This window comes from Methylobacterium sp. TK26 (genome assembly GCF_055361565.1).
Window position 1 is genome coordinate 1641518 of the sequence record NZ_CM143965.1, and the last position, 56961, is coordinate 1698478.

Consider the following 56961-nt stretch of genomic DNA (forward strand, 5'->3'; position numbering starts at 1 on the left):
GGCCGCCAACGGGACGCAGAAGTCGGACGGGTTCGTGGCGATGCACTGATCGCTCCAGCCCTGGACGGCGTGGATGCGGGTCGCGTGGCCCAAGGCCGCGCAGCCCGAACCCGGCTGGCGCTTGTTGCAGGGGGAGATGGCGTCGGTGAAGTACTGGCAGCGGGTCCGCTGCATCAGGTTGCCGCCCACGGTGGCGGCGTTGCGCAGCTGCGCCGAGGCGCCGGCCAGAAGGGCCTCGGCCACCATCGGGAAGGTCTTGGCCACATGCGGGTCGTCGGCGACGTCGCTGTTGCGGACGAGCGCTCCGATGCGCAGGGAGCCATCCGCCTGGGCCTCGATCCCCGACAGGCCGGGGAGGCGGGTGATGTCGATGACCCGTTCGGGGTTGGTGACGCCGCCCTTCATGAGGTCGACGAGGTTGGTGCCGGCGGCGAGGAAGGCGGCGCCGGGCTGGCGGCCGGCGGCGAGGGCGTCGGCGACGGTCGAGGCGCGGGTGTAATCGAACAGAATCACGCGGCGTCCTCCCGTTGCTCCATGCGGCCGCTGGCGTCCTTCACGGCCTCCAGGATGCCGGCATAGGCGCCGCAGCGGCAGATGTTGCCGCTCATGCCCTCGCGGATGCGCTCGGGGTCGGTCCCGGCCTTGCCCTCGCGGATGAGGCCGACGGCGCTCATGATCTGGCCCGGCGTGCAGAAGCCGCACTGGAACCCGTCATGGGCGATGAAGGCGGCCTGGACCGGATGGAGGGCGTCGCCCTCGGACAGGCCCTCGATGGTCAGCACCTCGGCGCCGTCGAGGCTCACGGCGAGTTGCAGGCAGGAATTGATCCGCTTCCCGTCCACGAGGACGGTGCAGGCGCCGCACTGGCCCCGGTCGCAGCCCTTCTTCGCGCCGGTCAGGCCGAGGCGCTCGCGCAGCAGGTCGAGGAGGGTGATGCGGGGATCGTCGAGGTCGATGGCATGCGGCTTCCCGTTCAGGGTAAGCCTGATGGGTATCGTCATGGTGCGGATCCGCTGGCCTGCAGGCTGGAACTGTTACAGGTAGACAGACCGGCCGAGCCGGCGAGCCCGCTGGCCCGAGAAATGTGCGTTAGATCACCGGAGGGGGTGGGGGCATGGCCCCAGGCGCTCAGCGCCCGACCGCCCCGCGCAGCGCCGTGACCAGCGTCTCGACAGCCTCCTGCGCCTCGGTGCCGAGTTCGATCTCCGTCTCGCCCGCCGTGGCGAGGCCGCGCTCGGTCAGTTCCTCGACGCCCTTTGGGTCCGCCTCGTGGCCGGCACCGTCCTTGCGGATGACGGAGGTCACGCGCTCGCCGCTCACCAGCCGGTGGTAGGCCGCGAAGGCCAGGATCGAGAGTGCGTGGTCGGACAAGCCCTTTACATCGGCCATCGGCGTCTGGATCCTAGGTCGTTGATCGAACCGGCTGAACGCCGCTCCGGCGCCAGGGGTCCCGGGCAGGACGAAACGCCGCGCGGAGCGTGAGTTCGCCACCATTCCGCGATATCGCTCCCGCCCCGCCCTCCTGGTACCGTCACGCCGCCATGTCCGCCCGCCCCCAAGAGCCGCGCATCGAAGCCACGCCGGAGGCCGCGCCCGCGAACCCGGCCGAGGTCGAGGCCCGCCTGCGCCAGCAGGTGATCCTGTCCGAGTTCGGCGTGGAAGCCCTGCGCGGCAAGGATTTCGACCTCCTGTTGCAGCGGGCCACCGAATTGTGCGCGCAGGGCATGGGCGCCGAGTATTGCAAGGCGCTGGAATACCTCCGCCGGGAGGACACGCTCCTCGTGCGGGCGGGCGTCGGCTGGAAGCCCGACGTGATCGGCCATGCCACGATCGGCGCCGACCTCGCCTCGCCCGCCGGCTTCGCCCTGAAGACCGGGCGGCCGGTCATCTCGAACCACCTCGCCGACGAGACGCGCTTCCGCACGCCCCAGCTCATGGCCGACCACGGCATCCGCCGGGCGATCAACGTGCTGATCGAGAACCGCGACGGCGCCTTCGGCGTGCTCGAAGTGGACGACAGCCGCGACGGCATGTTCGAGGAGGCGGACATCGCCTTCATGCAGGGCTTCGCCAACCTCCTTGGCAGCGCCATCGAGCGCCACCGCACGGAGGAACTGCTCCGCGCCGCCCTCGCCCGGCAGGACCTCCTCGCCCGCGAGATGAGCCACCGGGTGAAGAACAGCCTCGCCATCGTCGCGAGCCTGCTGACCCTCCAGGCGCGCTCCGCCGAGGGCGAGCCCGCCGTGTCCGCCGCCCTGCACGACGCCCGCAGCCGCGTCGAGGCCATCGCCACCGTCCACGACCAGCTGTGGCGCCAGGGCGATGTCGAGGACAGGGACGGGGCAGGGGAGGCGGTGCCGGGCGAGATCGACCTCGCCACCTTCCTCGACAAGCTGATCCTGAACCTCGCGAGCGGCGCCCCGGCCCACCGCCTGACCTGCGCGACCGCGCCGCAGAAGCTCTCGGCCGACCTCGCCATCCCCATCGGCCTCTGGGTGAACGAGCTCGTCACCAACGCCCTGAAATACGCCTACCCCATCGACCGCTTCCCCATGGGCGGCGAGATCCGCGTGCGCACCGAGCGCGAGGCCGGGACGCTCACCGTCGAGGTGGCCGACGACGGCATCGGCCTGCCGGACGGGTTCGAGATCGGCCGGGCGTCGAAGAGCCTCGGGATGCGCGTCGTCGGCAGCCTCGCCCGGCAGCTCGGCGGCACGCTGACCCTCCCCCCGACGGGTCGGGGGACGACCTTCCGCCTCGCCGTGCCGCTGGAGCGTGGCCTCGGCTGATTCGCCCCGGATCGCCGTTCGCAGGCCGCGCGAGGATCATTCTCTAAACTACTGATTGCATTACGCTTCGAGTTTCACGCTGAAACGTCGTTCCCGGCGAATTTTTCGGGCCGGGGAGGGGGGCTTGGCGGCGGATAATCTGGCGGCGCCGGGATGCGGACGGTATCGGGAAGCCCTCCCCGACCGAAGAGGCTCCCCGCATGATGATCCGGCTCGCCGCCGCCGCCCTCGCCACGTCCCTCGGCGCGGACCCGGCCGTCGCCCCGCCGCCCCCCGCCCCCGCGCCCAGCATCTACAGCCTCGAACGGATCGTCCCCCGGGGAGAGGCGCGGACCATCGCCTTCTACGCCTCGCTCTTCCCCGATTGCACCTCGCAGGGGCCGGTGGTGATCCGCCTGCTGACGCCGCCGCGCCACGGGCGTGTGACCATCGAGACGGTGCAATCCTTCCCGCAATTCGTCGCCACCTCGCCGCTCGCCGAGTGCAACACCCGCAAGGTGCCGGGCAAGCGCATGATCTACGAGGGGGAGGAGGGCTACGAGGGCGCCGACGCCTTCCGCATCCTCGTCATCAACGCCGACGGCACCGGCTACGAATCGGATGTGAAACTCTCGGTGCGGTAGCGCTGCACTGGACAAGACAACCCGGACACCCGATGCACGCCGTGACACACGCGGAACGAGTGACCGGGATGGACCATGCGGCGGCCGCTTCCCTCGCGGAGCGGCTCCACGGCTTCCGCAGCCTGGGTGACAATTGCGAGTTCGGCTTCGTGCAGCGCTACGGGGGCGTCGAGCCCTCCGGCCTGCTGCGCTTCGCCTACACGCCGATGGAGGACCTGATCCGGGGCCTTCGCTGCGGCTTCGCGGATCTCGGCGCGCCCGGCGACCTGCACCTCTCGGTGAGCCAGGGCGGCGCCTATTATTGCCACAGCCGGGCCTACAACATCTGGGCCAATACCGGGCAGGCGCCGGGCTCCGCGGAGCCGGAGGCGCTGCTCGCCCGGGAATATGGCCGCCTCGCCCATCTCAAGCGCAAGATGCTCGACGAACTGGCCGAGGGCGCGCTCATCCTCGTGCGCAAGGTCGGCGACGACGAGCCGGAGGCGGATTTCGCGCGCCTCTCCGAGGCCGTCTGGGCACACGGACCCTCGACGCTCCTGAAGGTCACGCAGGCCGGGCCAGGTTGGCGGCCGGAGCCGGTGCGGCGGATCGGGGAGCGCCTGATCGCGGGGAGGGTGCGCCGCTTCGCCCCGACCGAACAGGCCTGGGAGGTGGATCTGGAGCCGTGGATGCACCTCGTGGACGGGGCCTGGGCACTGGTGCGGGGCAGGGCGCGCACGGATCTCGGGGCCGGCGCCTTCCCGGAGGCGATGCCCCTGCCCGGCGGCCTGCGGCGCCATGCCGGACGCCGGCCGGAGGCGGACTTCAACGGCTTCACCCGGATGATCGACCCGGCCGCCTTCGACCCGAACGGCATCTACGTGTTCTCCAGCTGGGTCTGGATCCCGGCGGATTTCGGCGGCGAGCGCGTCCTCGCCGCCGCCGGCTATGCCCGGCTCGCCGGCCGGGACGCCGACCTCGCCCGGCGCGAATGCTGGCAGCCCGTCTGGGCCTCGGGCCGCCTCACCCATGCGGAGCGCGAGCCGGTGGGCCTCGCCATGATCGGCAGCGACCGCGATGCGTTCTGGTCGGCCGGCGGACGCTTCGTCCGGGGGCCGATCCCGGAGCAGGGGGCGGAACCGCACCTGCCACCACCGCCCAGACCGTTTACCGGAGGGGACCTCTGGGCACGGCTCAGGGCCCGGCTGGCATAGGCTCGGACACCCGGATCTGGATTTCGCATAAGATATATTATGGAACTTGAGGGTCTGAGGGCAGCCCCTGGGAAGGGCTATGGTTAATAATGTTAACCATAACCTCCCGCCGGGCGAGGGCGGTCCGGTCCCCCTGCCCCGTGGCGTCAGGCGGCGCGGTCGGCGAGGCGGTGGGTGTCGGTGAGGATGCGCCCGTCGGCGGCGCGGCAGGACAATTCCCGCGACAGCGCCTTGTCGATCACCCGCACCGAGGCCGGCGCGTCGAGGGTGTCGGCGCCGTCGAGGAAGCCCGCCGCGTCGAGGGGCGCGTCGCGGCCGCCGCCGAGGCCGCGCCACCACAGGACCGCCTTCTCGCGCTCGTAGCCGCGTCCCTCCGGCCGGAGGCGGACCCGCCAAGCGCCCTCCGCCCAGGCCAGGACCACGTCGAGCCCGCCCGGCGCCGGTTCCAGGCTCCACTCCGTCACCGGATGCCACGCGCCGTCCGAGGCCGGCGCCGGGGCGAGGGCGGCTTCCGTGAGGATGGCCAACTCGTCCTCGGCGCTGGCCTCGTGGCCGGGCTCGCGCTCGGCCTCCGGCTCGGTCCAGCAGGTCTCGCAGGTGGAGGCGTTGAGGGCGATCAGGGCGCCGCAGCCGGGGCAGGGTTTGGCGCGCAGGCCCCCTGCCCCGCCGCGCACCGCCTCGGCCGTGCGGATCGTGACCGCGTCCACCGGGCCGTGCATCCGCACCAGCCCGGCATAGTCGAGGATCAGCGCATCGTCCTTGCCCGGCGCCCGGCGCAGCGCCCGCCCGACCTGCTGCACGTAGAGGCCGGTGCTGCGGGTCGGCCGGAGCAGGGCCACGAGGTCGACCTCCGGCGCGTTGAAGCCGGTGCCGAGCACGCCCACCGAGGCGAGGCAGCGGATCTTGCCGGCCCGGAACTGCGCCACGATCCGGTCGCGCTCGCGCTTCGGGGTGCCGCCGTCCACGGTCTCGCAGGAATAGCCCTCCTCCCGCACGGCGTCGCGCACGGCGGCGGCATGGGCGAGGCCAGCGCAGAAGGCGAGCCAGGAGCGGCGCCCGCTCCCGTATTCGGCCAATTCGGACACGGCGGCCCTGGTGATCCAGTCGCGGTTGACGGCGGCTTCCAGCTCGCTGGGGATGTAATCGCCCCCTCGCCGGCCGACGCCGGTCACGTCGAGCTGCGTCAGGGTCGCCTTGGAGACGAGGGGCGCGAGGTAGCCCCGGCGGATCAGATCGCCCGTGTCGGCCTCGTAGGCGATGCCGGAGAACAGCCGGCCCGGCCCCTCGTCGAGGCGCCCGGAATCGAGCCGGTACGGGGTCGCGGTGAAGCCCACGACGCGCATCGCCGGGGTGAGGGCGGCAAGCCCCGCGAGGAAGCGGCCATAGCGGGTCTCGGAGGCGCGGGGGATCAGGTGCGCCTCGTCCACCACGACGAGGTCGCGGGGGCCGATCGCATCGAGCCTGTCCGCGACGGACTGGATCGAGCAGACCAGCACCTGCGCGCCGGCCTCCCGCCGCCCGAGCCCGGCGGAAAACACCCCGGCCGGCGCCTCCGGCCAGTGGCGCTGCAACTCGGCGAGGTTCTGCGCGACGAGTTCGCGGCTATGGGTGACGATGGCGACGCGGGTGAGGGGGTTCTCCTCCAGCGCCTCCCGCGCCAGGGCGGCGATGACGAGGGACTTCCCCGCCCCCGTGGGCAGGACGACGAGTTGGCCCGCCTCCCCTCCCCGCGCCCAGGCGGCGTCCAGGGCATCGAGGCTCGCCCGCTGATAGTCCCGCAGCCGCAGCATCACGGGGTCCCGAAGGCCGGACCCTGCGGATGCCGCGCCAGCAGGTAGATGTCCATGATCCACCCGTGCCGCGCCCGCGCCTCCGCCCGACGGCGCCGGATCTCATCGCCCACATCCCCGAGCCGGCCCGCGACGAGGATCTCATCCCCGCCCCCCAGATAGGCCCCCCAATAGATCGTCAGGTCCGGGTCGAGATGCCCGAAGGCCGGATCGCCGTCGAGCATCACGACGACGCTCTCCGCGCCCTCCGGCCAGCCCGCCGCGAGGCGCCGGCCGGTGGTGATGGCGATCATGCCGCCGATGGCGTTCAGGGGCACGGCGTGGCGGGCGCAGAGCACCTGGACGCTGGAAATCCCGGGGATCACCTCGCAGGCGATCCTCATCCGGCCCCGCGCCACGATCCGTTCGAGGATGCGCAGGGTGCTGTCGTAGAGGGCGGGATCACCCCAGACGAGGAGGGCGCCGACCTCCCCTGCCCCGAGCCCCAGGAAGGCGTCTTCCAGCCGCTCGGCGCGGGCGGCGTGCCACGCCTCCACGGTGGCGGCATAGTCGGCGGGGTTCCGCTCGCGGGGCGGGTCCTCCACGCTCACGAGGCGATAGGGCCGGGCGATATGCGCCGCGCAGACCCGCCGCCGGACCTCAACGAGGTCGGCGGTTTCGGCGCGCTTGTCGAGGACGAACACCGCCGCCACGTCGGACAGCGCCCGCACCGCCTGCAACGTCAGGTGCCCGGGATCGCCGGTGCCGATGCCGACGACGCGGATCGTTCTGGTGGGGGTCTCGCTCATGCCGGCGCGCTGACTAGCCCGCCTCGTCGGCCTTGGCGAGGAGCGCCCGCGCCATGGTGAGATCCTGCAGGGCGATGCCCGACGAATCGAAGACGGTGATCGCGTCGGGGGAGGCGCGGCCCCCCTCCCCGCTCGCCAGCACGTCGCCGATGGCCCGCAGGCGGGTCCGGCCCGCGCGGATGCTCTCGGCCACGTGCTGGAACTCGCCCATCACCAGGGATTGGCTCGGCAGGTCGCAATACAGGCTCGCGCCTTCGAGGAGGGCGGGCGGCATCTCCTGCTTGCCCTTGGCATCGGCGCCCATCGCCGCGCAATGCGTGCCGGGACGGACCCATTCCGCCTCGAACAGGGGCGCTCGCGCGGGCGTGGCGGTGACGATCACGTCGGCGGCGCGGCAGGCCTCCTCGGCAGAGGCGGCCTCGACGGCGATCTCGCGCTCCACCTGCCCGCGCAGCCGCTCCGCGAAGGCGGCGACCTTGCCCGCGTCCCGCGCCACGACGCGGACGCGGCGGATCGGCAGGATCCGCGCCAGGGCGGCGCATTCGAACAGGCCCTGGTTGCCCGCGCCGAACAGGGCGAGGGTCTCCGAATCCGGCCGGGCGAGGACGCTCGCGGCCACCGCATCCGCCGCCGCCGTGCGGTAGGCGTTGACGTGGCCCGCCTCGATCACCGTGTCGATCCGGCCGACCTCCTGATCGAACAGCAGGATCACCGAATTGTGCCGGGGCAGGCCGCGCTCGGGGTTGCGGTGCCAGAAGGAGCCGACCTTCAGGCCGGCATACTCCGCCGTGGTGCCGGACTTGATGGAGAAGCGGTTGGCCTCGTCCGTCCCGTGGCCGAGGACGGCGGGGAACAGGGTCGTGCCCGGCGCCACCGCCGCGATCAGCGCCTCGCGGGCCGCCGCGAAGGCCAGCTCGTGGGTGACGAGGGCGGCCGATTCCTCTTCCGGGATGAAGCGCATGGGCGGATGGGACCTCTCGATGACGGGTACCAGCATCCTAGCCCGGAGCGCCCCGGTCCCGCGATGCCCCCGGAACGCAAAAGGCCCGGAGCCGAGGCTCCGGGCCTTCGCGATGGATCCTGTGCGGTGCCTTACTCGGCCGAGGCGGTGCGCCCGGTGATCGAGCGGAACGCCTTCGAGAGGAAGGAGGACTTCTCCTCGCGCGGCTCCAGGCCGTTGCTGGCCAGCAGGGCGTGCGCGTCCTTGTACCAGGGCGAATCGGGGAAGTTGTGGCCCAGCACGGCGGCGGCGTTCTGCGCCTCCTGCGGGATGCCCAGCGCCCAGTAGGCCTCGGTCAGACGCTCCAGGGCCTCCTCGGCGTGGCGGGTGGTCTGGTACTTGGAGACCACGTCGCGGAAGCGGTTGATCGCCGCCGGGAAGTTGCGCTTCTCCAGGTAGTAGCGGCCGATATCCATTTCCTTGCCGGCGAGCTGGTCGCGGGTGATCTGGATCTTGGCCTTGGCGTCCGTGGCGTATTCCGAGGTCGGGTAGCGCTGGACGAGTTCCTGAAGGGCGACGAGCGCCTTCTCCGAGCGGTCCTGGTCGCGGGTCACGTCCGGGATCTGCTTATAGTTCGACATCGCGATCAGGTACTGCGCGTAGGCCGCGTCCTTGCTGGACGGGTGACGCTGCAGGTACAGCTTCGAGGCGTTGATCGCGTCGTCGTACTTCTGGCCTTCGTAATTCGCGTAGGCCGTCATCAACAGCGCCTTCCGCGACCAGTCGGAATACTGGTACGTCTTGTCGAGGCTGTCGAACTTCTTGACGGCGCCCTCGTAGTCGCTGTCCTCCATCTTCGCCAAGCCCTCGCTGTAGAGCTTGTCGGCGGGGACATCCGCCACGACCTCGGGCTTGTACTTTTCGGCGAAGATCCCGGTGGGATCGAAGTCGCAGCCGCCGAGGCCCAGGCCCAGCACGGCCACGAGCGGAGCCGCCAGGGCCGTGAGGCCGCGATGACGAATGGTGACAGGCATTCTCGCGCTCTTTCCCCCACCCGGAGCGGTTCTCGCCGCCGGGATGCCAACCCGCTGGTGGTCTCCGGCTCCGAGGAACCGGCCCCGCCATTTACGAGCGGTTAAACCGTGACCTTCGATTCGGGCGCGAAAGCGGCGATGGTGAGGCGGCCCGCATCGGTTGCGCAGTGTGGTGCGCCGGACACAGCCCCCGTGGGCGGCCCGGCCCGCCCGCCTCAGACGTCGGCGGCGAAGGCGGCGAGCCCGAGGCTCGCGCCGAGGTCGACGAGGGTGCCCTGGCGGGTGCCGGCGGCCTCGACGATGGCGTAGTTGGCGCGGTCCGAGAACAGGGCGGACAGGACGCCGACATTCATGCGATGGCCGCCGCAATAGGAGCGGTACGCCCCCTGGATCGGCAGCCCGGCGAGGGCGAGGTCGCCCACCGCGTCGAGGATCTTGTGGCGGACGAACTCGTCGGGGAAGCGAAGCCCCTCGGGGTTCACGACGCCGTTCTCGCCCACCGCCACGGTGTTCTCCAGGGAGGCGCCGAGCGCGAAGCCCGCCTTCCAGTAGCGCTCCACGTCCTTCATCATGCCGAAGGTACGGGCCTCGGCGACCTCACGACGATAGGTCGCCGGCGACAGGTCCATGGCCTTGCGCGAGCGACCGATCACCGGGTTGTCGAAATCGATCTCGACGTCGAGGCGGAAGCCGCGGTCGATCGGGCGCAGCTCGGCGAAGGCGCGGTCCACCTCGATGCGTACCGGGCGCAGGACCTTCAGCCAGCGCTTGGGGGCGCCGCAGGAGGCGAGGCCGACGGCGTCGATGGCCTCCACGAAGAGCTTGGCGGAACCGTCGAGGATGGGAAGCTCGGGCCCGTCGATCTCGATCAGGGCGTTGTCGACGCCCAATCCGAAGAGGGCGGACATCAGGTGTTCGATGGTGGCGACGGCCCCGGTCTCGACGTCACCGATGACGGTGCAGAGTTCGGTGGCGGAAACGAGGGCGTGATGGGCCTTGATGAGGCGGTCGTTGCCGAGGGGGGTACCGGTGCGGAGGAAGGCGATGCCGTGGTTGGCGGGGGCGGGCCGGATCGTAATCGCGGCGGGGTTCCCGGAGTGGACGCCGACGCCGGAGAGCGTGGCCGCCGCCTTGAGGGTGGTCTGATTATTCGTTCGCATTCCTGAGCCCTCGGCCGCAATCCCGCTTCGCCATCCCCGTTCGGGTGTGGCGTGCGCCTCGATTCGTCCGCTGCTTGATGCCCCTATACCGCTGACAGGTTGTATCCCCGCGGCACATTCGTTCTTACCGGATTAGCTATAGCCGCGCTCCGCAGGCCAGCCAAATCACGGATTCTTACCGCTTGTTACAAGCTGGACCGGATCGCGATCCGAAGAAAGCGCAACGCGTTCAAGGCCTTAAAAATTGGTTAACGCGCGGCGGATCCGTGGCCGATCTGTGGCGCCAATGCATCATATGCACAGGCACTACGTGGATACGACGAGACCCCACGTCATGCAATCCCGGAGGATTACACAACGTGAGGTTGAATGGCGCCGGTTCGAGTGGCGATCAGTTCGCCTGGCGGCGGAGGAAAGCCGGGATCTCGAGCTGGTCGTCGTCCATCATCCGGGGCTGCTGCGGCATGGCGCGGCCCTGGCCGTCCAGGTTGCCCTGGGCCGGACGGTACTGCGGGGCCGGGGGCACCGGAGCGCGGGGGGCCTGGGGCATCGGCGGCTGGTAGGCGGCCGGGGCCGGGGGAGCCGGCGGCATCGCGGCAGCGCGCGGGGCCGGGGCGACCTCGTCCTCACGGCGTCCGCCGAAGCCGACGGTGGCGAGGCGGCGCAGCAGCGAGGTCCGCTTGGATTCCGGCGCCGAATCCTCGGCGGCCCGGCTCGCCATCAGCTGGTTCTGGGCGATCGGGGGCAGCTCGTGGATCTGCGGCATGCGCGGAGCGCGGACGACGGCCGGGTTCGAGACCGGCGCGGCCGGGCGCGGCGGCACGAACGGGCCGGCATGGTGCTGCGGGGCCGGCTCGGCCTGCGGCGCGGCGGGCGCCGGCACGAACGGGGCGGCGGCGCGCGGCGGCACCGGGGCGAGCATCACGTCGTCACGGTTGCCGAGCGGGGCCGGCTCCGGGCGCAGGTCGAGGCGCTGCTCCAGGGACGGCGCCGCCGGGGCGACGGAGACCGGGGCGACGGGCGCATGGACGGGGGCCGGCGCCGGGGCGGCGACGCTTTCCGTGCGGATGCTCGGCACTGGGGAGGCGGCGCGGGCGCGGGCCTCGGCGCGCAGGCGCTCGGCCACCTCGGCGATGCGCTGCTCGGTCTCGGCGACGGCCGGGTTGTTCGGCGAGTTCGCCGAGATCAGCGCCGGCTCGATGCCGGTGGCGACCACGGACACGCGGATGATGCCGTCGAGGCTCTCGTCGAAGGTGGCGCCCAGGATGATGTTGGCGTCCTGATCGACCTCCTCGCGGATGCGGGTGGCGGCCTCGTCCAGCTCGTAGAGGGTGAGGTCGGAGCCGCCGGTGATCGAGATCAGCAGGCCGCGCGCGCCCTTCATCGACACGTCGTCGAGGAGCGGGTTGGCGATGGCGGCTTCGGCGGCGCGGTTGGCGCGCTTCTCGCCGGAGGCCTCGCCGGTGCCCATCATCGCCTTGCCCATGCCGCGCATGATCGCGCGCACGTCGGCGAAGTCGAGGTTGATGAGGCCTTCCTTGACCATCAGGTCGGTGATGCAGGCCACGCCCGAGTAGAGCACCTGATCGGCCATCGCGAAGGCGTCGGCGAAGGTGGTCTTCTCGTTGGCGACCCGGAACAGGTTCTGGTTCGGGATGACGATCAGGGTGTCGACCGCCGCCTGCAGCTCCTGGATGCCGGCCTCGGCCGTGCGCATCCGGCGGACGCCCTCGAACTGGAACGGCTTCGTCACGACGCCGACGGTGAGGATGCCCATGTCGCGGGCGGCGCGGGCGATGACCGGGGCCGCGCCGGTGCCGGTGCCGCCGCCCATGCCGGCGGTGATGAAGCACATGTGGGCGCCCGAGAGCTGGTCACGGATCTCGTCGATCACCTCGTCGGCGGCCGCCGAGCCGACTTCCGGGTGCGAGCCGGCGCCGAGACCCTGCGTGACGTTGAGGCCCATCTGGATGACCCGCTCGGCCTTCGAGGAGGTGAGCGCCTGGGCATCGGTGTTGGCCACCACGAACTCGCAGCCCAGCAGGCCGGACTCGATCATGTTGTTGACCGCGTTGCCGCCGGCGCCGCCGACGCCGAACACGGTGATGCGGGGCTTGAGTTCCCGGATGTCCGGCGCCTGGAGGGAGATGGCCATGGTGTCGAGCCTCTGCTGAACTTCGCTGTCGCTTGGCGCCTCGCGGCGCCGGTTTTCCTGGTGTCGCTCCCCGCCCCTTGCGGGGCGCGGACCGTTAGAAGCTGTCCCTGATCCAGCGGACGACCCGCGGAAGGTATCGGTGGTCCGTGCCGGTCGCGGCGAAGGCGCCGTGACCGCGTGGCTCGAAATATTCGGCGTGGGCGACCTGCGGGTAGACGAGCAGGCCGACCGCCGCCGAGAAGGCCGGACCCTTGGCCGCCTCCGGCAGGCCCCGGATTCCCAGGGGCCGCCCGATGCGGACCTGCCCCTGCATCACCCGCCGGGCCACCTCCGGCAGGCCGACGAGTTGGCTCGCGCCGCCCGTGAGCACCACCCGGCGCCCGGCCTGGGCGGCGAAGCCCGCGTTGCGCAGCCGGTCGCGGACCAGCTCCACCACCTCTTCCACCCGCGGCTTGATGATCCGCACGAGTTGCGAGCGCGGGATGTGGGCCGGGGCGTCGCCCTCCTCCTCGCCGACCCCGTGGACCGCGATCATGTCGCGCTCGTCGGAGGGGGAGGAGATGGCCGAGCCGTAGAGGGTCTTCAGCCGCTCGGCCGCCGCGACGCGGGTCGAGAGCCCCCGGGCGATGTCCATCGTGACGTGGTGGCCGCCCACCGCCACCGCGTCGCAATGGACGAGGTGGCCGCCGGAGAACACGCCGAAGCTGGTCGTGCCGCCGCCCATGTCCACCACGCAGACGCCCATCTCCGCCTCGTCGTCCACGAGGGCCGAGAGGCCGGCGGCGTAGGGGGTGGCGATCACCGCCTCGACGCCGAGATGGCAATGCTCGATCGCCAGCATCACGTTGCGCGCGGCGGCGAGTTCGGTGGTGACGACGTGCAGGTCGACGCCCAGGGCCTCTCCGATCATCCCCGAGGGGTCGATCACCGCGCCCTGCCCGTCCAGGGCGTAGCCGGTGGGAAGGGCGTGGAGCACGGCGCGGCCGGGGCTGACGCCGTGGGCGCTCGCCGTCTCGAGCACGCGCTCCACGTCCGAGCCCGTCACGCTGCCGGAGCGCACGTTCACCCGCGCCTGGAAATGCTGCGAGGCGAGGCGCCCGCCGGACATGTTCACGATGACCGACTGGACCTCGACCTTGGCCATCCGCTCGGCGGCGTGCACCGCCTGGCGGATCGAGCCCTCGGCCGCCTCGAGGTCGACGATGGCGCCGCCCTTCAGGCCGAGGGAGCGCTGGTGGCCGATGCCGATGATCCGCGCGAGGTGGGTCCGTCCGCGCAGGGTCGAGAGCGCCTCGGCGGGCTGAAGCTCCGCGATCAGGCAGACCACCTTGCTCGTGCCGATGTCGAGGACCGAGAGGATCGTCGAACGGCGGGCCGAGAGCGGCTTCAGACGCGGCGTAAGGCCGTGTTGGCTGTGCATGAAACGCTACCGGACGCGAAAGGCGGGACGGAGGGAGAAGGCGGGCGCGAGGCGGGGGCTCATGTGGGCGCCCCCGGCTTCTTCTTGTTCTGTTGCTGCGTCTCGGCGCGGGCGGCGGCGGCTTCTTCGGTGAGGCGCACCACCACCCGGTCGGCCATGCGCAGGTCGACGGCGATGATGTCCTTCTCCAGAAGCCGCTCGTTGCGTTCGAGCCTCACGAGGCGGGCCAGCGCCCCGGCCGGGTCGTCCTCGGGCAGGCGCACGTCGACGCCGTCGAGCTTCAGGGTCCAGCGGCGGCCCGACACATAGGTGCCGGCCTTGATCCGGTCGGCCAGCGGGCCGGCGGCGGACACCAGCGCGAGGTATTCCGGCAGCTTGGCGTTGGCGTTCTCGCCCACCACCAGCGGCAGGCTGGCGTAGCGGTCGTCGCGCATGGCGTCGATCACCGTGCCGTCGGCGGCGATGACGTTGATGACGCCGTCCTTCTGCCACAGGGCGGCGGGCTCCCGCTCGACCTGGGTGATGGCGATGTCGTTCGGGTAGATCTTGCGGACCGAGGCCTGGGCGATCAGCGGCACCCGCAGGAGCCGTTCGCGCGCCTCGTTCACGTCGAGGAAGGGCACGGAGGAGCGCCAGTCGATCCCGGCGGCGGCCAGGACCTCGCGCTCGTACATCCGGGAGATGCCGGTGATCGTCACCCGCTTCACCCCGAAGCCGAGGACGCGGGCCGCCACGTCGAGGGGGCGCCCCTGCTCGATGACGAAGGAATCGTAGCGGCCGCTGGCGACGAAGCCGGCCAGCGACACGGCGGCGAGGGAGACGGAGACGGCGACGACGCCCGCGCCCCGGGGCAGGCGGTCGGCCATGGACTGGCCACCGCGCACCCGCCGCACCGAGAGGGCGCGGGAGGGAAAGCGCGAAGCGAATCGCAGGAGCGGGTTCCCCGCGAACCGCGCAGGGGTGCCCGCCGCCCGGGCAGGACCCGGGGTCAGCGATTCAGGGAAGCGTCCTCCACCATCCATCGGACGAGCTCACCGAAACTCAGGCCCGCATGGGCCGCCATATCCGGCACAAGGCTCGTCTGGGTCATGCCGGGTTGCGTGTTGACCTCCAACACGACCAGCGCGCCGGTTCCCCCCGGCGTGTCGTCGTAGCGAAGGTCGGCACGGCTGACGCCCCGACAGCCCAGCGCTTGATGCGCCGTTAACGCCAACTCTTGGACGCGCTGGTAAACATTTGGTTTAAGTTCTGCCGGGAGGACATGGATCGAACCCCCCGGCGCGTACTTGGCGTCATAATCGTACCACTCGGTGGCGGCCTTCACTTCGATGACGCCGAGGGGCTTGTCGCCCATGACCCCGCAGGTCAGCTCGCGGCCGGCAATGTAAGGTTCCGCAAGGACTTGGTCGCCGAAGCGCCACTCGTCCGAGGCGAGGATCTGGGGCGGATGCGAGCGCCCGTCGCGCACGATGATCACCCCCATGGACGAGCCTTCCGACACGGGCTTGATCACATAAGGCGGAGGCAGGACGTGCTCGCGGGCGGCCTCCATGCGGTTAACGACCCGGCCGCCGGGCACATCGACGCCGGCCGCGCGCATGACGACCTTGGCGCGCTCCTTGTCCATGGCGAGCGCCGAGGCGAGGACGCCGGAATGGGAATAGGGAATCTTCAGGATTTCCAGGAGGCCCTGGATCGTGCCGTCCTCGCCGTCCGGCCCGTGCAGGGCGTTGAAGGCGACGTCCGGCCGGAGCCCGGCGAGCACGGTCGCGACGTCGGGCCCGACATCGATCCGCGTGACTTTGTACCCCTCCCCTTCCAGGGCGTCGGCGCAGGCCTTGCCGGAATTCAGCGAGACCTCGCGCTCGGAGGACGAGCCCCCCATCAGGACGGCGACGTGACGGGTCATGGGGAGGGCTCCGGAGAGAGGGACGGGTTCGGGACGCCGGCTGCCGCCCCGATCATTCCATGAAGGCAGGCATAGACCTCTGCCGCCGTGTCGTGCCGCAGGGCGCCGATGGCCCGCAGGATGCGGGCGGGCTCGATGCAGGCGATCTTCGAGGGCCGGACGACCGACGGGACGGCGAGACCGGCCGCCGGGAGATCGTCGATTTGGACATCCGTGGCGAGCGCGGTGTTCCGCGCGCTGGTGATCATCGCGATCCAGACGAAGCCCGACGCCGCCACCGCCGGACCGGAGACGACCAGGGCCGGGCGCCGCTTCTCGGCCAGCCGGTCGGAATAGGGGAACGGCACGACGACCACCGTGCCGGCCGGAAGGTCGCCGGGGTCAGAGGTCGGCATAGTCTTCGTCATCGATCGGCCCGCCCCATTCGGTGAAGGCGACGAAGGGGTCCTCCCCCTCGGCCGGAGCCTTGTCGATCGTAACCCCCTCCGGCGTGATCACGTAACGGAGCCGGTCGCCGGGGCCGATGGACAGCGTCTCGCGCACCTCGGCCGGCAGCACGGTCTGGCTCTTCACCGAGACCTTCGAATACGCCGTACGGGATGTCTGTGCGGGCATGGCGCTGGACCGTTCGACTTACATCTTACCGACTTACGGTGTTGGCCTCAACACCGATCCGCTTGATCTCCCAGCGCAGCGCGACCCCGCTGGTCTCGCGAACCCGGCGGCGGACCTCCTCGCCGAGGCCCTCGATGTCGGCGGCGGTGGCGCCGCCGCGATTGATCAGGAAGTTGCAGTGCATCTCGCTGACCTGCGCGCCGCCCCGGGTCAGGCCCCGGCAGCCGGCGGCGTCGATGAGTTGCCACGCCTTGCCGCCCTCCGGGTTGGCGAAGGTTGAGCCGCCGGTGCGCTCGCGGATCGGCTGGGCGGCCTCGCGGGCGGCGGTGACGCGCTCCATCTCGGCCTCGATGGCCTCGCGCTCGCCGGGGCGGCCCCGGAACAGGGCTTGGGTGAAGATCACGTCCTCCGGCGCCGCGCAGTGGCGATAGGAAAAGCCCATCTGGCCGTGGTCGAACCGGCGCAGGTTGCCCTGGCGGTCGACGCCCCGCGCCTCCACGAACACGTCGGTGGTCTCGCCACCATGGGCGCCGGCATTCATGCGCAGCGCCCCGCCCACCGAGCCGGGGATGCCGCGATAGAAGGCGAGCCCGTCGAGGCTGGCTTCCGCCGCCGCCTTGGCGAGGCGCATGTCGGGCACGGCGGTGCCGGCGGCGATCGTCTCGCCGTCGATGGTGACGGTGCCGAAGGCCTTGCCGCCGAGGCGCACCGTCACGCCGGGGATGCCGCCGTCGCGCACGATTAGGTTCGAGCCCAGCCCGATCACCGTCACCGGCACGGCGGGGTCGAGGATGGCGAGCAGGGCGGCGAGGTCTTCCTCGTCGGCGGGGGTGAAGAGCACCTCTGCCGGCCCCCCGACGCGGAACCACGTCAGGTCGGCCAAGCTCGCCCCGGCCACCAGCCGGCCCCGAAGGCCGGGCGCGGCGGCGCGGATCGTGTCGTGAAGCGATGTCATATGTGTTCTCCCCCTCTCCCCGCTGACGGGGAGAGGGTTTTGCCGACCTTGTCGTCGGCGAAACGAGGCGGCAGCCGGGGGTGAGGGGTGGTGGCCGGAGGAGTCACGTCCGTCGTGGCCCCCTCACCGTCGCCCTTCGGGCTCGCCTCGCCCCCGACAAGAGGGGCTCGGCCCTCTCCCCGCAGGCGGGGAGAGGGGGGAAGCGCGGCGTATCCGCTCCCGGTGCGAAGGGAGACGAACGTGTTCTCTCCTCTCCCCGCAGGCGGGGAGAGGGTTTTGCCGACCTTGTCGTCGGCGAAACGAGGCGGCAGCCGGGGGTGAGGGGTGGTGGCCGGAGGAGTCACGTCCGTCGTGGCTCCCTCACCGTCGCCCTTCGGGCTCGCCTCGCCCCCGACAAGGGGGGCTCGGCCCTCTCCCCGCAGGCGGGGAGAGGGGGGGAGTGCGGCGAGGATGGTGTCAAGAACTTCGATGGTCTTGCTCATCACTTCGGCGTTCCAGAAGCGGAGCACGCGGTAGCCCTGCGCGCTCAGCCACGCGTCGCGAAGGCGGTCGTGCTCGCTCTCGGCGTGCTGTCCGCCATCGACTTCGACGATCAGCCGTTCCTCCCGGCAACAGAAATCGGCCACGTAGCGGCCGATTCCTTCCTGGCGGACGAACTTGAAACCGGAGAGGCGGCGGTCGCGGAGGCGATACCAGAGGCGGCGCTCCGCTTCCGTCAGCGACACGCGCAGGTGCCGCCGGAATCGCGTGCGTTCGGCCTCGGCCCCGTCCACCCTCACCCCCGCGCGGCCAGCTCGCCCGGCAGGGCGTAGGCCCATTGGGTGATCGTGCCGGCGCCGAGGCACACGACGTAGTCGCCGGATTTGGCGAGGTCCGCCACGATCCCCGCCAGATCCTCCGGCCGCTCCAGGGCGCGGGCGTCCCGATGGCCGCGCGAGCGCAGGCCCGCCACGAGGCTGTCGCGGTCGAAGCCCTCGATGGGCGCCTCTCCCGCCGCGTAGACCGGGGCGACGATCACCGTGTCGGCATCGTTGAAGCAGGTGCAGAAATCGTCGAACAGCGATTGGAGCCGCGTGTAGCGGTGCGGCTGCACCACCGCGATCACCCCGTGATCCGTCGAGGCGCGGGCCGCCTTCAGCACCGCCTTGATCTCCACCGGATGGTGCCCGTAATCGTCGAAGATCGCCGCGCCGTTCCACTCGCCCGTGCGGGTGAAGCGCCGCTTCACGCCGCCGAAGCCGGCGAGCGCGTTGCGGATCGCGTCGGGCTTCACGCCGAGCTCGTGGGCCACCGCCAGCGCCGCCGTGGCGTTGAGCGCATTGTGCTTGCCCGGCATCGGAAGGACGAGGTCCTCCATCTCCATCCGGTAGCCGGGGCGACGGTCGCGGATCATCACCCGGAACTTGCTCTGGCCGCCGCGCAGGTCGACGTCGATCAGGCGCACATCCGCCTGCGGGTTCTCGCCGTAGGTGATGATCCGCCGGTCCTCGATATGGCCGACGAGGTCCTGCACCACCGGATGGTCGATGCACATCACCGCGAAGCCGTAGAACGGGATGTTGTCGATGAAGCGCCGGAACGCGTCCTTGATCGCGTCGAACGAGCCGAAATGGTCCAGATGCTCGGGGTCGATGTTGGTGACGATGGCGACATCGGCCGGCAGCTTGAGGAAGGTGCCGTCCGATTCGTCGGCCTCCACCACCATCCAGTCGCCCGCGCCCATGCGGGCGTTGGTGCCGTAGGCGTTGATGATGCCGCCGTTGATGACGGTCGGGTCGAGGTTGCCGGCATCGAGGAGGGTCGCCACCAGGGAGGTGGTGGTGGTCTTGCCGTGGGTGCCGGCCACCGCGACGCAGGACTTGAACCGCATCAGCTCGGCCAGCATCTCGGCGCGGCGCACCACCGGCAGGCGGGCCTCGCGGGCGGCTTCGAGCTCGGGGTTGTCGCGGCGGATCGCCGTCGAGACGACGACGAGCCCGGCCTCGGCGACGTTGGCCGCGTCATGCCCCACGAAGGTGCGCATGCCCTTGGCCGCGAGGCGGCGGACGTTGGCGTTGTCCGAGGCGTCCGAGCCCTGAACCGTGTAGCCGAGGTTGTGCATCACCTCGGCGATGCCGGACATGCCGATGCCGCCGATGCCGATGAAGTGGATGGGGCCGAGTTTTTCGGGCAGCTTCATGGGTGTCAGACCTGTGCGGGACCGGGCGCAACGGCGCGGCGATCAGGGATGGGCCGCCGTCTCGACGACGACCTCGGCCAGCCGCTCGGCGGCGTCGTGAATGCCTGCGCTTCTCGCCGCATCGGCGGCCCGGGTCAATTTCGCCGGGTTCTCGCACATCTCCACGAGGTCGGCGGCGAGCCGGTCGGGGGTGAAGGCGGTCTGCTTCAGGACCAGGGCCGCGCCGATCGCCTCCAGGGTCGCGGCGTTGGCCGCCTGATCCTGATCGAGGGCGCCCGGCAGCGGCACCAGCACCGAGGGACGGCCGATGGCGGCGAGTTCCGAGACGGTCGAGGCGCCGGAGCGCGAGACCACGAGGTGGCTCGCCGCCATCCGGGCCGGCAGGTCCTTGAAGAACGGGGCCGCCTCCAGGCCGGCGAGGCCCATGGCGAGGTAGCGGTTCTGCACCGCCGTCAGGTCCTCGGGCCGCACCTGCTGTGTGACGTGCAGGCGCGCCCGCAGGCCGGCGGGCAGGCGCTCCAGGGCCGGCGGGACGATCTCGCCCATGATCCGCGCGCCCTGGCTGCCGCCGAACACGAGGAGCCGCAGCACGTCCCCCTCCCCGAAGGCGGGGTAGGGAAGGCGCGCCGCCTCGATCACCGCCGGCCGCAGGGGGTTGCCGGTGTGGACGCGCCGGGCGGTCGCCTTGTCCGGGATGCCCCGGACCTCGCGGAAGCCGGTGGCGATGGTCCGCGCGCCCCGCGCCAGGAAGCCGTTGGCCCGGCCCATCACCGCGTTCTGCTCGTGCAGGAGGGTGGGCACACGTAGAAGTTGAGCGGCCAGGACGGGCGGCACGGTCGGATAGCCGCCGAAGCCGACGACCGCCGCCGGGTTGATCCGGCGGATCGCCTTGGCGGCGTCGCCGAATCCCCGCCCCAGGGTGACGACGGCCGCCGCGCGCTTCAGCATGTTGCGGCCCGACGGCGTCGCGGAGCGGATGGTGACGATCTCCGAGGCCGGGAAGCCGGTGGCGATGGAATCGACCCGCGCGTCCGTGGCGAGCACGACGCGCACGCCCCGTGCCCGGAGGGCGTGGGCGAGGCTTTCGGCCGGGAAGAGATGGCCGCCGGTCCCGCCCGCGCAGAGCAGGATGGTGGGGGTCAGGACGGTCATTGCTTCACCCCGGCGACGGCCGAGGGGGCCGTGCCCGGCGGCTTCTGGCTGAGCATCACCGTGCGCGGGCGCTTGCGGGTGAGGGCCACGAGGAAGCCGGTGCCGAGCGCCAGCGAGAACATCGACGAGCCGCCGAAGGAGACGAAGGGGAGCGTCATGCCCTTGGCCGGCATGAGTTGGGTGTTCACCGCCATGTTGATGCACGCCTGCAAGCCGAACAGGGTTGCGAGGCCCGTGATCGCCAGCCGCGAGAACGTGTCGTCCGTGCGCCGGGCGAGCTTGAGGCCGCGCAGCACGATGTAGGCGAACAGGGCCACGAGGCACAGGCAGATGATGACGCCGAATTCCTCGCCGATCACCGAGAACAGGAAGTCGGTATGGGCGTCGGGCAGGTGGCGCTTGGCGACGCCCTCCCCCGGGCCGGTGCCGAACCAGCTTCCCGAGCGGAAGGATTCGCGCGACCAGAATTCCTGGAAGCCGCCGCCCGCGCCGTCGTCGCCCCGGTCGAGGAACTTGTTGAAGCGCTCGCGGACGTGGTGGAAGAACGTGTAGGCGGCGAAGACGCCGGCGAGGCCGAAGACGCCGAGCGCGGCGACCCAGATCAGGTGCAGGCCCGCTACGAAGAGCAGCGCCGACCACGTCATGGTGATGAGCATGGTCTGGCCGAAATCCGGCTGCAGCAGCAGCGGGACGATGGTGACGGGCAGGATCAGCAGGCCGAGCACGCCGCCCGGCATGTCCCGCCGCTGGGCGCCCTCGGAGAAGGCCCAGGCGGCCACCACCACGAAGGCGGGCTTCACGAACTCGGAGGGCTGGAGGCCGAGGGAGCCGAACTGGATCCAGCGATGCGCGCCCTTGATCTCCGGCCCGACCTTCACGGCGAGCAGGCAGAGCGCGACCCCCGAGAGCCAGGTGAACAGGGCGAGCCGCCGGATGCCGCGCAGGCTCAGGAACGACACCGCGCAGATGATCAGCACTGTGGGCGCGAGATACATCGCCTGACGGTTCAGGAAGTAGAAGGTCGGCAGCCCGATGCGCTCGGCGACCGGCGGCCCACCGCCCATCAGGAAGACCAGCCCGGCCACCATCAGGGCGACGAGCGCCGCGAGGAGGCCGCGATCGACCGTCCACCACCAATCCGTCAGGGGGGTGCGTTCCGCGCGCGACATCATGCCGGACAACCACTCCAGGCCGCGCGGAAGCCGATCCGCGCGGGTCGGGCCGGATCCTGTGCAGGAATGGTAAACGGAGGCTTATGGTCCTTCGCGCTCAGCCCAGCCAGCCGTTCGGTTACGGGCATTTGCATCGCGTCCGCGAAGGATGCGCACGACCAATATACTCTATGTTAAGCCGGAGAATGCAACTTAAAGGTGTAATACTTTCCAGCGGTCTCGAACGCCACGCGTTCGACCCGTAGAGCGTGAGTCGATCCGTCATGTTCGCCAGCCTGAACACCCGAGAGTCCCGTGCCAAGCTCTCGGCCCTCGACCGCGTTCAGGGGATCATCGAATTCGACCTCACGGGGCGGATCCTCGCGGCGAACGCGAACTTCCTCGATGCCGTCGGCTACACGCTCCCGGAGATCGTCGGCCAGCATCACAGCCTGTTCATGGACCCGGCCGAGCGGGACTCGGACGCCTACCGGGCGTTCTGGGAGCGCCTGCGCGCCGGGGCCTTCGAATCCGGGCAATTCCGGCGGGTCGGGCGCGGCGGCCGGGCGATCTGGATCCAGGCGTCCTACAACCCGATCCTCGATTCCGGCGGCAAGCCCTACAAGGTGGTGAAGTTCGCCACCGACATCACGCAGCAGCGCACCGAGGAGGCCGACCGTGCCGGCCAGATCGCAGCGATCAACAAGGTCCAGGCCGTCATCACCTTCGACCTCGACGGGGCCGTGCTCGATGCGAACGACAACTTCCTGACGGTGATGGGCTATACCCGCGACGAGGTCGTCGGGCGGCATCACAGCCTGTTCGTCGAGCCGGGCTACCGGGAGAGCGAGACCTACCGGGCGTTCTGGGTCGCCCTGCGCAACGGGACCTATCAGGCGGCGCAGTTCCGCCGCATCGGCAAGGGCGGGCGCGAGGTCTGGATCCAGGCGTCCTACAACCCGATCCTCGATGCCAGCGGCAAGCCCTACAAGGTGGTGAAGTTCGCCACCGACATCACGGATCAGGTCCGGCTGCTCGCCGACCTGCGCCTGCTGATCGACCGGAATTTCGGCGAGATCGAGCAGGCGGTCACGCACTCGTCCAAGGCCGCGACCCTCGCCTCGGCGGCGGCGGATTCGACCTCCGGCAACGTCCAGACCGTGGCGGCGGCGGCCGAGGAGCTGGCGGCCTCCGTGGCGGAGATGTCCCAGAGCATCGTGCGCTCGCAGGGGGCCACCGACACCGCCTATGCCTGCGTCCAGGATGCCGACGCCCACACGAAACGCCTCGCCGACACGGCGACCGCGATGTCCGGCATCGTCAGCCTGATCCAGAACATCGCGGGCCAGATCAACCTCCTGGCGCTGAACGCGACCATCGAGGCCGCCCGCGCGGGCGAGGCCGGGCGCGGCTTCGCGGTGGTCGCCTCCGAGGTGAAGGCCCTGGCCGATCAGGCCGCCCGCGCCACGGGGCAGATCAACAGCGAGATCGCCAGCGTGCAGCGGGTCTCGCAGGAGGTGGTCGGGGCCCTCGGCTCGATCGGCGCGTCGGTCTCGATCATGCGCGAGACCGTGGTGGCCACCGCCGCCGCCATCGAGGAGCAGAGCGCCGTGACCCGCGACCTCGCCGAGAACATGCAGAGCGCCGCCGGCGCCGTCACCGACATCACCGGCAATATCGGCGCCATCGGCGCCGCCGTCGCCCAGGTCCGGCAAGCGGTCGGCACCACCCGCGAGGCGGCGCGGGTGCTGGCGCGCTAGAGAAGCCCCCGGACCAGCTCGCGGAACCGGTCGCCCCGGATCTCGAAGTTGCGGAACTGGTCGTAGGAGGCGCAGGCCGGGGAGAGCAGCACCACCGGCTCCGGCGCGCCGGAGGCGGCGGCGTTCTCCGCCGCCTTCTCCACCGCCACGTCGAGGGTGCCGCAGCGGGTGTAGGGCACGGCGCCTTCCAGCGTCGCCGCGAAGGCGTCGGAGGCGGCGCCGATCAGGTAGGCATGGGCCACCCGCTCGAAATACGGGACCAGGGGGAAGATGCCCCCGTCCTTGGCCTTGCCGCCGAGGATCCAGTGGATGTCGCGGAAGGCGGTGAGCGCCTTCTCGGTCGAATCCGCGTTGGTCGCCTTCGAGTCGTTCACGAACAGCACGTGCCCCCGGCGGCCGACCTCCTCCATCCGGTGGGGCAGGCCGGGGAAGGAGGTGAGGCCGGCGCGGATCTGCTCCGGCGCGACGCCGAGCGCCTGGGCGACGGCGACGGCGACCGCCGCGTTCTGCCAGTTATGGGCGCCGCGCAGGGAGCCGATGCCGTTCACGTCGGCCAGATCCTCGCCCGAGGCGTCGCGGACATGGCCCTCGGCGACGCAGAGCCCGTCGCCCTGCGCCGCGCCGGCCCCGACATGGACCCGCACCAGCCGCTCGCCCCGCCGGTCGGCGATGGCCCGGCTCGGCGCGTCGTCGATGCCGACGACGGCGAGGTCCGCGCCCCGGATCAGCCGCTCCTTGATGGCGGCGTATTGCTCCATCGTGCCGTGGCGGTCGAGATGGTCCGGGGTGATGTTCATCAGCACGCCGACGCTCGGGTCGAGGGAGGGCGTCAGGTCGATCTGGAACGAGGACATCTCGATCACGTGGACGCGGGCGGCATCCGGCGGGGCGAGGGAGAGGATCGCGGTGCCGATGTTGCCGCCCATCTGCACGTCGCGGCCCGCCTGGCCCAGGACGTGGGCGATGAGCGCCGTGGTGGTCGACTTGCCGTTGGTGCCGGTGATCGCCACGAAGGGCGCGCCCGGGGCGACGGCCCGGCGCTCGCGGCAGAACAATTCGATGTCGCCGACGATCTCGACGCCGGCCCCTTGCGCGAGCCGCACGCTCCAATGGGGCTCGGGATGGGTGAGGGGCACGCCCGGCGCGAGGACCAGGGCGGCGAAGCCCGACCAGTCCTGCTCGCGCAGGTCGGCGGTGGGGATCCCCTCCCCTTGCGCCTTGGCGACGCCCTCCGCGCCGTCGTCCCAGGCCAGGATCTCGGCTCCGCCCGCGATCAGCGCGCGGGCCGTGGCGAGCCCCGAGCCGCCGAGGCCGAACAGGGCGACTCGTCGGCCGGCGAAAGTGGTGACGGGGGTCATGCGAGACTCGTAACGAGGGATACCGGCACGACACGGCCGTTCCCCGTTCCCCGGTGTCAGGCCGGGAAAGGCCGTGTCTCGAAGGACTTGTACCACGCCTGCGGTGGAAATGCCCTCAGCGCAGCTTGAGCGTGGCGAGGCCCGCCATGGCCAGGATCACGGCGATGATCCAGAAGCGGATCACGACCTGCGGCTCCTTCCAGCCCTTCTGCTCGAAATGGTGGTGGATCGGCGCCATGCGGAAGACCCGCTTGCCCGTGAGCTTGAACGAGGCGACCTGGATGATGACCGACATCATCTCCAAGACGAACAGGCCGCCGACCACCGCCAGCACGATCTCGTGCTTGGTGGCGACCGCGATGGTGCCGAGCAGGCCGCCGAGCGCCAGCGAGCCGGTGTCGCCCATGAAGATCTGCGCGGGCGGCGCATTGAACCACAGGAAGCCGAGGCCCGCCCCGACCACCGCGCCGCAGACCACGGCGAGTTCGCCCGTGTCGCGGACGTAGTTCACCTGCAGGTAGCTCGCGGTGAAGGAGTTGCCGACGAGGTAGGCGATGACGCCGAACGTGGCGCAGGCGATCATCACCGGCACGATGGCGAGGCCGTCGAGCCCGTCGGTCATGTTCACCGCGTTGCCCGAGCCGACGATCACGAAGGCGCCGAAGATCGGATAGAGCAGGCCGAGGTTGAGGAGCGCGTCCTTGAGGACGGGGAAGGCGAGCTGGTTCTGCAGCGTGAGCGGCGAATAGGCCGCGATCGTCACGCAGGCGGCCACGGCGATCAGCCCTTCGAGACCCAGCCGGAACTTGCCGGAGAAGCCCTTGTGCGACTGCTTCGTGACCTTGAGGTAGTCGTCGTAGAAGCCGATCGCCCCGAAGCCGAGGGTCACGGTGAGGGTGATCCAGACGTAGTGGTTGCGCGGGTTCGTCCAGAGCAGCACCGCCACGATGAACCCGGCCAGGATCATCAGCCCGCCCATGGTCGGCGTGCCGCGCTTGGTAAGCAGGTGGGTCTGCGGCCCGTCCTCGCGGATCGGCTGGCCCTTGCCCTGGCGCAGGCGCAGCAGGGAAATGATCCAGGGCCCGAACCAGAACACGAACAGGCCGGCGGTGAACATCGCGCCGCCGGCGCGGAAGGTGATGTAGCGGAAGACGTTGAGCGGCGTGAAGGTGCTGCTCAGGTCCGAGAGAAGGTAAAGCATCCGGGCGCGGGGCCCCTCTGTTCAGGCGGGGAGGCGGCAGGGCCGCTCAGGGAAGGGCGACGACCGGGTCGCGGCGCGTGTGCGGCGCGGCGTAACGGCCTTTGAGCGCCTCGACAATCCGGCCCATGCGGCTGCCGTTGGAGCCCTTGACCATCACGGCGTCGCCGGGGCGCAGGGTCCGGGTGAGGGGCTCGATCAGGTCGGCGGCGGTCGCGGCCACCGCGCCGCGCCGGCTCACGGGCAGGGCCTCGTAGAGGTTGCGGGTGAGCGGCCCGGCCGCGAAGACGAGGTCGATCCCGGCCGCCTCGACGGAGGCGGCGAGGCCGCGATGCAGGTCGGGGCTGGTCGGGCCGAGTTCCAGCATGTCGCCGAGCACGGCGATGCGCCGGCCGCGGGGGCCGGTCTCGATGCCGCTGAGGGTGGCCAGCGCCGCGCGGACGGCGGCGGGGTTGGCGTTGTAGCTCTCGTCGATGAGCCACGCGGTGCCGTTCTCCATCTCCAGCGCCGTGCGCTCGCCCCGGCCGGCGGGCGGCGCGAGGGCGGCGAGGGACAGGGCGGCGGCGGCGAGGTCGGCGCCGAGCGAATGGACCACCGCCATCACGCCCAGCGAATTGAGCGCCGTGTGGCGGCCCGCCGTGCCGAGCTTGTAGGTGACGGGCTGCCCCATCACGCTGGCATCGACCACCGACAGGTCGGGGCGGAGCACGATCCGGTTGGCGCGGACATCGGCCTGCGGATGCTCGCCGAAGCTGACGATCCGCCCGGCCCGCGAGGCCATGGCATGGGCGGCGAGGCGCTCGTAATGGGGGTTGTCGCGGTTGATCACCGCCACCCCGCCGGGCTCCAGGCCGGCGAAGATCTCGCCCTTCGCGTCGGCGATGGCCGAGACCGAGGGGAAGTGCTCGACATGCACCGGCTCCACGGTGACGACGAGCGCCACCTGCGGCCGGACCATGCCGGTCAGCGGCAGGATCTCGTGGGCGTGGTTCATGCCGATCTCGAAGACGCCGAACCGCGCCTCCTCCGGCATCCGCGCCAGGGTCAGGGGCACGCCCCAGTGGTTGTTGTAGGAGGCCGCCGAGGCGTGCGTCGCCCCCTGCCCCGAGAGGACGTGGCGCAGGGCCTCCTTGGTGCCGGTCTTGCCGACCGAGCCCGTGACGGCGACGACCTGCGCCTCGCTGCGGGCGCGGGCGGCGCGGCCGATCCGCTCCATGGCGGTGAGAACCGGGTCGGCGCCCTCCCCCGCCACGGCGAGGACCGGGCCCTCGCACGCGGCCGCGCGGCCCTCGGCGACCACGGCGGCCCCGGCGCCCTTGCCGAGCGCCTGGGCGACGAAATCGTGCCCGTCCCGCGCCTCGCCCCGGATGGCGAAGAACAGGTCGCCGGGCTGAAGGGTCCGGGTGTCGATGGAGGCGCCCGACACGGGCCGGCGCTCGCCGATCCAGCGGCCGCCCGTGGCCGCTTCGAGGGCGTCCGGGGTCCAGAGTGCGGTCAAGGTCAGCCCCCCAGAAGCGTGGCGATCGCGGCGCGCAGGACCTCGTGGTCCGAGAACGGGAGCACCCGATCTCCCACGATCTGGCCGGTTTCGTGACCCTTGCCGGCCACGACCAGCACATCGCCCTTTCCGAGACGGCCGACCGCGCTGCGGATCGCCTCCTCGCGGTCGCCGATCTCCTCGGCGCCGGGGGCCGCATCGAGGATCGCCCGGCGAATTGCCGCCGGCTCCTCGGTGCGGGGGTTGTCGTCGGTGACGATCACGTGGTCCGCGAGGCGGGCGGCGATGGCGCCCATGAGCGGGCGCTTGCCCCGGTCGCGGTCGCCGCCGCAGCCGAAAACCACCACGAGCCGGCCCGAGGCGAAGGGGCGCAAGGCGGTGAGCACCTGCTCCAGCGCCTCCGGCTTGTGGGCGTAATCCACGAGGCAGAGTCCGCCCCGCGCCTCGCCGATCCGCTCCATGCGGCCCGGCACCCCGGTCAGGTGGTCGAGGGCGGCGAAGACCCCGTCCGGGTCGGCCGCGCCGGCCGGCGCCGCCAGGGCGAGGCCCGCCGCGACCAGGGCGTTCTCGACCTGGAAGCCCCCCACCAGGGGCAGCCGCAATTCGCGCGAGCGGCCCCCGGCCTCGACGGTGAGCGCCTGGGCGAAACCCTCCGTCCGCGCGGCGACGAGGCGGATGTCGCGCCCCGCCCGTCCGGTGGTGAAGACCGGCCGCCGGTTGGCTTCCGCCGTGGCGATCACCCGGTCGGAGAAGGCCCCGTCCGCGTTCACGACCGCCGGACACCCGGCGGGAAGCAAATCGGTGAAAAGCCGCATCTTGGCCGCGAGATAGTCTTCGATGCTCACGTGGTAGTCGAGATGGTCGCGGCCGAGATTGGTGAAGCCCGCCGCCGTGAGGCGCACGCCGTCGAGGCGGCGCTGCTCGATCCCGTGGGACGAGGCCTCCATGGCGAGTTCGGTGATGCCCTCGTCCGCGAGGCGGGCCAGGGTCTCGTGCAGGGTGACGGGATCGGGGGTGGTGAGGGAGCCGTATTGCGCGCCCCGGTTGGTGACGATGCCGACCGTGCCGAGGCTCGCCGACTCGCGGCCCATCCGTGACAGGATCTGGCGGACGAAGTCGGCCACCGAACTCTTGCCGGCGGTGCCGGTGACGGCGAGCACCGTCTCGGGCTGGCGCCCGGCGAGGCGGGCGGCGGCGAGCGCCAGCGCCCGGCGGGCCTCGGGGACGCCGATCCAGGCGGTCGTTTGCGGCAGGTCGGCGGGGCGCTCGCCCTCCCCCGCGACGGCCAGCGCCCCGGCTTCCGCCGCCTTGGCGGCGAAGAGGCGCCCGTCGGCCTTGGTGCCCGGTACCGCGACGAACACGCCGCCCGGCACGACGCGCCGGCTGTCGGCGGTCAGCCCGGCGACGGGCCGGTCCGCTTCGGGCCCGGCGGCGTCCGGGAAGAGGTCGCCGAGGCGGGTCACGGGCCGCCCAACTGGTTGACGTGGTAGGCGTTCAACTTGACCATCTGCGGGAAGGGCCTCACCGGCGCCTCGAACTGCGGCGGCAGCCCGAGAATCGGCGCGACGCGCTCGATGACTTTGCCGGTGACGACGCCGGAGTTCCAGGCGGCGGTGGCGTAGCCGCCGGATTCCGGCAGGCCTTGCGGCTCGTCCATGATGGTGACGAAGAGGTATTTCGGGTCGTTCATCGGCGCGGCCGCCATGAAGGTCGTGAACAGGCGGTTCTTGTTGTAGCGCCCGCCGATCACCTTCTCGGCCGTGCCGGTCTTGCCGCCGACGAAGTAGAGCGGCACCGACGCCTTCTTGGCCGAGCCCTCGGCGGCGTTGAGGCGCATGATGTAGCGCATCGCCTCGGAGGTCTGGGGCGAGAGCACGGGGGTCGAGCGCGCCTTCACCGAATCCGGGTCGGACTTCAGGAAGGTCGGGGTGATGAGCTTGCCGCCGTTGACGATGGCGCCCACCGCCATCGCCGCCTGGAGGGGCGCCACCGCGATGCCGTGGCCGAAGGCGATGGTGATGGTGTTGATCTCGCTCCAGCGCGAGGGGACGATCGGCGCCGCGCTCTCGGGCAGTTCGGTGCGCAGCCGGTCGGTGAGGCCCATCCTCTTGAGGAAGGCCTTGTGTCCGGGCACGCCGACGCCGAGCGCCATCTTGGCCGAGCCGATGTTCGACGAGTGCGTGAACACCTCCGGCATCGTGATGACGCGGTTGGTGCCGTGGTACTCGTGGATCTTCTGCCGGCCCCAGTTGAGCACGCCGCCCCGGGTGTCGAACGTCGAGTTGACGTTGTACTTGCCGGAATCGAGCGCCATCGCCAGCGTCATCGCCTTGAAGGTCGAGCCCATCTCGTAGACGCCGACATTCATGCGGTTGATCCGGTCGGGCGCCAGGGCGTCCTTCGGGTCGTTCGGGTCGAAATCGGGCATGGAGACCAGCGCGACGACCTCACCGGTCTTCACGTCGAGGATCATCGCCGCGCCGGCCTTGGCCTTGAAGTGCTCGATGCCCTTGGCCAACTCGTCGCGTACGGCGAACTGGGCGCGCAGGTCGAGGGAGAGCTGGATCGGCTTGAGGTCCGCCTGCTTGCTGACGAGGCCGAAGCTGTTCAGCGCCTGGAGGCCGGTGGAGTCGATGTACTTCTCCATGCCGGCGATGCCGACGCCGTCGAGGTTCGTCGCGCCCAGGATGTGGGCGGCGGCGGTGCCGTTCGGGTAGACGCGCTTGTGGTCCGGCAGGAAGCCGATGCCGGGAATGCCGAGGCGGTGCACCTCGGCCTGCTGCTTCGGCGTGAGTTCGCGCTTCACCCACACGAAGCCAGCGCCCTTGCGGTCCTTGCGGGAGGAGAGCTTGGCGCGCAGTTCCGAGGCGTTGAGCGAGGGCAGGACGGCGGTGAGCAGTTCGACCGCCTCGTCCTTGTCGTAGATGTTGCCGGGCTCGGCGAAGACCGAGACCGTGCGGATGTCGGTGGCCAGGATCTCGCCGTTGCGGTCTACGATGTCGGGGCGGAAGGCGGTCGAGGAACTGGCCGCCGCCCGGTGCTCCTGGCTGGGCGGCTCGCCGAAGATCGCCATGGTGAGGAGGCGCACGGAGATCGCCCCGAACACGCCGAGGAAGACGAGCCCGACCAGCGCCACGCGGACATGCGAGCGTTCGATGGCGAGGCGGAACATGCTGCGGACGAGGCGGCGCATGCGCACCCGGCGCGGGTCGCGCGGGGCCATGACCTCCTCCACCGCCTGCATCAGGCGGGCGGCGTCCTGCTCCGCCACCTGCGGCTCCGGCTGGGCTGCGGCCGCGGCCGCAGCGGCCTGTTCCTCCGGCGTGCCGAAGACCGGCTCCCGGCGCTCCGAATGATCCTGCGCGTCGGACACGAAACTACCTCGCGGCGGTCGGGGTACGGGTCGTCGTCACGGTGCGGCTGATCGCACCCGTCGTGCGCGGCTCGGGCGTGCCCTTCTCCTTGGGCGTCGCCGTCGCCGCCAGAAGGCGGCCGATCTCGTCGCCGCGCTCGGGCCGGGCGGGAAGGTCCGCGATCCGGCCGAGATGGCTGATGCCGATCGGCTCCAGGGCGAGGTGCTTTTCCACCGCCGCCTGGAGGCGGTCCGGCCGGGTCAGCAACTGCCACTCCGCCCGCAGGACGGCGATGGCCTGCCGCTCCTTGTGCAGGGCGGTCTGGACCTTGGAGACCTGACCCGCCTGATAGAGCGTGTCGTACTTGATCGAGTAGGCATAGACCGCCGAGGCGACGAGCCCGGCAATCGCCAGCAGGTTGAGCAGGCGGATCATCGGCGGGCGCCTCCGCGGCGGTGTTCGGGCAGGCTCGCCAGGGTCTCGATGGCGCTGAGCGGCGGCGGGACGGGGGCGTCGGTGCGCGCGACGGCGCGCAGCTTCGCCGAGCGGGCGCGCGGGTTACGCGCCAGTTCCGCCTCGCCCGGCAGGACGGGACCCTTGGTGACGAGGCTCAGGCTGCGCGGCTCCGGGGCGCCCTGGCTCGGCAGGTGCCGGGAGCCCTGGGCCGCCCGGCCGCTCCGCGCGGCGAAGAACTGCTTGACGATCCGGTCTTCCAGCGAATGGAACGTCACGACGGCGAGCCGCCCCCCCGGCGCCAGCACCCGCTCGGCCGCATGCAGCGCCCGGACGAGTTCGCCGAGTTCGTCGTTCACCGCGATGCGCAGACCCTGGAAGGTCCGCGTCGCCGGGTGGATGTGGCTGCCGGGCTCGACCCGCACCACGCCCGCCACGATCTCCGCGAGTTGCGCCGTGGTCTCGATCCGCCCGCGCCGACGCTCCTCGTGGATCGCCCGCGCCACCGCCCGCGACCGGCGCTCCTCGCCGTAATGGTAGATGATGTCGGCGAGTTCGGTCTCGTCAGCCTCGTTGACGATGTCGGCCGCGCTCGGCCCCTCGGCGCCCATGCGCATGTCGAGGGGGCCGTCGTGGCGGAAGGAGAAGCCGCGCTCCGGCGTGTCGAGCTGCATCGACGAGACGCCGATATCGAGCACCACGCCGTGCACCGCGCCCTCCCCCGCCGTGGCGGCGAGGCTGTCGAGGTCGCCGAAGCGGCCCGGCACCAGGGCGAGCCGGCCCTTGGCCTCCGCCACGAGGGCCTGACCGCCCGCGATGGCGCGCGGATCGCGGTCGATGGCCAGGACATGCAGGGCCGGGTCGGCGGCGAGGAGGGCCCGCGTGTAGCCCCCCGCGCCGAAGGTGCCGTCGATGATCACCCCCTCGCCCGCCGGGTTCAGGGCCGCGATCACCTCATCGAGGAGCACGGGGACATGGGGGGCACCGGACGCCGGGGCGGCGGTGCGAATCGGCTGGGCCCTCATGCGCGCCGTCCCGGGATTGACGGGCCGGCGGGAGGGGAAGCGGGAAGACGTGCGTGCACTCTTATCTCGCCCTGGTCCGGACCGCGCGGAGGCGGCTCGCGTGACGGGAGCGGCGACGGAGGCACTGGGCGCGAGCACCCGCGAACGGACGAGCCCTGCGGGTCCGCAGGTAACGCCCGGCGAGCCGATAGTCGCCGCTGACGGGAGGGTGCCGGGTATCATGGGCCTCGGAAGGTCGTCAACGCGCGCCGGGCGCGTGCGCCACTCCCTCGATCTAGAACCGGGCAAGGTTAACCGATGGTGTGTTTTTCGGCAGTTTCCCGCGCCGCCGCGCGGGCCGGGATTCGGCCAACGCGCTGAGGGTGTTCGGCTTTTGGGAATGGAGCGGATCAGCCGGCCTGTAAGCCGGGTTCTGTAGGGCCAGAAGGCTCGCGCCTTCCAACGTGGCAGCCATTCCTCTGGGACGGTCGTTGCCGACCGCCTCGAGCAACCAACCCGGGCGACTGGCCTGGAGAGCGGGCCTGCCCCCCTTTCGGGGGACGCGCCGCCCCTATTCGGTTTTGCTCCCGGTGGGGTTTGCCGTGCCGTCCGCGTTGCCGCGTCCGCGGTGCGCTCTTACCGCACCCTTTCACCCTGACCCCGGACGGATCCGGGGCGGTCTGCTCTCTGTGGCACTGTCCCTGGGGTCGCCCCCGCCGGACGTTATCCGGCACCGTCTCTCCATGGAGCCCGGACTTTCCTCCCCGGGCGAACCCGGAGCGGCTGCCCGGCCGGCTGATCCGGGGGCGACATGGGCCCTCGCCGCCCCTGCGGTCAAGGGCTCGCGGGGCTCACCAGGTGCCGGTGTTCTCCATGGAGGTCCACGGCTCCTGCGGCTCCTTGGCGTCGCCCTTCTGCAGGATCTCGATGGAGATGCCGTCCGGCGACTTCACGAAGGCCATGCGCCCGTCGCGCGGCGGCCGGTTGATGGTGACGCCCGCGTCCTTCAGCTTCGCGCAGAAGGCGTAGATGTCATCGACCTGATAGGCGAGGTGCCCGAAGTTGCGCCCGCCGGAATAGGTCTCGGGATCCCAGTTGTAGGTCAGCTCCACGAGGGGGGACTTGCTCTCCCGCGCCTTCTCGACGTCTCCGGGAGCGGCCAGGAACACGAGGGTGAACCGGCCCTTCTCGTTGTCGATCCGGCGGACCTCCTGAAGGCCGAACGTGCCGACATAGAAGGCGAGCGCCCGGTCGAGATCGGCGACGCGCACCATCGTGTGCAGGTATTCCATGAGACGATCCTATTGTAGTAACAGCGTAATTTTGAAATTCTGTCAAGAAGCTGCAAAGCCCACCTCAGCATGCCAAGGCTCTGGGTAAGCGTGGGACAATCGCACTACTTAGCGCTTGTCGATGTGAAAGGTAGGCTGATTCGGCATAGTCAGGCGCGAGCTTATTACCTCCAGCAATGTCGCTGAATTTGACGGTTTGACGCGTCTAAGGCGTCGAGGGAACAGCCGGCCGACCGGGTAACCCTTTGATATGAAGACGATCTCTTCGAGAGCTACGGCGTCGGAAGGATTGGGATGTTTCAGAGCAGTATCGTTGATATGCCCGCATCCCGCTCCGTCCGAGCGCACTTAAATGCGCCTCGATTTGGTGCACGGAGTGACTGAGATTGGTCGTAAGCGGCGTGGCTGGTTTGGAGCAGGGCCGCCGGAAGAGCGGACGAGCTCCTACCGACCCAACCCAGGCGCTCGGACCGTCGTCGGCACTCCTCCGAAGCAGCCATTCGTCAGCCCTCTGATAACTACGGCTCAGGGTGGATTTTGGCCTGATCCGCCCCCACTGAAGTGGTCCGCCCTTTGGTATGGCTTTGAGCCTGGAGGATGGACGACACGGCCAAGCATCCGAAGCCCGAGGAGATCGTCGCCAAGCTACGGCAGGCGGAGGTGCTGATCTCGCAGGGCCAGAGCGTCTCCGACGCGATCCGCGCCATCGGCGTGAGTTCAGTGACGTACTACCGGTGGCGGCGTGAGTTTGGCGGCCTGAAGAGCGATCAGGGGCGCCGGATGAAGGATCTGGAGACTGAGAACCAGCGGCTGCGCAAGGCGATCGCCGACCTCACGCTCGACAAGCTGATCCTGCAGGAGGCATCCCGGGGAAACTTCTGAGTCCTGCGCGCCGACGCGCCTATGTCAAGCACATCATCGACGTCCTTCACGTCTCCGAGCGTCGCGCCTGTCGGGCGCTCGGACAGCATCCCTCATCCTGAGCCTGTCGAAGGATTGACACAGCGCAAGGTCCCGCGGGGCCGTGATGACGAAGAAGCACTGACGGCCGACCTCGTGGCGTTGGGCGAACGGTATGGACGCTATGGCTACCGCAAGATCAGCGCGCTGCTGAAGGCGGCCGGGTGGCTCGTCAACGACAAGCGCGTCGAACGGATCTGGCGACGTGAAGGCCTGAAGGTCCCGGTCAAGCAGCCCAAGCGGGGGCGGATCTGGGACAACGACGGCTCCTGCCTCCGTCTTCGCCTGGAACACCGCAACCACGTCTGGTCGTATGACACCATCGAGGCCCGCACGCATGACGGACGCAAGTTCCGGATGCTCAACGTCGTCGACGAGTTCACGCCCGAATGCCTGGCCATCCGTGTCGCCCGTCAGTTGAAGGCGATCGACGTGATCGATGTGCTGTTTGATCTGTTCATCCTGCGTGAGGTGCCGGGGCACATTCGTTCGGACAATGGCCCGGATTTCATCGCCAAGTCCCTGCAGGCTTGAATCACCGGGGTCGGTGCCAAGACAGCCTACATCACCCCCGGTTCACCGTGGGAGAACGGCTATGTCGAGAGCCTCAACGCTCGCCTGCGGGACGAACTTTTGAATGGCGAGATCTTCTACACCCTGAAGGAGGCCCAGATTGTGATCGAGAGCTGGAGACGGCACTACAACGCTGTCCGCCCCCACGCGTCGCTCGGATATCGCCCACCAGCCCCGGAGGTGTTCGTGCCAGCCTTCACCGCTTGGCCGGCTGCACTCGTCCGACCGGCTGCGCCGACCAAGCTACCCATGGTGGAGCGGCCCACCGCACACTAACTTTATTCTTGGACCACCTCGTGGGGGCAGATCGCCCACCAAATGTTCCCACTGCCAGATTGGCTGGAGCCCTTTCAGGCGGCTACAGTGGCGCTATAACCATCAAAAATGCATGCGTTGGCGCTTGAGCTATAATGGGAGACCGGTGTCGACAGATGAAACAGGGCGGGAATGACCGCGAGCGCCGATTGCTCGATGGTGAGCCCCTCGGTGCGGACCAACAGATCCGGATGAGCCGGCGCCTCGTAGGGCGCGGAAATTCCGGTGAAATCGGGAATCTGACCGGCACGGGCGCGGCTGTATAATCCCTTCGGGTCGCGGTCCTCGCATACGTCCAAGGGCGTATCGATGAAGACTTCGAGGAAGGGAATGTCGCCGGCGATCTCCCGCGCGACCGCGCGTTCCTTGCGGAACGGTGAGATAAGCGAGACGATCACCACAAGCCCCGCCTCGGCCATGAGCCGGGCGGCCTCGGCGGCGCGGCGGACGTTCTCGGCGCGGTCCGCCGCGCTGAATCGGAGATCCCGGTTCAGCCCGTGGCGCAGGTTGTCGCCGTCGAGCACCATCGTGTGCCGCCCGCTCTGCGTGAGGGATCGGTCCACTACGTCGGCGATGCTGGACTTGCCCGACCCCGACAAGCCCGTGAACCACACAATCGCCGGGCACTGCCCGAGCGAGGCCCAGCGCCGCTCCCGCTCCTGCAATGGGTTCCACAACACATTCGGACTGACCGCGTGTATCGGCGATTGCGGCATCGGAGGCGGGCTACCGTTACATGACCAAATTCGATGTTACACGCCCCTCCGGAAAACATTGTGTCCCGGAAGTCACGTCCCCGTTGTTCCGAAGTGATCCCGCTCGCCGGAAAGGCCCGGAGCGACCGACGGCCGCACATCGAAGACAGGCGGAAAGCTGAACCGGCGCGATTTGGCATCTGCCCGCGACGGTTGCCAAGGCCGCTGGAACCAGGCTGCTCAGTGAGGGCCGGTCTCTTTCGATCAAGGAGCACCAACATTTGACGGATCGACGCGCTGCAAGCTCACACTGTGGAAAGGAGTTCCCGTGGCAATCCCGGCCGTGGCATGATCGGGCGGGGAGCGCCGCCTAATTCTGGCCTAGCATTCGGGATAGGGCCTAAACCGAGGCCCAATAGCAGACTTCGCCTGATTTCAACTTCAAATTGACTTTACACTACTTGGAGACCGAGCTATCGTGGCTGAAATTTCGTCATTTTGACCGGATTGCAGCCTACCGTTCTGCAGCGGCTATCTTTCAATCCGCGATTGAGCTATCAGGCCCCGCTCCTCGGATTGGTGAATCAGGACCGTAGAGAAGTGCTATTTCCGATTGTCGGCAAACGGATCTGGGTTACGGGCGACCGCGGCCTCGTCGGATCATCCGTGGTTCGTCGGCTCGGCCAGGTCGATTGCCAGATTCTCACGGCTCATCGCAGCGAACTCGATCTGCGCGATCAAGCTGCCGTTCGCGTCTGGATGACCCAAAACCAGCCCGACGTGGTGGTCCTCGCGGCGGCCAAGGTCGGCGGCATCTTCGCCAATAGCGAAAAGCCCGCCGAATTCTTGTACGACAACTTGATGATCGAGAGCAATATCATTCACGCCGCCTACCAAACCGGCGTGGAAAAGCTCCTGTTCCTCGGCTCGTCATGCATCTATCCGAAGCATGCTGACCAGCCGATGCGGGAATCCTCGTTGTTGACTGGGCCGCTCGAACCGACGAATGAGTGGTACGCTATCGCAAAGATCGCCGGACTGAAGCTCTGCGAAGCTTATCGCAAGCAATACAATTGTGATTTCATCTCCGCGATGCCGACCAACCTTTACGGCACGGGAGACAATTTCGATCTCGCGGGAGGTCACGTCCTCCCGGCGCTGATCAGGAAGGCGCATGAAGCCAAGCTCGCCGACGCGCCCGAATTACCCGTCTGGGGCTCAGGGTCGCCGCTCCGCGAGTTCTTGCACGTCGATGACCTCGCCGATGCCTGCGTCTTTCTGATCGAGAACTATTCATCCGATCAGCACGTGAATATCGGCACCGGCGAGGAAATTTCGATCAGGGATCTCGCAGAGCTGATCAGGGACGTGGTCGGTTTCCGCGGGCGCATCAGCTTCGATCCGTCGAAACCGGACGGCACCCCGCGGAAGCTCCAAGACATCACACGTCAGCTCGAACTCGGCTGGTGCGCCCGCATCCGCCTGCGCGATGGCATCGAGCAGACGTACCGTTGGTACCTCGACAATATCAACACTATTCGCGGATGACTTGCGGCTTTTGACTGCCGTCATCATCTCGAAACTCAGAATTAGGAATTGGCCATGGCAAAGAAGGTGGCACTGATCACGGGCGTCACTGGCCAGGACGGCGCCTATCTTGCGGAGCTTCTGCTCAGCAAGGGCTACCACGTCCACGGCATCAAGCGGCGCTCGTCGTCGATCAACACGGCCCGCATCGATCATCTCTACCACGATCCGCACATCCAGGGCGCAGACTTCACGCTTCACTACGGCGATCTTACCGATGCGACGAACCTGATCCGCGTGGTTCAGGAAACGACGCCGGACGAGATCTACAACCTCGGCGCGCAGAGCCACGTCCAGGTGAGCTTCGAGACGCCGGAATACACGGCCAACTCGGATGCAATGGGAACCCTGCGCCTCCTCGAGGCCATCCGCATCCTCGGCCTGGGCAAGAAGACGCGGTTCTATCAGGCTTCGACATCCGAACTGTACGGCAAGGTGCGGGAGACCCCGCAGAGCGAACTGACGCCGTTCTATCCGCGCTCCCCCTACGCGGCGGCCAAGATCTACGCATACTGGATCACCGTGAACTACCGTGAAGCCTACGATTTCCACGCCTCGAACGGCATCCTGTTCAATCATGAAGGGCCGACACGCGGCGAGACCTTCGTGACCCGTAAGATCACGCGGGCGGTTGCGGCGATCGAGTGCGGCGTGCAGGACACGCTGTTCCTCGGCAACCTGGAGGCGAAGCGCGATTGGGGCCACGCCCGCGACTATGTCGAGGGCATGTGGCGGATCCTCCAGCAGGATATGCCGGACGATTTCGTTCTGGCCACCGGCGAGACGCACACGGTGCGGGAGTTCGTCGAGCGGGCCTTCGCGGTCGTCGGCCGGACCATCGTCTGGAAGGGCGAGGGCGTGGACGAGACCGGCGTCGATGAGGGCAGCGGACAGGTGCTGGTCCGGATCGATCCGACCTACTTCCGTCCGACCGAAGTCGACCTTCTCCTCGGGAATCCTGCCAAGGCCCGGGAAAAGCTGGGCTGGACGCATACCACGACCTTCCCGCAGCTGGTCGAGGAGATGGTGGCCTCCGATTTGCGTGCCGCCCGCATTTCGCTGGCGGCGAGCCGGCAGGGATGACGACCGGACGCCCTTGGATCGGAGGCGACGTCCAATAGCCGGTTGCCCTTCGCTTCCGGGGGTATCGGCAGCGCGCGTCAGGCGGATCGATCGCGTCCCCATCGACTGGAGATCGCCTTGGGTGAGGAAGTGGTCTTGCCGGTCGTCGGGGGGCGGGCGGTGGACGAGTGAACGGCCGCCGGGGCACCTCCACCGTCTAAGAGTCCGTGTCGCGTCGATCGTTCCAGACGGTGGTCTTGCCGGTTTCGCGACCATCATTTCGGCCAATTGAGTTCAGAGGAATCGCACGTCGATCATGGCAATTGCCGTCTCAAACCCCTCATTCGATCCGCACACCGCTGCGGATACGCGCAATTGCCTGTTGCTTGTCCTCGGCCGTCAGGCCCTGAGCCACCACGAAATCCTTTTCTACCAGCGTGCCAGCGTGGCGGAACGCATCTGCCGCATGGTCGAGAACATGGAGTTTCGCGTCGAGGTGGAGACGCCCATCAGCTTGGTCGGCTTCGCCTCGGCGGCGCGGTTCACGGGTGAGCCGTCCGCGCGGTTCATCGCATGGCTGAAGGGAGCCATCCCGCTGGAGGAGATGAGCCGGCGACTGGTCGAGGATGCAGGCAGTTGGCGCGAGTTGCTCGTGGCCGTCTGGAGCGACCCCAACTTCGTCGCGCTGCTGCGTGACAAGACGATGTCGGATGGGCGTATCGGCCTGTTCGTCGACGGTCTTCGCCGCGTCCCGGCCGGGGACGGCCGGCCGCTGAGCCAACGCTTCTCCTGCGAGCTGCGCTCTCTCGAGGATGGGGCCAGCCTGATGTCGGTCGGGGCGGGCTCGACCGACGTCAAGCAGCCCGAACTCACCGAGATAACCTATTTTGTACGTGAGATGATCCGCGTCAAACCCTGGCAGAAGGGCTTCGTCTCGACGGAGAGTGATCCTCAATTGATTTTCCCGTCCCTGACGCCTGGCGTCTATCACTTCAGGATGCGCATCGTCTACGAGCACACGACACCGAATACCCAGGCCGACTACGCGCAGATCTTCTTCGATTTCGGGCAGGACTATTCCGAGCGGAATTCCTTCACGTTCCCGATCAGCAACGGCGCCGTGGCGGTCGAAGCAATCTTGGACATTCAAAAACCCGTCAAAACACTCCGCTTGGATCCCACGATCGGACCCGCCGACTTCAGGTTCGAATACCTCTCCCTCAGCATCATGCATTAAGTCGGCCGGATCGGTGTTACCATGAACGTTGTCTTCGTAAATTATGGGCTGTTCAACAGCAACAGCGGTGGCCACGTCGCGCATTTCGCGAACGCCTTGAGCGATCTCGGTGCGAATGTGACGGTGCTCGGCACCAACGATCCGGAGACCGTGAATGATTTCGGCCCCCCGTGCTTCGAGGCGATCCGGATGCCCGAGGTCGGCGAAGAGATCCCGGCCGAGATCCTTGCCCTCGCCGGGCGGCCCGACACCGTGATCCATGCCTGGACGCCGCGGCGCCGCGTCTATGAACTCGTCGACGCCATGGTGCAGGAGACGGGCTGTCCCTACATCGTGCATCTCGAGGACCATGAGCACTTGCTCCTCGATTCCGTGATGGAGTGGAGCTGGGACAGCCTCGCCAAGCTCGGCGTGGACGAGCTCGACGGCCTCATTCCCCACCACCTGTCGCATCCCGTCCGGTCGCCGCGTTTCATCCGCAACTCCGCGGGCGCGACCCTGATCGTGGAAAAGCTCGGCGAATTGTGCCCGGACGACCTCCCCAAGCACGTGCTCGAGCCGGGGGTCGACACCGACCAATTCAACGCCGACCTGACCGCCGCGCAGATCGCCGCGATCCGCGAGGAACTGTTCATCGACGATGGCGCGAAGATCATCGTTTACAATGGAAACATGCATTCGGCCAACCACCACGAAGTGTTCTCACTCTACACCGCCGTGATGATCCTGCGGCGGCGCGGCCATAACATCGTGCTCGTCCGCACAGGGAAGGATCACTACGACAAGGTCGATGTCAGCTATTCCTATCTTCGCGGAGACTGGACGATTGATCTGGGCGTCGTGGATCGCGACCGCATGATCGAAACCCTCAAGATCGCCGATGTCTTCGTGCAACCGGGCGCCTCGGAGGGGTTCAACGCCTACCGGCTGCCCTCGAAGCTTCCCGAGTTCCTGGCCCTGGGCCGCCCTCTCCTTCTGCCAGCCACGAATATAGGCCTCCGGCTGCGGGACGGCGTGGAGGCCATCCTCCTCAAGCGGGGCGACGCGGAGGAGATCGCCGACCGCGTCGCGGAGGTGATTTTCTCGGAGGATGCGGGCCGGTCCATCGGCGAAGCCGGTCGACAATTCGCAACCGAGAATCTAAACTGGCGCGCAAATGCTTCGCATTTGTTGAACTTCTACCGTAGTCGGCTCGACGGATCATCTGCGACCCTCGGCACGCCGAAGTACTTAAGGACGAAGTGATGTCCGTCGATCTTGTTTCCGACGCCGAGCTCAAGACTTTACTCGACCTCAGCCGAGAGCCGGTCCAGGAGGGGATCACCCATGGGACCGTCCGGGACTTTTGCCAGGGCGCCGATCTGTGTCCGAAGCTGCTCCGGTACAACAACGACATCAAGGACAGCCAGCGCTTCTGGACGCTCAAGACGATCCTCGCGACCCAGCCGGTCGGCGCGACGCTGATCGAGATTGGTGCGGGCGAACCGGTCGTGGCGGACATCCTCGGCCGCCTCGGCTACCGGGTGATCGTCGTCGATCCCTACGAGGGCGCCGGCAACGGCCCGCTCGACGTGGATCACTTCAAGAGACTCTACCCCCACGTCGAGTACTTAGTTGAGTGGTTCTCCGACTCCCTGACGCAGCTCGAGCCCGGCATGGCCGATTGCTGCTACTCGATCAGCGTGGTCGAGCACGTGCCGATCCCGATCCTGTCGACGATCACCGACGGCATCCGGAAGTTCACGAAGAAGGGGGGGACGATCGTCCACGCCGTCGACTTCGTGGCGACGGGAGCGGGCGCCGAGTACCATACGGAGATGGTGCGCACTTTCGCCGGCCTGCTCGGCTATCCCGAGGAGACCGTCGACGCGGCCCTGGAGAGGGCGGCAAACGACTCGGACACGTACTACCTCTCCGCCGAGGCTCACAACCGCTGGCGTGGAACAGTTCCCTACGACCAGTTTCCGATGCGGAAGGTTCACTCTCTGCAGATCGTGGGCTTCAAGCCGTCCCCAGCGCCCAGGAAGCGGGCCGAGGGCGTCGCCAGCGAGGACTCTGTCACCAAGGAGGTGGACAGAGGCGGCGAAAGCGAGGGTGAGCGGCGGCTCAGGGGCATCGCGGAGGTCGCCCGGCTGAAGTCGCGCTACGACGCGACGCAGATCGAGTCCCTAGTGCGCGCGGCCGACGCCATTTGCGCCAATCCGGTCCTGTCGGCCTGGGTCGATGTCGAACTGTTCAACGGCCGGCGAATGCAGGTGAACCTGCGCGATGAGGTCGGCCGGCAGATCTTCGTCCACAAGGCCTATGAAATCGAACTGAGCCGATACCTCACGAAGGCGCTTAACCCCGGGCACGTGTTCCTCGATGTTGGCGCGCACCACGGATACTTCTCGATCCTCGCCGCCGACCGCGTTGGCAGGGAGGGGGCCGTCCACGCCTTCGAGCCGACACCTGACACCTACCGCCGCCTCGTGCAGAACGTCAGCGTGTTCCCCTGGGTGACGACCCACGATGTCGCCGTCGGTCAGAGGGAGGGCAAGCTTACCCTCAAGGATTACGGCGAGGCTTACGCGGCCTACAATTCCGCCTTCCCGCCACGGCTCGAAAACAGCGGCCATACGGTCCTGCGCGAACACGAGGTGAGTCAGGTCAGCATCGACGGCTTCTGTGCCGCGCATTCGGTGAAGCCGGACTTCATCAAGGTCGATGTCGAGAGCATGGAATTGCAGGTGATCCGAGGGATGAGCGAGCTGCTCAGAGCCCACAAGCCGGTCGTGATGCTCGAAGTCGGCGACTTCGACCATCTCATCGGATCCGGCATTCCCCGCACCGTCGATCTCTGCGCCGAGATGAAGCGATTGGGCTATAGCCCGTTCGAGATCGTCGATGGTGAATTGAAGCCGCACATCGTACGCGAAAGCTATGATTATGACATCATTGTCTTCACGTCTTAAGCAAGTGAGAGCTTGGATCGGGCAGGACATCTTGAAGGCCCGTGAGCCGTCGGAAGGCAACCCCTCCGCGCTAGGCGAAGCGCACAAAAGCAGGGACAGGATGGGACAGTCGAAGGGGAACCATGCTCGTGTGTTCGCCGATCGGATCGCGGCGCTGACGCGAGTCCCCCGCTTCTCGATCGTGATGCCGGCCTACCGCACGCCTGCGGACGTGCTGCGGCGGGCCATTCAATCGGTGCTCGATCAAGCCCTGCCGGCCTTCGAACTCATCATCGTCGATGACAGCGGCGAGCGGAGATCGATCCGGCAGGTGGTCAGCGAGTTCACCGGTGCGAACAAGTTGGTCAAGCTGGTCGTCAATGCCGAGAACTTGGGCATATCAAATTCGACCAACGTGGGCGTCAGCCACGCGAAGGGCGACTTCATCTTCCTGCTCGACCACGACGACGAAATCACCGCGGATGCCCTGCTCGTCTTCGCCGAGGCGATGGAGAAGGATCCCGAGGTCGATGTCTGGTATTCCGACCAAGTCACGGTCGACGAGACGGGGCGTGTCCTTCACCACTTCCTGAAGCCGGACTGGTCCCCCATCTACGCGATGGGCGTGATGTATGTCGGCCACCTCCTCGCGGTTCGCACCGGACTGTGCCGCGAGGTGCCGTTCCGGAAGGAACTGGACGGGGTGCAGGACTTCGATTTCCTGCTTCGCGTCTCGGAGAGAACTTTGCGGATCGGGCACGTCAAGTCCATCGCCTACAAATGGCGGGCGATTGCAGGATCCCTCGCGCGCGACGGCGGCGAGAAGGGCGGAATCGACGCCCTCCAGCGGCAGGCCGTGAACGAGCACATCGCACGGCTCGGAAAGACGTGGCGCGCAGAGAACCATCCCCTGCTGCCGCACCGGCTGGTGCTGCTCCCCTCGAGGCGGACGCGAGAGCCGAAGGTAAGCATCGTCATCCCCTCTCGCAACCAGGGCGAGGTGCTGGGGCGCTGCCTGGATTCCCTCTTCACGATGACCGATTATTCCGATTACGAAGTCATCGTCGTCGACAACAGGACCACCGACCCCGTCGCGGTGGCCCACATGAAGAATTACCCGATCAAGAGGATCTCGTACAAAGACAAGAAGTTCAACTATTCGGTCGCCAACAACCTCGGCGTCCAGGCCTCCGACGGCGAAATGCTCGTATTGCTCAACAATGACACCGAGATCATTGATACGGACTGGCTCCGCAAGCTGAGCATGTATTTCGAGTTCGAGGATGTCGGCGCCGTCGGCGCGACGCTTCTGTATCCCGACAGGTCGATCCAACATGCGGGCGTGATCCTGGGCCCGCGGGGAACGGCCGACCACATCATGCGTGGCTTCGTCGAGTCCGCCGACGGCTACGGCGGATCGCTTGCCGTCTCACGCGAGACGAGCGCGGTCACGGCCGCCTGCATGATGCTGCCCCGGGCGCTGTTCGACCGGGTCGGCGGCTTCTCAATCGATTACGCGAAGCACTATCAGGACGTCGATCTGTGCCTGAAGATCCGCGAGTGCGGGCTTCGCTTGATCCAGTCCTCAAACGCGAGGCTGATCCACCACGAGAGCCTGAGCCGGAAGAGTGACGGCTACGATCTCGGCGATCGGGCGATCCTGATCGACCGGTGGCGGCGGTGGATCGACACGGGCGATCCCTACTACCATACCGGCTTCGCGGCTGGGAGCGTCGACTACACGATCAGGCCCGAGTTGCTCAACGTGCTGTGAGCCAGGGCCGGCCCCGCACCGGGCCGGCCCCTCGCGGCGAGGAGCGTCGGGAGCGCGCTCCGCTCACCAGGCCGCTAGCGGGGCGCGTCGCCACGTGTTTTCGGCAGCGCAGACATAGACGTAGTTCTTGTCGAAGGTGATGGAACCCGCCGCACAGGGGGACGAGGTGGAGGACGGCACGGGGCCACGGGTCTGAGGGCCGTCCCCGGCCGTGAGGGTTCCATCCGCGGTCGCCAGAACCGGCCGCGTGCCGGCCCCCGCGAGATTGGACGTCTTCACCACGCCCTGGGCACTGACGCTGAAGGATGCGAGCCCCGGCCCGGAGGAGCGCAGCAGATAGCCCTTGGGATTGATGGGATGGGTGCCGTTCATCGCGCCGAACAGGATCCCGTCCCTCCAGCCGACGGCACCGGCTTGATTGGACAGGGCCAGCATCGCGTCGAAATCGGCGCCTTGGACCTTGTCCGAGGGAAGGGCAGCGATCTGCAGGCCCGACTTGTAATGGACGCTCGACCCCACCTCCGCCGCGATGTTGATCTCGCCAGCCGATGCATTGAAGACGTTGCTCGCGCCGGACTTGAGGACGACGAGCGGGTTGATGCCGAAATAGGCACCGCGCGTGCCGCCGTCGCCCCGCAGGCTCGTGCCGCCATCCCCCGTATAGGTCGTCGTGCTGAAGGCCCCCGCGACGTAGTTGCGGTTCCCGTTCGCCTCGGCGGTCGGGGCCTTCTGCACGAGCAAGCCGAACAAGGCCTGCCGGCCGCCCTGGGCGACCGGGGTGGTCCCGCTCGGCCCGCCGCCGGTGATCGTGCCCTGGACGGTCAGGTAATTGGCGAAATGAGGCCCCGTGATCGCTGCGTTGTCCCCTTCGACATTGAGCAAGCTCCCGTTGATTCCCGTATCGCTGCGCCCGGTGAGATAGCGGCGCATAAACAGCTGATAGCCGAGGTCGGTCTTGACCGGCACCGCCCCCTCCCGGCCTCCGAGCCGCAATTCGGGCAGGCGCCCGGACAGGGCGTCGATGAAGGGTGGCCCGTTCCGCAGGGGCTGATCGTCATTGGCGACGGTGGGTGATGCAGGCGCCTGCGCCGCTTGGGCCCATGCGGCCGAGGGCGCCAGCCCGGCAGCCGCCGTGATCGCGAGCCACGTCTTGATCTTCATCGACCCTCTCCGGATATGTCGCATGGAACGCCCTCTGTCATCCATAGATCAAGAAAAAGCTCTTGGTAGGGGACTCATTCAGGTGCTAGCGATGACACAGGAAACGAGAGCGACGGCAGCGAGATAGCTGGAGGCTAGGCGATCGTAGCGTGTTGCAACGCGCCGCCAGTTCTTGAGGTGGCCGAACAGGCGCTTGATCCGATTGCGCCGCCGGTAGGCGATCCGGCTGTGCTTGTAGGGTACCGTCCGGGTGGCCGTGGACGGGATGGTGGCGATCAGCCGGTGGCTCTTCAGCCAGTCCCTCAGGCTCTGCGCATCGTAGGCCTTGTCAGCGATCAGACACTTGGGCGGCGCTACGGCCTGCACCAGAGGCAGCGCCATGGTGATGTCGGCCACGTTGCCGGGCGTCAGGGCGAACGCGATCGGTCGGCCACGACCATCGGCCAAGCAATGGATTTTGCTCGTGAACCCGCCGCGCGAGCGGCCGATCGCTTGGCTCCAGGCCCCCCCTTTCCGCCCGCGGCCGAGCGATGAGCCTTTACGTGCGAGGCATCGAGCATCAGTTCGTCGGGGACAGGACCTGCGGCAGCGATCTTGGCAAACAGCCGCTGCCAGACTCCACGCTGCGACCACCTGTTGTAGCGGTTGTAGATCGTCGTGCGGGGGCCGTAGGCGGAGGGCGTATCCTGCCAGCGGCAGCCAACCTTCAGCACATGCAGGATGCCGCTGATCACCCGCCTGTCGTCGACACGAGGTTTGCCCGGTTGGCCGTGCGGCAGGTGCGGCTCGATCCGCGCCCAGGCCTTATCCGAGAGCCAGAACAACCGTGCCATCGCGTACCTCCTGCTCTGGAAACTCCAAACTCAGGAATAAAACGCGAGCGGAGGCAGATGGTTGTATAAGTTCCCTACCTAGGCTGGATCGACATTCACCGCATCCAGAGCAGGGCAGCGGCGATGTGGAGGAAGCTGAGGAAGTGAAGGGCCCTGCGGTCGAAGCGTGTGGCGATGCGGCGGAAGTGCTTGAGCTTGTTGAAGCAGCGCTCGACGGTGTTCCGGACCTTGTAGGCGGCGAAGCCGTAGGGGATCGGGCGCCGCCGGGTCGGGTTGCATGGGATGACCGCCTCGGCCCCCATGTCGGCGATGAGGCTGCGCAGGGCGTTGCTGTCGTAGGCTTTGTCGGCCAGGACGCAGCGCGGCGAGAGGCCGTCGAGCAGCGCCGGAGCCAGCGGTGCATCCCCGCGTTGGCCCGGGGTCAGGATCAGCTTCAGCGGTCGCCCGCGCGCATCGGCGGCCATATGGATCTTGGTCGTCAGTCCTCCTCGGGAGCGCCCCAGAGCCTGATCCCCCCTTTTTGGCCGCCACCCTTGCCGGTGGCCGCCTGCTGGTGAGCGCGCACGAGACTGGAGTCGAGACTGACGTAGTCGTTGTCGGGATCGACGATGAGGTCGGCGAAGACGCGCTCCCACACCCCGGCCTTGGCCCAGCGGGTGAAGCGCTTGTGAGCGGTCTTCCACGTGCCGTAGCGCTCAGGCAGATCGTGCCAGTGCGCGCCCGATCGCAGCACCCACAGCACGCCGTTGACGAAAGCGAGATTGTCGGCCCCCGAGCGGCCCGGATCACCGGGTTTGCCCGGCAGCAGTGGCGCGATGCGCTGCCACTGCTCCGGGGTCAGTTCGTACCGCTTCGGCTTGGCCATCCTCAGGCTCCCGGATCATCGATCCGGAGCCTGAAAATCACACCACGCCGCCAAGCGGAACCCTGAATGTCGATTGAACCTAGTGCGTTTTCGGTTTGGGCTGAATCGGACGTGCGGCGTTCACGTGGCGGGGTGAGGGTGATTCATTGCGGCTCCCGATGAGGAGCGAGGCATGGGCTGACCTTACAGCCAGGACCTGCGCGAGCGCGTGGTCGACGCGGCCGCAACGACGTCGCGTCGACAGGCGGCCGCGCGCTTCGAAGTCGATGTCGCCACCGCGATCCGCCGGATGGCCGCCCTGACGACGACCGGGACGGTGGCGGCCCGTCCGCAGGGGCGAGCCCGCCGCTCCAAGCTGGATCCCCATGAGGCCTTCCTGCGAGCCCTGATCGCCGAGACGGATGACATCGCCCTGGCGGAGATGCGCGCCCGGCTGCTGGAGGAGCACGACCTTACGGTTGGGCTGGGCACGCTGTGGAGCTTTCTCGACGCACGCGGCCTGACGTACAAAAATAAGACAGCCCACGCCACGGAGCAGGACTGCCCGGACGTGAAGGCGGCGCGCGAGGCTTGGTTCGAGGGCCAGCCCGACCTCGATCCCGCCCGCCTCGTGTTCCTCGACGAGACCTGGACCTCGACCAAGATGGCCCGCAGCCGCCGACGCTGCCCGCGTGGCGAGCGGCTGCGCTCCCCCGTGCCGCATGACTACTGGAAGACCACGACCTTCGTCGCGGACCTGCGCCTGTCCGGGATTGCCGCACCGTTCGTGCTCGACGGGCCGATCAATCGCGACGCCTTTCAGGCTTACGTCGATCGCGTGCTCGTGCCCGAACTCACGCCCGGCAACATCGTCGTGATGGACAACCTCGGCAGCCACAAAGGACCGGCCGTGCGCACTGCGATCGAGGCGGTCGGCGCACAGTTGCTGTTCCTCCCGCCCTACTCGCCGGACTTCAAGCCGATCGATCGTTCGACAGGCTCAGGATGAGGTGGCCTTCTCCAAGCTCAAGGCGCTCCTGCAGAAAGCCGCCGAGCGCACCGTCGAAGGGCTATGGTCCGCCATCGGCCGGCTCATCGACACCGTCACCCCAGACGAGTGCGCCAACTTCTTCGCCGCAGCAGGATACGACCCAGATTAAACCGAAACCGCTATAGCTCATTGTTTTTGCTGCGGTTTCTTGCGCCGAACCGGCCACCGCTCCGACGGAAAATGCTCTGGCCCGGCGCGCGCGCGGGCGCGGGCCGCGCGATCGCCCGCCCGCCGGGCGGCGCGGTCATCGCGGTCGGAAATAGTCCAGGTCGTCGACGTTCCGATTGATGAAATGGGCGCAAGTCGTGCACATTGGCGGAGGATCGCGGTCGATGATCCGTTGCCGGAGATCCATGAAGTCGCGTCCGAACCAGATGTCCTCGAAGGAGGCGCCCTTCACCGCCAGCGAGCCGAAGGGTCGTTCCGGCCTGCAATCTGGATAGGGATAGACGTCACCGAAGGCGTCCACGAAGACACTGTCGAACGGCCGGGCGCAAAACAGATAGGGGGGAGCCGCATCGGCAAGCTCGAAGTGGATCTCCCGCTTGCCCAGATCCGTGACGAGACCGTCGTCGTTCTGGGCGATGGCATGCAGTGCGATGCGGAACTTGTCGCGCTGCGAGATCGCCTCACGGCGCAGTTCGAAGGACCATTGCGCCCGGTAGAGATGGGGATAGTCGGGATAGGCCGCACTCACGTCGGGCCGCTCGCCGTTCAGGATCGCGGCCTCGCCGACCGTGACCATGCCCCTCGGGTTGAGGTCTCCGGGCTTGTCGCCGGGCCGGGGCTCACGCTCGATCGACACCTTTCTCACGGCCTTCCTGTCGAGGGCCCAGCCCATAAGGACCACCGCGTTGCTCGCCGTGGTCTCCGTCACCGCCGGCAGGTCGACGAAGCCGATAGGAGCCTCGCGCGCGCGCGAGGGATCAGCCGACGCGCCGGAGGCGGGCATGTCGTACCGGCCCTGGTTCCGGATCATGTTCACCTCCCGGTCGGCCGGAGCGCATCGGCGGCACCGTCGAGCGCCGAAGGCAAGATCGTGAACGTACCGAGATCGGCGGGCGGATGTCCGAGGGCGTACGCGACGACGTAGACAATTACCGGATGACCGGCCTCCGGCAGCTCGAACCCATCGAGCTTCACGCGCCAGCCCGCCTCGGCGCTTCGCGGGAATTCCGGATAGATCTCGGCCACATCGGAACGGAGGAGGCCTATCTTCGCCTCGTTGATCACGACGCGCCCCCACTCGTTGAGATCGTCCTCACGGTCATCCCGCGTTGCCTCGCGTTCCAATTGGACGCCGACGACTCTTTCCAAATCCAGCGCCCAACCGCTGAACAGCACCCCCTGGCCGATCGCCAAGCGGTCGCCGTGGGGGACATCGACGGCGCCGAACGGCCGGTCATGTGACACTCGTCGGTTGGCGATTCTCTGCTGCCGGAGCGCATCGAGATCGAAGAGATCCGGGAAGCTGATGACCTTCACGCGGTCCGATGCCGCCGACCGGTCGAGAAAATTCTGGAAATAGCGATTGGCCGTCTCCGGCACGGCGTACAGCGACTGATCTTCCATGTTAAGGCCGTTCATCACCAGAAGGTGGCGCGCCGCGATCCACTCGGCGCCGACCTCTTCGGCGAGGTCGATGAAGCGTTCCAGCTCTTCCAGGTTCTGCCGCATGAGAACGATGTTGAACTGAAGTCTAGGCGTAGCGCTTCCGAGCTCGGCCTTCCTCTTCTGGAGATACTTCAGGTTCTTGACCAGCCGGTCGAAGCTGGCGCCGCGCCTTATGTGCTCGTAGGTTTCCTTGGTGGAACCATCGATCGAGACCTGCACCTGGGTCACGCCGTTGTGGATCGAGGCGTCGACGATCTTGGGCGTCAACCTCGTCCCGTTGGTAATGTAGAGCAGATCCGGGACTTCATACTTCGCCGCGATTTCCAAGATTTCCTTGAAGTACGGGGACGTCAGCGGCTCGTTGCCGGCGGACAGGATCAGCATGTGGGCGCGCGGCAGGGTGCGCGCTGCGATGACCTCGAATTCCGCCGGCGTGGTGTATTTGGCCTTCCGGTGGAACACGTCATCGTAGGAGAAGTGGCACATCACGCAACGCAGATTGCATTTATTCGAGACATCCCACACGACCTTGAGGGGCCGTCCTTCGATCGGTGCCAGTTCCCTGGCCCAATTCTTCGAGGAGCGTCGTGGTGAGGTGCGCGGCTGCGCGCCGTGCATCGATTTGCTCATGCCACCATCCCCGCGCATCGCCGTGCCAAAACGGAGCCGGCCTCGCGTCCCGGCCGGTGGCGGTCAGGCTATCACGATCTCCGGCTGCGGTGCAGGGCGTCCTCTCTGTCGTCGGCGCACGGCACGAAGCGGAAAGGACGCCAATGAGACATTAAACTTCTGGTATTTTCGATGATCCCGCTGCACATAATGTCATCCAAACGTCGTCATGGCTTGCTTGCCGGGAACTCAAATGTCGGTTGAAACCAACACGAATTCATCTTCCAGACCCGCATTTCTACAAAACTTCGATGTTTCCATCATGTTCGACGCGCCGAAGGATCCGATCAACGAATTCATTCAGTCCTTCGTCGGCTGGTTCGCGGCAGTCCGAGAGACGTTTCCTGTCATCTACGCCAATGGCGAGTTGATAGAGAACATTTATTATTATGAGCGCCCGGACGTTTCTGAGTACTCGCAAGGACTTTTTAACCGAGCCTGGACCTTTTATCTCGATTGCGCGCGGTACATGACGCCTGAACAGGGTGCCATCACGATCGAAGTGTTTTGGGAAGGGAAGCTTATTGAGCGGAAACTCTACAGGGTCGGCACGAAGATCCTGCCGACCGGGGAGCGAGATCTCGTCGCGTTCCTGCACGTGCCGAAATCCGGAGGGACCAGCCTGAGACGCGCCCTGGAAGACCAAGCGGGAAACTTCACCCTGCTGGCTTCCTATGAGGATTACGGTTTCCTGACCATCGCCGACTTGAAGAAGCTTTCCAGCCGCGCGCTGTCCAACTTCGATGGAATTTACGGCCATTTTCGTTTCGGTATCCATCAGGGTTACGAGAGAAAAGTCAGGTACATCTCATTCATCAGGAATCCTTATAGCCACGTTTTATCGTATTATTTCTATGCCAAGAGCCACCTCAAGGACGAGAAGGTCCTGGCCTGCCGTGACATCTACGAGGCGATGAGCACGCGGACCAACGTCTTCTTCGACAACATCGTGACGCGGATGTTCTCAGGGATCGACGACGACCAACCGGTCGACGACAACGTCTTTAAGACGGCGATCAACAATATCGATAATTACTTCGAATTCATCGGCGTGACAGAGAACAGCCATGCGAGCCTGAATCGCGCCGGAGCCTATCTAGGATTGGATCTGCAGGCGCACCAAGAAAACATGAATACATATCCTCGCGAGTTCGACTTGATGGACATGGCGAAGTTTCGAAAGTTTGCCTACGATTATCTGAAGTACGATCTTGCAATCTACGAATGCGTTATGAACAAATATTGGGGCGCCGGAAACTGCTCCCACATCGTGGCGCGTCCTGTGGAGACAGGGGGCGATCAAGCCCTCTCCGTCGCAGGGGGCGCCGGTTCGGCATAGGACGAGCGGGCAGGTTCTCGGTCGAAGCGCGCCGGCTCGGGATTTCGGGTTCTCAGGGCGGGACGCAATTCCGCGGTGAACTAGAATCCCGCCCAGGGAGGAACGCGGCGGGAGGCGCGCGGCACGGGCGGCGACAGTCTTTCGATGGCCTGCTAGAGCGGATGGAGGACGTCGCACCTGCGGGGATGTCGGCGCGGCCCGAGCCGCCGCGCCGCGTGGCGCGACAGGGCGTGCCGGAGGCGCAAGGTGTTGGCGCGAGGACAGGGTACCCGAATCCACTCCATCCGATGGTGTAGCCGAATGACCCAAGCGATCGACAGCATCTTCCATTCGCCCGGATATCTGCGGATCACCCAGCGCCGCCTGGAACATCTCGCGTCCCTAGGCCTGCCCCTTGAGGACAGGACCGTCCTCGACGTCGGCGCGGGCATCGGCGACTTCTCGTCATTCTACCTTGACCGGGGATGCCGCGTCCTCGCCGTCGAGCCCCGTGAGGAGAACTTGCGGGACTTCGACTCCAACATGCGCCGCTCGGGCATTCCCTTCGAGGGGAAACTCGAACTCAGGGCTGGAGACGTCTGGGCCCTGGACGAGATCGAGGACGTCTTCGATATCGTACACGCCTACGGCGTGCTCTATCACCTGTCGGACCCCGCCCGGGCGCTCAGGACGCTGGCGTCGCGATGCGGCGGCATCCTGCTGCTGGAGACCTGCGTGTCCAACCAGACGAACGGCCAGAGCAACGTGGTGCCGGAGCCGGTGGAGAATGCCAGCCAAGCCATCGACGGACTGGGCTGCCGGCCGGATCGCGCGTGGCTCCACGCCGAACTGAAGCAACTGTTCGCCCATGTCTACCTGCCGCAGACACAGCCCCGCCACGAACAGTTTCCCCTCGACTGGCGTGTCGGCTTCGGGAGCGACACGCTGCAGCGGTCGATCTACGTCGCGTCGCGGCAGCCGCTTTCACAGCCGTCGCTGAGCGACGACCTGATTCGGCTGCACGATCTTTGATTCCCACCGGACCCGGGAGAATTCAGCCTTGTCGACGCCCGCTGCGGACATCATGCGGCTCATGCAGGCCATGGGAATCGGATGCGTCCTCGATGTCGGCGCCAATGCCGGCCAGTTCGGCGAGGCACTCATCCATCACGGGTTCGGCGGGCTGCTCATCTCCTTCGAGCCGCTCTCCGAAAGCTTCAAGGCCCTGCGCGAGACGAGCCGGCGCCATCCGGACTGGCACTGCCGCCCCCTGGCGATCGGCGCCGAGAACGGCGAAGCGGTAATCAACATCTCCGAAAACCGGGTGAGCAGCTCGATCCTGCAGGCCAAGCCCTGGTCCATCGAGGAGCATGCTCCCATCGCGGTCTCGTCGCGGGAGATCGTGACCGTCCGCAGGCTGGACGCGATCTGGGACGAGTTGCCGTTCCCTGAGCCTCGCCCGCCGATCATGGTCAAGATCGACGTCCAGGGCTTTGAGCCGCAGGTCATCGCCGGCCTCGGCGCCTGCATCGACCACGTGGATCTGCTTCTCCTCGAAGCCTCGCTCATTCCCGTCTACGATGGCGAATCGCCGATCGAGATCATCATCGCGGACATGCGGCGGCGCGGTCTGCAGCCGGTCTGGATCGGCCCTGGATGGGGAAGCGAGACGACCGGACAGATCTTCCAGTGCGATATCGCCTTCGCGCACCAGTCCGTCGTGAAAGTCTTCCGCGGGGCCGCCGGAACGCGGTAGGCCGTCCCGCCCGGCCCCTCACGCCGCGTAGCCCTCAACCGCGAGGTCGTCGCCAGCGATCTCCGGAGTCCGGCCGGTCACGAGGTCGGCGAGCAGGCGCCCCCAGCCGCAGGCCATGGTCCAGCCAAGCGTGCCGTGGCCGTGGAGTTGACGCTGTTTGTGGTCCACGGCCTATGCAAGTTCTCGGGCTGTGAAAGCTTGGTTGGCGAAGGCGCGAGGCGTCAAGCCGCCCAGGGCCGTATGAGGTCGGTCTTCATTGTAGTGACATCGCCATTCCTCGATGCGCTCGCGGGCGTCGGCCAGCGACAGGAACTGATCGGCCCCCACAAGGTGGTCCAGCAGCAAAGTTAGTGCGCGGTAGGCCGCTCCTCCATGGGGAGCTTGGCCGGCGGAGCCAGCCGGGCGCGCGCAGCCGGCAAGGCGGTGAAGGCTGGCATGAACACCCCTGGGGCTGGCGGGCGGTATCCGAGTGACGCGTGGGGGCGGACGGCGTTGTAGTGCTGTCTCCAGCTCGCAATCACGATCTGTGCCTCCTTCAGGGTGTAGAAAATCCCGCCATTCAGGAATTCGTCCCGTAGGCGAGCGTTGAAGCTGTCGACATAGCCATTCTCCCACGGTGAGCCGGGAGTGATATAGGCCGTTTTGGCACCGACCGCGGTGATCCAAGCCTGCACGGACTTGGTGCTGAGCTCCGGGCCATAGCGCATCGGGAAGATGGTGCGTCGCCCTGGGCGGTCATGGCCGATCAATGGGTCTCTAGGTAGGGGACTCATTCAGGTCACTGTGATGACACAGGAAACGAGCGCGACGGCGGCGAGATAGTTGCAGGCCAGGCGGTCGTAGCGGGTGGCGACGCGCCGCCAGTTTTTAAGATGGCCGAACAGGCGCTCGATCCGATTGCGCCGCCGGTAGGCGATCCGGCTGTGCGTGTAGGGCACCGTCCGGGTGGCCGTGGACGGGCTGGTGGCGATCACCTTGTGGCTGTTGAGCCAATCCCTCAGGCTCTGTGTGTCGTAGGCTTTGTCAGCGATCAGGCGCTTGGGTGGCACGACGGCGCGCAACAGAGGCAGCGCCATGGTGATGTCGGCCACGAGCATTGGCCAAGTAATAGACTTTGCTCGTGAACCCGCCGCGCGAGCGGCCGATCGCCTGGCTCCAGGCCCCCCTTTTCCGCCCGATGCCGAGCGGTGGGCCTTCACGTGCGTGGCGTCGAGCATCAGTTCATCGGGGACAGGACCTGCGGCAGCGATCTTGGCAAACAGGCGCTGCCAGACCCCACGCTGCGACCACCTGTTGTAGCGGTTGTAGATCGTGGTGTACGGGCCGTAAGCGGAGGGCGTATCCTGCCAGCGGCAGCCGACCTTCAGGACGTGCAGGATGCCCGAGATGATCTGTCGGTCGTCCTTCCGATCGGGTCCGGGCTGGTCCCTGGGCATGAATGGCTCGATCACCGCCCACTGCTCATCCGAGAGCCAGAACAGGTTCGCCATCGTCACCTCCAGGCCGCAAACGGGCACCTGGAATCACAAACTACCAAACACTACAATGCCTTGGTTCGGTTTATGCCCTAGGTCGAGGTTCTTCACCGGACCTCTTGAGTTGCGCCAACCATTCGCCTTCCAGCCAGCCATCCATTTGGCGACGGAATTGATGACGTACTCGCTGTCGCAACGTATCTCGAGCTGTGCGCCTTCAGGGAAATGCTCTAATGCCCGGATAGCTGCGGTCAGCTCCATGCAGTTATTCGTGCTGTCAGTGTCACCGCCGCAGAGATCCAATGGACCCTCCGGCATCGAGCTGACAACGCCGCATCCACCTAGGCCGGGATTGGGAGCGCAGCCGCCGTTGGCCTAGACGATGATTATCATTTTATATGGGCCATGTCGAACAAGATGCATGCCTCGCTCAAGATCAAGCCTGAGGAGCACCTGTCCTCCATACTGTTTTTCGCTGTGTATCTCCAGATATCCCATCGATTGGTAAGCAAGTCTCAAGCTTCAAAATAAATTAATATGGGATTGATCCCAGTTGACACCGATGGCAGATGCATGACTCTAATATTCGCGATAATATTTCGATCAAATTATTGTATGCAGGTATTCCCTACGACGATCCTCTGTCCGCAAGACCCGGCATCGCGGCGCGGGTCGGTCGAGCCCCTACTTAGGCGGTGACGCGGGCAGGTCTATGACGGGCGCCTTCGGACCGCGCGGGGCTGGAACCGCATGCGCCGGCCGGGCTCAGGCTCGCCGTGTCGTTCCGGTCGCCGGACAAGTTTAGATTTGGTCTGGATCAAATTGGTACGAGATCCCGATTGCCAAGCTCGACACCAATGTTGACGAAAACAAGTCTCTTCCGAGCCTGATGCGGATTTTGATGACGTGAGGCTATCGCAGAAACTGGGTGAGGATGGCCGTTCCGCGTTAACCAAACTCGATCTGAAACGCGGATGCGTATTCGCTACCGACCACCCAAGACGCCGGCGACAAGGGCGACTCCCGCGGATGCACCGAGTTGCGCGCCGACGGCCGCCGATGTCCAATTATATACAACGCCAATTTGGAAGCCGACCACGCCACCTGCGAGGGTTCCGACCACTAATAGAATGAGCATGACGGCGCTTTCACACAGGACTGCAGGGTCGAAACACCTTCCATGCGGCGTGGCGATCTTCTCTTATAGTTCTCGTGTTAACACCCGATAGCCTAGTCATTGCGGGAACGTATGTTTTGCGTCGGCAAGTATGGACCGGACGTAAATTGTCGAGCGGCATTCCGTAAGCTTGTGTACGCCCCGCCCATTTGTTATGC

46 protein-coding genes, 1 other RNA gene and 7 pseudogenes (1 of these 54 running past the window's edge) are annotated in these 56961 nt (G+C 67.7%); 15 read left to right on the top strand and 39 right to left on the bottom strand.

The genetic code is table 11. The features are described 5' to 3' along the window. From ACXJ1Y_RS07950 to ACXJ1Y_RS07960, 3 genes are all read right to left on the bottom strand, one after another. Positions 1-513, bottom strand: partial view of an FAD binding domain-containing protein gene (locus ACXJ1Y_RS07950; RefSeq protein ID WP_463849531.1) — the beginning only. It extends 528 nt beyond the left edge of the window; only the first 513 of its 1041 coding nucleotides appear in the window; it begins with the start codon at positions 511-513; the stop codon falls past the left edge of the window. After that, entirely contained in the window at positions 510-1001 is a 492-nt protein-coding gene (locus tag ACXJ1Y_RS07955) for a (2Fe-2S)-binding protein (RefSeq protein WP_463849532.1), read from the bottom strand. The genes ACXJ1Y_RS07950 and ACXJ1Y_RS07955 overlap by 4 nt, the downstream gene beginning before the upstream one ends. Positions 1002-1128: 127 nt before the next feature. After that, positions 1129-1389 (bottom strand): hypothetical protein, encoded by a 261-nt coding sequence (locus ACXJ1Y_RS07960; protein WP_463849533.1) that lies wholly within the window; start codon positions 1387-1389, stop codon positions 1129-1131. Between the two features lie 152 nt (positions 1390-1541). Between ACXJ1Y_RS07960 and ACXJ1Y_RS07965 the strand changes: the two genes are divergently transcribed. The 3 genes from ACXJ1Y_RS07965 to ACXJ1Y_RS07975 all read left to right on the top strand — a co-directional run bounded on the left by ACXJ1Y_RS07965 (position 1542) and on the right by ACXJ1Y_RS07975 (position 4605). After that, positions 1542-2789 (top strand): sensor histidine kinase, encoded by a 1248-nt coding sequence (locus tag ACXJ1Y_RS07965; protein WP_463849534.1) that lies wholly within the window; start codon positions 1542-1544, stop codon positions 2787-2789. A 200-nt stretch (positions 2790-2989) separates the two neighbouring features. Beyond that, positions 2990-3412 carry a hypothetical protein gene (locus ACXJ1Y_RS07970; protein WP_463849535.1) on the top strand — a complete coding sequence of 141 codons (423 nt, stop codon included), beginning with the start codon at positions 2990-2992 and terminating at the stop codon, positions 3410-3412. Between the two features lie 32 nt (positions 3413-3444). Beyond that, positions 3445-4605: a hypothetical protein gene (locus ACXJ1Y_RS07975; protein WP_463849536.1), complete on the top strand. Its 1161-nt coding sequence runs from the start codon at positions 3445-3447 to the stop codon at positions 4603-4605. Positions 4606-4751: 146 nt separating this feature from the next. On the opposite strand, the gene ACXJ1Y_RS07980 is transcribed toward ACXJ1Y_RS07975, so the two are convergent. The 16 genes from ACXJ1Y_RS07980 to ACXJ1Y_RS08055 form a co-directional block, all read right to left on the bottom strand. Further along, a complete protein-coding gene (locus tag ACXJ1Y_RS07980; RefSeq protein ID WP_463849537.1) occupies positions 4752-6395 on the bottom strand; it encodes a DEAD/DEAH box helicase in 1644 nt (547 codons plus the stop codon). Then, on the bottom strand, positions 6395-7183 hold the full coding sequence (gene cobF / locus ACXJ1Y_RS07985; protein ID WP_463849538.1) for a precorrin-6A synthase (deacetylating): 789 nt from the start codon (positions 7181-7183) through the stop codon (positions 6395-6397). Before cobF ends, ACXJ1Y_RS07980 begins: the two co-directional genes overlap by 1 nt. Before the next feature lie 13 nt (positions 7184-7196). Beyond that, positions 7197-8144: an ornithine cyclodeaminase family protein gene (locus ACXJ1Y_RS07990; protein ID WP_463850063.1), complete on the bottom strand. Its 948-nt coding sequence runs from the start codon at positions 8142-8144 to the stop codon at positions 7197-7199. A 131-nt stretch (positions 8145-8275) separates the two neighbouring features. Further along, a complete protein-coding gene (locus ACXJ1Y_RS07995; RefSeq protein ID WP_243956775.1) occupies positions 8276-9157 on the bottom strand; it encodes an outer membrane protein assembly factor BamD in 882 nt (293 codons plus the stop codon). A gap of 215 nt (positions 9158-9372) precedes the next feature. After that, positions 9373-10317: a UDP-3-O-acyl-N-acetylglucosamine deacetylase gene (lpxC, locus tag ACXJ1Y_RS08000; protein ID WP_243956773.1), complete on the bottom strand. Its 945-nt coding sequence runs from the start codon at positions 10315-10317 to the stop codon at positions 9373-9375. Between the two features lie 391 nt (positions 10318-10708). Beyond that, positions 10709-12472, bottom strand: coding sequence for a cell division protein FtsZ (ftsZ, locus tag ACXJ1Y_RS08005; RefSeq protein WP_463849539.1), 1764 nt, complete (start codon positions 12470-12472; stop codon positions 10709-10711). A gap of 94 nt (positions 12473-12566) precedes the next feature. Further along, positions 12567-13892 carry a cell division protein FtsA gene (gene ftsA / locus ACXJ1Y_RS08010; RefSeq protein ID WP_463849540.1) on the bottom strand — a complete coding sequence of 442 codons (1326 nt, stop codon included), beginning with the start codon at positions 13890-13892 and terminating at the stop codon, positions 12567-12569. Positions 13893-13951: 59 nt separating this feature from the next. Then, a complete protein-coding gene (locus ACXJ1Y_RS08015) occupies positions 13952-14914 on the bottom strand; it encodes a cell division protein FtsQ/DivIB (RefSeq protein WP_463849541.1) in 963 nt (320 codons plus the stop codon). After that, positions 14881-15801, bottom strand: a complete 921-nt coding sequence (locus ACXJ1Y_RS08020; protein ID WP_463849542.1) for a D-alanine--D-alanine ligase — start codon at positions 15799-15801, stop codon at positions 14881-14883. The genes ACXJ1Y_RS08015 and ACXJ1Y_RS08020 overlap by 34 nt, the downstream gene beginning before the upstream one ends. Then, positions 15798-16196: a type II toxin-antitoxin system PemK/MazF family toxin gene (locus ACXJ1Y_RS08025; protein WP_463849543.1), complete on the bottom strand. Its 399-nt coding sequence runs from the start codon at positions 16194-16196 to the stop codon at positions 15798-15800. The genes ACXJ1Y_RS08020 and ACXJ1Y_RS08025 overlap by 4 nt, the downstream gene beginning before the upstream one ends. After that, positions 16183-16416, bottom strand: a complete 234-nt coding sequence (locus ACXJ1Y_RS08030; protein WP_463849544.1) for an AbrB/MazE/SpoVT family DNA-binding domain-containing protein — start codon at positions 16414-16416, stop codon at positions 16183-16185. Before ACXJ1Y_RS08030 ends, ACXJ1Y_RS08025 begins: the two co-directional genes overlap by 14 nt. A gap of 25 nt (positions 16417-16441) precedes the next feature. After that, a complete protein-coding gene (gene murB / locus ACXJ1Y_RS08035) occupies positions 16442-17371 on the bottom strand; it encodes a UDP-N-acetylmuramate dehydrogenase (RefSeq protein ID WP_463849545.1) in 930 nt (309 codons plus the stop codon). Beyond that, complete coding sequence (locus tag ACXJ1Y_RS08040) at positions 17368-18144, bottom strand: endonuclease domain-containing protein (protein ID WP_463849546.1); 777 nt, start codon at positions 18142-18144, stop codon at positions 17368-17370. Before ACXJ1Y_RS08040 ends, murB begins: the two co-directional genes overlap by 4 nt. A gap of 2 nt (positions 18145-18146) precedes the next feature. Continuing rightward, a complete protein-coding gene (gene murC, locus ACXJ1Y_RS08045; RefSeq protein ID WP_342166253.1) occupies positions 18147-19550 on the bottom strand; it encodes a UDP-N-acetylmuramate--L-alanine ligase in 1404 nt (467 codons plus the stop codon). Between the two features lie 42 nt (positions 19551-19592). Beyond that, on the bottom strand, positions 19593-20702 hold the full coding sequence (gene murG / locus ACXJ1Y_RS08050; RefSeq protein ID WP_463849547.1) for an undecaprenyldiphospho-muramoylpentapeptide beta-N-acetylglucosaminyltransferase: 1110 nt from the start codon (positions 20700-20702) through the stop codon (positions 19593-19595). Further along, complete coding sequence (locus ACXJ1Y_RS08055; RefSeq protein ID WP_463849548.1) at positions 20699-21874, bottom strand: FtsW/RodA/SpoVE family cell cycle protein; 1176 nt, start codon at positions 21872-21874, stop codon at positions 20699-20701. Before ACXJ1Y_RS08055 ends, murG begins: the two co-directional genes overlap by 4 nt. Before the next feature lie 263 nt (positions 21875-22137). Here ACXJ1Y_RS08055 and ACXJ1Y_RS08060 point away from each other — a divergent pair, with 263 nt between their 5' ends. After that, positions 22138-23613 carry a methyl-accepting chemotaxis protein gene (locus tag ACXJ1Y_RS08060; RefSeq protein ID WP_463849549.1) on the top strand — a complete coding sequence of 492 codons (1476 nt, stop codon included), beginning with the start codon at positions 22138-22140 and terminating at the stop codon, positions 23611-23613. On the opposite strand, the gene murD is transcribed toward ACXJ1Y_RS08060, so the two are convergent. From murD to ACXJ1Y_RS08105, 9 genes are all read right to left on the bottom strand, one after another. Then, the gene (gene murD, locus ACXJ1Y_RS08065) at positions 23610-24971 is read right to left on the bottom strand and encodes a UDP-N-acetylmuramoyl-L-alanine--D-glutamate ligase (RefSeq protein WP_463849550.1); all 1362 of its coding nucleotides are present in this window, start codon (positions 24969-24971) and stop codon (positions 23610-23612) included. The genes ACXJ1Y_RS08060 and murD overlap by 4 nt on opposite strands. A 115-nt stretch (positions 24972-25086) precedes the next feature. Continuing rightward, entirely contained in the window at positions 25087-26172 is a 1086-nt protein-coding gene (mraY, locus tag ACXJ1Y_RS08070) for a phospho-N-acetylmuramoyl-pentapeptide-transferase (RefSeq protein ID WP_342166257.1), read from the bottom strand. A 46-nt stretch (positions 26173-26218) separates the two neighbouring features. Next, a complete protein-coding gene (locus ACXJ1Y_RS08075) occupies positions 26219-27667 on the bottom strand; it encodes a UDP-N-acetylmuramoylalanyl-D-glutamyl-2,6-diaminopimelate--D-alanyl-D-alanine ligase (protein WP_463849551.1) in 1449 nt (482 codons plus the stop codon). A gap of 2 nt (positions 27668-27669) precedes the next feature. Further along, positions 27670-29130, bottom strand: coding sequence for a UDP-N-acetylmuramoyl-L-alanyl-D-glutamate--2,6-diaminopimelate ligase (locus ACXJ1Y_RS08080; RefSeq protein WP_463849552.1), 1461 nt, complete (start codon positions 29128-29130; stop codon positions 27670-27672). Beyond that, on the bottom strand, positions 29127-30911 hold the full coding sequence (locus ACXJ1Y_RS08085; protein ID WP_463850064.1) for a peptidoglycan D,D-transpeptidase FtsI family protein: 1785 nt from the start codon (positions 30909-30911) through the stop codon (positions 29127-29129). The genes ACXJ1Y_RS08080 and ACXJ1Y_RS08085 overlap by 4 nt, the downstream gene beginning before the upstream one ends. Positions 30912-31044: 133 nt before the next feature. Then, positions 31045-31455: a cell division protein FtsL gene (gene ftsL, locus ACXJ1Y_RS08090; protein WP_243956742.1), complete on the bottom strand. Its 411-nt coding sequence runs from the start codon at positions 31453-31455 to the stop codon at positions 31045-31047. Then, positions 31452-32498: a 16S rRNA (cytosine(1402)-N(4))-methyltransferase RsmH gene (rsmH, locus tag ACXJ1Y_RS08095; RefSeq protein ID WP_463849553.1), complete on the bottom strand. Its 1047-nt coding sequence runs from the start codon at positions 32496-32498 to the stop codon at positions 31452-31454. The genes ftsL and rsmH overlap by 4 nt, the downstream gene beginning before the upstream one ends. Positions 32499-32883: 385 nt before the next feature. Continuing rightward, an RNA gene (gene rnpB / locus ACXJ1Y_RS08100) (RNase P RNA component class A) lies at positions 32884-33276 on the bottom strand. Positions 33277-33328: 52 nt separating this feature from the next. Next, entirely contained in the window at positions 33329-33769 is a 441-nt protein-coding gene (locus ACXJ1Y_RS08105) for a VOC family protein (RefSeq protein ID WP_463849554.1), read from the bottom strand. Positions 33770-34366: 597 nt separating this feature from the next. Here ACXJ1Y_RS08105 and ACXJ1Y_RS08110 point away from each other — a divergent pair. Further along, positions 34367-35578, top strand: a pseudogene (locus tag ACXJ1Y_RS08110) (IS3 family transposase). Positions 35579-35652: 74 nt separating this feature from the next. Here ACXJ1Y_RS08110 and cysC read toward each other — a convergent pair. Next, on the bottom strand, positions 35653-36333 hold the full coding sequence (gene cysC, locus ACXJ1Y_RS08115; protein ID WP_463849555.1) for an adenylyl-sulfate kinase: 681 nt from the start codon (positions 36331-36333) through the stop codon (positions 35653-35655). Between the two features lie 579 nt (positions 36334-36912). Here cysC and fcl point away from each other — a divergent pair. The 6 genes from fcl (at position 36913) to ACXJ1Y_RS08145 (ending at position 44905) form a co-directional block, all read left to right on the top strand. After that, entirely contained in the window at positions 36913-37860 is a 948-nt protein-coding gene (gene fcl / locus ACXJ1Y_RS08120; protein WP_463850065.1) for a GDP-L-fucose synthase, read from the top strand. Between the two features lie 54 nt (positions 37861-37914). Further along, positions 37915-38982 (top strand): GDP-mannose 4,6-dehydratase, encoded by a 1068-nt coding sequence (gmd, locus tag ACXJ1Y_RS08125; protein WP_463849556.1) that lies wholly within the window; start codon positions 37915-37917, stop codon positions 38980-38982. 295 nt (positions 38983-39277) lie between these two features. Continuing rightward, positions 39278-40198: a hypothetical protein gene (locus ACXJ1Y_RS08130; protein WP_463849557.1), complete on the top strand. Its 921-nt coding sequence runs from the start codon at positions 39278-39280 to the stop codon at positions 40196-40198. Between the two features lie 21 nt (positions 40199-40219). Then, on the top strand, positions 40220-41443 hold the full coding sequence (locus tag ACXJ1Y_RS08135) for a glycosyltransferase family 4 protein (RefSeq protein ID WP_463849558.1): 1224 nt from the start codon (positions 40220-40222) through the stop codon (positions 41441-41443). Beyond that, a complete protein-coding gene (locus ACXJ1Y_RS08140; protein WP_463849559.1) occupies positions 41443-43152 on the top strand; it encodes an FkbM family methyltransferase in 1710 nt (569 codons plus the stop codon). The genes ACXJ1Y_RS08135 and ACXJ1Y_RS08140 overlap by 1 nt, the downstream gene beginning before the upstream one ends. 130 nt (positions 43153-43282) lie before the next feature. Beyond that, positions 43283-44905 carry a glycosyltransferase family 2 protein gene (locus ACXJ1Y_RS08145; protein WP_463849560.1) on the top strand — a complete coding sequence of 541 codons (1623 nt, stop codon included), beginning with the start codon at positions 43283-43285 and terminating at the stop codon, positions 44903-44905. Between the two features lie 63 nt (positions 44906-44968). Here ACXJ1Y_RS08145 and ACXJ1Y_RS08150 read toward each other — a convergent pair whose 3' ends face one another. The 3 genes and pseudogenes from ACXJ1Y_RS08150 to ACXJ1Y_RS08160 form a co-directional block, all read right to left on the bottom strand. Continuing rightward, positions 44969-46066: a hypothetical protein gene (locus tag ACXJ1Y_RS08150; RefSeq protein WP_463849561.1), complete on the bottom strand. Its 1098-nt coding sequence runs from the start codon at positions 46064-46066 to the stop codon at positions 44969-44971. A 78-nt stretch (positions 46067-46144) separates the two neighbouring features. After that, positions 46145-46899 (bottom strand): IS5 family transposase gene (locus ACXJ1Y_RS08155; protein ID WP_463849562.1). Its coding sequence is split into 2 segments (ribosomal slippage): positions 46145-46569 and positions 46569-46899, totalling 756 coding nucleotides; the frame shifts between segments, so codons are not numbered across the junction. Positions 46900-46994: 95 nt separating this feature from the next. Further along, positions 46995-47764, bottom strand: a pseudogene (locus ACXJ1Y_RS08160) (IS5 family transposase). Between the two features lie 196 nt (positions 47765-47960). Between ACXJ1Y_RS08160 and ACXJ1Y_RS08165 the strand changes: the two are divergent. Next, positions 47961-48903 (top strand): annotated as a pseudogene (locus tag ACXJ1Y_RS08165) (IS630 family transposase). 135 nt (positions 48904-49038) lie between these two features. On the opposite strand, the gene ACXJ1Y_RS08170 reads toward ACXJ1Y_RS08165, so the two are convergent. Continuing rightward, positions 49039-49773: an SPASM domain-containing protein gene (locus tag ACXJ1Y_RS08170; RefSeq protein ID WP_463849563.1), complete on the bottom strand. Its 735-nt coding sequence runs from the start codon at positions 49771-49773 to the stop codon at positions 49039-49041. Between the two features lie 2 nt (positions 49774-49775). Continuing rightward, positions 49776-51038, bottom strand: a complete 1263-nt coding sequence (locus tag ACXJ1Y_RS08175; RefSeq protein WP_463849564.1) for a radical SAM protein — start codon at positions 51036-51038, stop codon at positions 49776-49778. 232 nt (positions 51039-51270) lie between these two features. On the opposite strand from ACXJ1Y_RS08175, the gene ACXJ1Y_RS08180 reads away from it, so the two are divergent. The 3 genes from ACXJ1Y_RS08180 to ACXJ1Y_RS08190 all read left to right on the top strand — a co-directional run bounded on the left by ACXJ1Y_RS08180 (position 51271) and on the right by ACXJ1Y_RS08190 (position 54151). Beyond that, a complete protein-coding gene (locus ACXJ1Y_RS08180; protein ID WP_463849565.1) occupies positions 51271-52416 on the top strand; it encodes a sulfotransferase family protein in 1146 nt (381 codons plus the stop codon). A gap of 300 nt (positions 52417-52716) precedes the next feature. Next, complete coding sequence (locus ACXJ1Y_RS08185; protein WP_463849566.1) at positions 52717-53427, top strand: class I SAM-dependent methyltransferase; 711 nt, start codon at positions 52717-52719, stop codon at positions 53425-53427. A gap of 28 nt (positions 53428-53455) precedes the next feature. Then, entirely contained in the window at positions 53456-54151 is a 696-nt protein-coding gene (locus tag ACXJ1Y_RS08190; RefSeq protein ID WP_463849567.1) for an FkbM family methyltransferase, read from the top strand. An 18-nt stretch (positions 54152-54169) separates the two neighbouring features. Here the strand turns inward: ACXJ1Y_RS08190 and ACXJ1Y_RS08195 are convergent, their stop codons facing one another. The 5 genes and pseudogenes from ACXJ1Y_RS08195 to ACXJ1Y_RS08215 form a co-directional block, all read right to left on the bottom strand. After that, a complete protein-coding gene (locus tag ACXJ1Y_RS08195) occupies positions 54170-54319 on the bottom strand; it encodes a hypothetical protein (RefSeq protein ID WP_463850202.1) in 150 nt (49 codons plus the stop codon). 3 nt (positions 54320-54322) lie between these two features. Beyond that, positions 54323-54478: pseudogene (locus ACXJ1Y_RS08200) on the bottom strand (integrase core domain-containing protein); the annotation flags it as partial. Positions 54479-54498: 20 nt separating this feature from the next. After that, positions 54499-54849 (bottom strand): annotated as a pseudogene (locus ACXJ1Y_RS08205) (integrase core domain-containing protein); the annotation flags it as partial. Between the two features lie 96 nt (positions 54850-54945). Next, positions 54946-55641, bottom strand: a pseudogene (locus ACXJ1Y_RS08210) (IS5 family transposase); the annotation flags it as partial. Between the two features lie 78 nt (positions 55642-55719). Next, positions 55720-56001 (bottom strand): annotated as a pseudogene (locus tag ACXJ1Y_RS08215) (ribonuclease H family protein); the annotation flags it as partial. Positions 56002-56961 lie beyond the last annotated feature (960 nt).

Bases quoted from the DNA above. Each gene is read 5' to 3' on its own strand.
- murB (WP_463849545.1), bottom strand. From the start codon at position 17,371: ATGACATCGCTTCACGACACGATCCGCGCCGCCGCGCCCGGCCTTCGG.
- ACXJ1Y_RS07975 (WP_463849536.1), top strand. From the start codon at position 3,445: ATGCACGCCGTGACACACGCGGAACGAGTGACCGGGATGGACCATGCG.
- ACXJ1Y_RS07980 (WP_463849537.1), bottom strand. From the start codon at position 6,395: ATGCTGCGGCTGCGGGACTATCAGCGGGCGAGCCTCGATGCCCTGGAC.
- murG (WP_463849547.1), bottom strand. From the start codon at position 20,702: ATGACCGTCCTGACCCCCACCATCCTGCTCTGCGCGGGCGGGACCGGC.
- murD (WP_463849550.1), bottom strand. From the start codon at position 24,971: ATGACCCCCGTCACCACTTTCGCCGGCCGACGAGTCGCCCTGTTCGGC.
- rsmH (WP_463849553.1), bottom strand. From the start codon at position 32,498: ATGAGGGCCCAGCCGATTCGCACCGCCGCCCCGGCGTCCGGTGCCCCC.
- ACXJ1Y_RS08105 (WP_463849554.1), bottom strand. From the start codon at position 33,769: ATGGAATACCTGCACACGATGGTGCGCGTCGCCGATCTCGACCGGGCG.
- ftsZ (WP_463849539.1), bottom strand. From the start codon at position 12,472: ATGGCCATCTCCCTCCAGGCGCCGGACATCCGGGAACTCAAGCCCCGC.
- lpxC (WP_243956773.1), bottom strand. From the start codon at position 10,317: ATGCGAACGAATAATCAGACCACCCTCAAGGCGGCGGCCACGCTCTCC.
- ACXJ1Y_RS08140 (WP_463849559.1), top strand. From the start codon at position 41,443: ATGTCCGTCGATCTTGTTTCCGACGCCGAGCTCAAGACTTTACTCGAC.
- ACXJ1Y_RS08130 (WP_463849557.1), top strand. From the start codon at position 39,278: ATGGCAATTGCCGTCTCAAACCCCTCATTCGATCCGCACACCGCTGCG.
- ACXJ1Y_RS08175 (WP_463849564.1), bottom strand. From the start codon at position 51,038: ATGAGCAAATCGATGCACGGCGCGCAGCCGCGCACCTCACCACGACGC.
- ACXJ1Y_RS08020 (WP_463849542.1), bottom strand. From the start codon at position 15,801: ATGACCCGTCACGTCGCCGTCCTGATGGGGGGCTCGTCCTCCGAGCGC.
- murC (WP_342166253.1), bottom strand. From the start codon at position 19,550: ATGAAGCTGCCCGAAAAACTCGGCCCCATCCACTTCATCGGCATCGGC.
- ACXJ1Y_RS08060 (WP_463849549.1), top strand. From the start codon at position 22,138: ATGTTCGCCAGCCTGAACACCCGAGAGTCCCGTGCCAAGCTCTCGGCC.
- gmd (WP_463849556.1), top strand. From the start codon at position 37,915: ATGGCAAAGAAGGTGGCACTGATCACGGGCGTCACTGGCCAGGACGGC.
- ACXJ1Y_RS07955 (WP_463849532.1), bottom strand. From the start codon at position 1,001: ATGACGATACCCATCAGGCTTACCCTGAACGGGAAGCCGCATGCCATC.
- ACXJ1Y_RS07965 (WP_463849534.1), top strand. From the start codon at position 1,542: ATGTCCGCCCGCCCCCAAGAGCCGCGCATCGAAGCCACGCCGGAGGCC.
- ACXJ1Y_RS08185 (WP_463849566.1), top strand. From the start codon at position 52,717: ATGACCCAAGCGATCGACAGCATCTTCCATTCGCCCGGATATCTGCGG.
- ACXJ1Y_RS08025 (WP_463849543.1), bottom strand. From the start codon at position 16,196: ATGCCGACCTCTGACCCCGGCGACCTTCCGGCCGGCACGGTGGTCGTC.
- ftsL (WP_243956742.1), bottom strand. From the start codon at position 31,455: ATGATCCGCCTGCTCAACCTGCTGGCGATTGCCGGGCTCGTCGCCTCG.
- ACXJ1Y_RS08170 (WP_463849563.1), bottom strand. From the start codon at position 49,773: ATGATCCGGAACCAGGGCCGGTACGACATGCCCGCCTCCGGCGCGTCG.
- cobF (WP_463849538.1), bottom strand. From the start codon at position 7,183: ATGAGCGAGACCCCCACCAGAACGATCCGCGTCGTCGGCATCGGCACC.
- ACXJ1Y_RS08030 (WP_463849544.1), bottom strand. From the start codon at position 16,416: ATGCCCGCACAGACATCCCGTACGGCGTATTCGAAGGTCTCGGTGAAG.
- ACXJ1Y_RS08015 (WP_463849541.1), bottom strand. From the start codon at position 14,914: ATGGATGGTGGAGGACGCTTCCCTGAATCGCTGACCCCGGGTCCTGCC.
- cysC (WP_463849555.1), bottom strand. From the start codon at position 36,333: ATGCCGCAATCGCCGATACACGCGGTCAGTCCGAATGTGTTGTGGAAC.
- ACXJ1Y_RS08150 (WP_463849561.1), bottom strand. From the start codon at position 46,066: ATGAAGATCAAGACGTGGCTCGCGATCACGGCGGCTGCCGGGCTGGCG.
- ACXJ1Y_RS07990 (WP_463850063.1), bottom strand. From the start codon at position 8,144: ATGCGCTTCATCCCGGAAGAGGAATCGGCCGCCCTCGTCACCCACGAG.
- ACXJ1Y_RS08180 (WP_463849565.1), top strand. From the start codon at position 51,271: ATGTCGGTTGAAACCAACACGAATTCATCTTCCAGACCCGCATTTCTA.
- ACXJ1Y_RS07970 (WP_463849535.1), top strand. From the start codon at position 2,990: ATGATGATCCGGCTCGCCGCCGCCGCCCTCGCCACGTCCCTCGGCGCG.
- ACXJ1Y_RS08085 (WP_463850064.1), bottom strand. From the start codon at position 30,911: ATGCAGGCGGTGGAGGAGGTCATGGCCCCGCGCGACCCGCGCCGGGTG.
- mraY (WP_342166257.1), bottom strand. From the start codon at position 26,172: ATGCTTTACCTTCTCTCGGACCTGAGCAGCACCTTCACGCCGCTCAAC.
- ACXJ1Y_RS07960 (WP_463849533.1), bottom strand. From the start codon at position 1,389: ATGGCCGATGTAAAGGGCTTGTCCGACCACGCACTCTCGATCCTGGCC.
- ftsA (WP_463849540.1), bottom strand. From the start codon at position 13,892: ATGCACAGCCAACACGGCCTTACGCCGCGTCTGAAGCCGCTCTCGGCC.
- ACXJ1Y_RS07995 (WP_243956775.1), bottom strand. From the start codon at position 9,157: ATGCCTGTCACCATTCGTCATCGCGGCCTCACGGCCCTGGCGGCTCCG.
- ACXJ1Y_RS08135 (WP_463849558.1), top strand. From the start codon at position 40,220: ATGAACGTTGTCTTCGTAAATTATGGGCTGTTCAACAGCAACAGCGGT.
- ACXJ1Y_RS08055 (WP_463849548.1), bottom strand. From the start codon at position 21,874: ATGATGTCGCGCGCGGAACGCACCCCCCTGACGGATTGGTGGTGGACG.